Annotated in this window: 62 protein-coding genes and 1 other RNA gene (1 of these 63 only partly in view); 12 read left to right on the top strand and 51 right to left on the bottom strand. The window is 64.8% G+C overall.

Annotated elements, in window-relative coordinates:
* The 8 genes from DGI_RS04495 to DGI_RS04460 all read right to left on the bottom strand — a co-directional run.
* A partial coding sequence (locus DGI_RS04495; protein WP_193787667.1) for a phage portal protein family protein occupies positions 1–890 on the bottom strand: 890 nt, incomplete at its 3' end.
* A 174-nt stretch (positions 891–1064) separates the two neighbouring features.
* Positions 1065–2537: a phage terminase large subunit family protein gene (locus DGI_RS04490; protein ID WP_021759531.1), complete on the bottom strand. Its 1473-nt coding sequence runs from the start codon at positions 2535–2537 to the stop codon at positions 1065–1067.
* 2 nt (positions 2538–2539) lie between these two features.
* Entirely contained in the window at positions 2540–3118 is a 579-nt protein-coding gene (locus DGI_RS16895) for a DUF3486 family protein (protein ID WP_021759530.1), read from the bottom strand.
* A gap of 8 nt (positions 3119–3126) precedes the next feature.
* Positions 3127–3432 carry a VpaChn25_0724 family phage protein gene (locus DGI_RS04480; protein ID WP_041725535.1) on the bottom strand — a complete coding sequence of 102 codons (306 nt, stop codon included), beginning with the start codon at positions 3430–3432 and terminating at the stop codon, positions 3127–3129.
* Between the two features lie 5 nt (positions 3433–3437).
* Positions 3438–3779 (bottom strand): DUF2730 family protein, encoded by a 342-nt coding sequence (locus DGI_RS04475; RefSeq protein WP_021759528.1) that lies wholly within the window; start codon positions 3777–3779, stop codon positions 3438–3440.
* Positions 3776–4006, bottom strand: a complete 231-nt coding sequence (locus tag DGI_RS04470) for a TraR/DksA C4-type zinc finger protein (protein ID WP_021759527.1) — start codon at positions 4004–4006, stop codon at positions 3776–3778. Before DGI_RS04470 ends, DGI_RS04475 begins: the two co-directional genes overlap by 4 nt.
* A gap of 7 nt (positions 4007–4013) precedes the next feature.
* Complete coding sequence (locus tag DGI_RS04465; protein ID WP_021759526.1) at positions 4014–4229, bottom strand: hypothetical protein; 216 nt, start codon at positions 4227–4229, stop codon at positions 4014–4016.
* A 24-nt stretch (positions 4230–4253) separates the two neighbouring features.
* Entirely contained in the window at positions 4254–4802 is a 549-nt protein-coding gene (locus tag DGI_RS04460; protein WP_021759525.1) for a glycoside hydrolase family 108 protein, read from the bottom strand.
* A gap of 334 nt (positions 4803–5136) precedes the next feature.
* On the opposite strand from DGI_RS04460, the gene DGI_RS04455 reads away from it, so the two are divergent.
* The 3 genes from DGI_RS04455 to DGI_RS04445 are packed head-to-tail and all read left to right on the top strand — an operon-like array spanning position 5137 to position 7546.
* Positions 5137–6285, top strand: a complete 1149-nt coding sequence (locus DGI_RS04455) for a DNA cytosine methyltransferase (RefSeq protein ID WP_021759524.1) — start codon at positions 5137–5139, stop codon at positions 6283–6285.
* Positions 6282–7139 carry a hypothetical protein gene (locus DGI_RS04450; RefSeq protein ID WP_021759523.1) on the top strand — a complete coding sequence of 286 codons (858 nt, stop codon included), beginning with the start codon at positions 6282–6284 and terminating at the stop codon, positions 7137–7139. The genes DGI_RS04455 and DGI_RS04450 overlap by 4 nt, the downstream gene beginning before the upstream one ends.
* Positions 7136–7546, top strand: a complete 411-nt coding sequence (locus tag DGI_RS04445) for a very short patch repair endonuclease (protein WP_021759522.1) — start codon at positions 7136–7138, stop codon at positions 7544–7546. The genes DGI_RS04450 and DGI_RS04445 overlap by 4 nt, the downstream gene beginning before the upstream one ends.
* A 222-nt stretch (positions 7547–7768) precedes the next feature.
* Here the strand turns inward: DGI_RS04445 and DGI_RS04440 are convergent, their stop codons facing one another.
* The 19 genes from DGI_RS04440 to DGI_RS04370 all read right to left on the bottom strand — a co-directional run bounded on the left by DGI_RS04440 (position 7769) and on the right by DGI_RS04370 (position 17341).
* Complete coding sequence (locus tag DGI_RS04440; protein WP_021759521.1) at positions 7769–8830, bottom strand: type I restriction endonuclease; 1062 nt, start codon at positions 8828–8830, stop codon at positions 7769–7771.
* Between the two features lie 82 nt (positions 8831–8912).
* Positions 8913–9221, bottom strand: a complete 309-nt coding sequence (locus tag DGI_RS04435; protein ID WP_041725534.1) for a hypothetical protein — start codon at positions 9219–9221, stop codon at positions 8913–8915.
* 98 nt (positions 9222–9319) lie between these two features.
* The gene (locus DGI_RS04430) at positions 9320–9694 is read right to left on the bottom strand and encodes a helix-turn-helix domain-containing protein (protein WP_021759519.1); all 375 of its coding nucleotides are present in this window, start codon (positions 9692–9694) and stop codon (positions 9320–9322) included.
* Complete coding sequence (locus DGI_RS04425) at positions 9691–10203, bottom strand: regulatory protein GemA (protein WP_051349728.1); 513 nt, start codon at positions 10201–10203, stop codon at positions 9691–9693. Before DGI_RS04425 ends, DGI_RS04430 begins: the two co-directional genes overlap by 4 nt.
* Positions 10172–11041, bottom strand: a complete 870-nt coding sequence (locus tag DGI_RS18695) for a hypothetical protein (protein ID WP_034608269.1) — start codon at positions 11039–11041, stop codon at positions 10172–10174. Before DGI_RS18695 ends, DGI_RS04425 begins: the two co-directional genes overlap by 32 nt.
* Positions 11042–11043: 2 nt before the next feature.
* On the bottom strand, positions 11044–11301 hold the full coding sequence (locus DGI_RS04415) for a hypothetical protein (RefSeq protein ID WP_021759516.1): 258 nt from the start codon (positions 11299–11301) through the stop codon (positions 11044–11046).
* Between the two features lie 10 nt (positions 11302–11311).
* Positions 11312–11378, bottom strand: an RNA gene (locus tag DGI_RS17815) — hammerhead ribozyme type II.
* A gap of 3 nt (positions 11379–11381) precedes the next feature.
* Positions 11382–11537 (bottom strand): hypothetical protein, encoded by a 156-nt coding sequence (locus tag DGI_RS18690; protein ID WP_021759515.1) that lies wholly within the window; start codon positions 11535–11537, stop codon positions 11382–11384.
* Positions 11530–11808 (bottom strand): HU family DNA-binding protein, encoded by a 279-nt coding sequence (locus DGI_RS04410; RefSeq protein WP_021759514.1) that lies wholly within the window; start codon positions 11806–11808, stop codon positions 11530–11532. The genes DGI_RS18690 and DGI_RS04410 overlap by 8 nt, the downstream gene beginning before the upstream one ends.
* A 22-nt stretch (positions 11809–11830) precedes the next feature.
* On the bottom strand, positions 11831–12475 hold the full coding sequence (locus DGI_RS04405; RefSeq protein ID WP_021759513.1) for a DUF3164 family protein: 645 nt from the start codon (positions 12473–12475) through the stop codon (positions 11831–11833).
* Entirely contained in the window at positions 12472–12657 is a 186-nt protein-coding gene (locus DGI_RS04400; protein WP_021759512.1) for a hypothetical protein, read from the bottom strand. The genes DGI_RS04405 and DGI_RS04400 overlap by 4 nt, the downstream gene beginning before the upstream one ends.
* Positions 12641–12787, bottom strand: a complete 147-nt coding sequence (locus DGI_RS18685) for a hypothetical protein (RefSeq protein ID WP_158407286.1) — start codon at positions 12785–12787, stop codon at positions 12641–12643. Before DGI_RS18685 ends, DGI_RS04400 begins: the two co-directional genes overlap by 17 nt.
* A 64-nt stretch (positions 12788–12851) precedes the next feature.
* Positions 12852–13193: a helix-turn-helix domain-containing protein gene (locus tag DGI_RS04395; RefSeq protein ID WP_021759510.1), complete on the bottom strand. Its 342-nt coding sequence runs from the start codon at positions 13191–13193 to the stop codon at positions 12852–12854.
* Complete coding sequence (locus tag DGI_RS18285; RefSeq protein ID WP_051349727.1) at positions 13172–13387, bottom strand: hypothetical protein; 216 nt, start codon at positions 13385–13387, stop codon at positions 13172–13174. Before DGI_RS18285 ends, DGI_RS04395 begins: the two co-directional genes overlap by 22 nt.
* Positions 13387–13680 (bottom strand): FaeA/PapI family transcriptional regulator, encoded by a 294-nt coding sequence (locus DGI_RS19565; RefSeq protein WP_144284111.1) that lies wholly within the window; start codon positions 13678–13680, stop codon positions 13387–13389. Before DGI_RS19565 ends, DGI_RS18285 begins: the two co-directional genes overlap by 1 nt.
* Entirely contained in the window at positions 13677–14429 is a 753-nt protein-coding gene (locus DGI_RS04385) for an AAA family ATPase (RefSeq protein ID WP_021759509.1), read from the bottom strand. The genes DGI_RS19565 and DGI_RS04385 overlap by 4 nt, the downstream gene beginning before the upstream one ends.
* A gap of 173 nt (positions 14430–14602) precedes the next feature.
* Entirely contained in the window at positions 14603–16747 is a 2145-nt protein-coding gene (locus DGI_RS04380; RefSeq protein ID WP_021759508.1) for a Mu transposase C-terminal domain-containing protein, read from the bottom strand.
* A gap of 22 nt (positions 16748–16769) precedes the next feature.
* Positions 16770–16973, bottom strand: a complete 204-nt coding sequence (locus tag DGI_RS04375) for a hypothetical protein (RefSeq protein WP_027192746.1) — start codon at positions 16971–16973, stop codon at positions 16770–16772.
* On the bottom strand, positions 16970–17341 hold the full coding sequence (locus DGI_RS04370; protein WP_144284110.1) for a hypothetical protein: 372 nt from the start codon (positions 17339–17341) through the stop codon (positions 16970–16972). The genes DGI_RS04375 and DGI_RS04370 overlap by 4 nt, the downstream gene beginning before the upstream one ends.
* A 195-nt stretch (positions 17342–17536) precedes the next feature.
* Here DGI_RS04370 and DGI_RS17805 point away from each other — a divergent pair, with 195 nt between their 5' ends.
* Together DGI_RS17805 and DGI_RS04365 are read left to right on the top strand one after the other, a co-directional pair.
* Positions 17537–18064: a helix-turn-helix domain-containing protein gene (locus DGI_RS17805; RefSeq protein ID WP_081696656.1), complete on the top strand. Its 528-nt coding sequence runs from the start codon at positions 17537–17539 to the stop codon at positions 18062–18064.
* 27 nt (positions 18065–18091) lie between these two features.
* On the top strand, positions 18092–18325 hold the full coding sequence (locus DGI_RS04365; protein WP_027192747.1) for a hypothetical protein: 234 nt from the start codon (positions 18092–18094) through the stop codon (positions 18323–18325).
* A gap of 536 nt (positions 18326–18861) precedes the next feature.
* Here DGI_RS04365 and DGI_RS04360 read toward each other — a convergent pair.
* From DGI_RS04360 to DGI_RS04305, 12 genes are all read right to left on the bottom strand, one after another.
* Positions 18862–19479 carry a HEAT repeat domain-containing protein gene (locus tag DGI_RS04360; protein WP_021759505.1) on the bottom strand — a complete coding sequence of 206 codons (618 nt, stop codon included), beginning with the start codon at positions 19477–19479 and terminating at the stop codon, positions 18862–18864.
* Positions 19463–20050, bottom strand: a complete 588-nt coding sequence (locus DGI_RS04355; RefSeq protein ID WP_021759504.1) for a histidine phosphatase family protein — start codon at positions 20048–20050, stop codon at positions 19463–19465. Before DGI_RS04355 ends, DGI_RS04360 begins: the two co-directional genes overlap by 17 nt.
* Positions 20041–21042, bottom strand: a complete 1002-nt coding sequence (locus tag DGI_RS04350) for an XdhC family protein (RefSeq protein ID WP_021759503.1) — start codon at positions 21040–21042, stop codon at positions 20041–20043. The genes DGI_RS04355 and DGI_RS04350 overlap by 10 nt, the downstream gene beginning before the upstream one ends.
* Entirely contained in the window at positions 21029–22330 is a 1302-nt protein-coding gene (locus DGI_RS18275; protein WP_021759502.1) for a DVU_1553 family AMP-dependent CoA ligase, read from the bottom strand. Before DGI_RS18275 ends, DGI_RS04350 begins: the two co-directional genes overlap by 14 nt.
* Complete coding sequence (gene trsS, locus DGI_RS04340) at positions 22327–23667, bottom strand: radical SAM (seleno)protein TrsS (RefSeq protein WP_021759501.1); 1341 nt, start codon at positions 23665–23667, stop codon at positions 22327–22329. The genes DGI_RS18275 and trsS overlap by 4 nt, the downstream gene beginning before the upstream one ends.
* Complete coding sequence (locus DGI_RS04335; protein WP_021759500.1) at positions 23660–24124, bottom strand: DVU_1555 family C-GCAxxG-C-C protein; 465 nt, start codon at positions 24122–24124, stop codon at positions 23660–23662. Before DGI_RS04335 ends, trsS begins: the two co-directional genes overlap by 8 nt.
* A 5-nt stretch (positions 24125–24129) precedes the next feature.
* On the bottom strand, positions 24130–24795 hold the full coding sequence (trsM, locus tag DGI_RS04330; RefSeq protein ID WP_021759498.1) for a DVU_1556 family methyltransferase: 666 nt from the start codon (positions 24793–24795) through the stop codon (positions 24130–24132).
* Positions 24792–25007: a DVU_1557 family redox protein gene (locus DGI_RS04325; protein WP_021759496.1), complete on the bottom strand. Its 216-nt coding sequence runs from the start codon at positions 25005–25007 to the stop codon at positions 24792–24794. The genes trsM and DGI_RS04325 overlap by 4 nt, the downstream gene beginning before the upstream one ends.
* Positions 25007–27358, bottom strand: coding sequence for a pyridine nucleotide-disulfide oxidoreductase/dicluster-binding protein (locus tag DGI_RS04320; RefSeq protein ID WP_407656294.1), 2352 nt, complete (start codon positions 27356–27358; stop codon positions 25007–25009). Before DGI_RS04320 ends, DGI_RS04325 begins: the two co-directional genes overlap by 1 nt.
* Positions 27309–27917 carry a nitroreductase family protein gene (locus tag DGI_RS04315; protein WP_081696661.1) on the bottom strand — a complete coding sequence of 203 codons (609 nt, stop codon included), beginning with the start codon at positions 27915–27917 and terminating at the stop codon, positions 27309–27311. The genes DGI_RS04320 and DGI_RS04315 overlap by 50 nt, the downstream gene beginning before the upstream one ends.
* Before the next feature lie 81 nt (positions 27918–27998).
* A complete protein-coding gene (locus DGI_RS04310) occupies positions 27999–30722 on the bottom strand; it encodes a molybdopterin-dependent aldehyde oxidoreductase (RefSeq protein ID WP_021759490.1) in 2724 nt (907 codons plus the stop codon).
* A gap of 240 nt (positions 30723–30962) precedes the next feature.
* Positions 30963–31994, bottom strand: coding sequence for a molybdopterin-binding protein (locus DGI_RS04305; RefSeq protein ID WP_021759489.1), 1032 nt, complete (start codon positions 31992–31994; stop codon positions 30963–30965).
* Between the two features lie 221 nt (positions 31995–32215).
* Here DGI_RS04305 and DGI_RS04300 point away from each other — a divergent pair, with 221 nt between their 5' ends.
* Together DGI_RS04300 and DGI_RS04295 are read left to right on the top strand one after the other, a co-directional pair.
* Complete coding sequence (locus DGI_RS04300; RefSeq protein WP_021759488.1) at positions 32216–32926, top strand: hypothetical protein; 711 nt, start codon at positions 32216–32218, stop codon at positions 32924–32926.
* A gap of 117 nt (positions 32927–33043) precedes the next feature.
* Positions 33044–33871, top strand: coding sequence for a substrate-binding domain-containing protein (locus DGI_RS04295; RefSeq protein WP_051286194.1), 828 nt, complete (start codon positions 33044–33046; stop codon positions 33869–33871).
* Positions 33872–34010: 139 nt separating this feature from the next.
* On the opposite strand, the gene DGI_RS04290 is transcribed toward DGI_RS04295, so the two are convergent.
* Both DGI_RS04290 and DGI_RS04285 read right to left on the bottom strand, forming a co-directional pair.
* Complete coding sequence (locus DGI_RS04290; RefSeq protein WP_021759486.1) at positions 34011–36548, bottom strand: penicillin-binding protein 1A; 2538 nt, start codon at positions 36546–36548, stop codon at positions 34011–34013.
* Positions 36549–36628: 80 nt separating this feature from the next.
* Complete coding sequence (locus DGI_RS04285; RefSeq protein WP_327022474.1) at positions 36629–37243, bottom strand: YkgJ family cysteine cluster protein; 615 nt, start codon at positions 37241–37243, stop codon at positions 36629–36631.
* A 226-nt stretch (positions 37244–37469) separates the two neighbouring features.
* Here DGI_RS04285 and DGI_RS04280 point away from each other — a divergent pair, with 226 nt between their 5' ends.
* The 4 genes from DGI_RS04280 to DGI_RS04265 all read left to right on the top strand — a co-directional run bounded on the left by DGI_RS04280 (position 37470) and on the right by DGI_RS04265 (position 41661).
* Complete coding sequence (locus tag DGI_RS04280; RefSeq protein ID WP_021759484.1) at positions 37470–39926, top strand: carbamoyltransferase HypF; 2457 nt, start codon at positions 37470–37472, stop codon at positions 39924–39926.
* Positions 39927–40289: 363 nt separating this feature from the next.
* Positions 40290–40886: a hypothetical protein gene (locus DGI_RS04275; RefSeq protein WP_021759483.1), complete on the top strand. Its 597-nt coding sequence runs from the start codon at positions 40290–40292 to the stop codon at positions 40884–40886.
* Positions 40887–40963: 77 nt separating this feature from the next.
* On the top strand, positions 40964–41215 hold the full coding sequence (locus tag DGI_RS04270; protein WP_021759482.1) for a hypothetical protein: 252 nt from the start codon (positions 40964–40966) through the stop codon (positions 41213–41215).
* Between the two features lie 29 nt (positions 41216–41244).
* Complete coding sequence (locus tag DGI_RS04265; protein WP_021759481.1) at positions 41245–41661, top strand: hypothetical protein; 417 nt, start codon at positions 41245–41247, stop codon at positions 41659–41661.
* Positions 41662–41856: 195 nt separating this feature from the next.
* Here DGI_RS04265 and DGI_RS04260 read toward each other — a convergent pair whose 3' ends face one another.
* Positions 41857–43653 carry a LysM peptidoglycan-binding domain-containing protein gene (locus DGI_RS04260; protein WP_034606747.1) on the bottom strand — a complete coding sequence of 599 codons (1797 nt, stop codon included), beginning with the start codon at positions 43651–43653 and terminating at the stop codon, positions 41857–41859.
* Between the two features lie 284 nt (positions 43654–43937).
* Here DGI_RS04260 and DGI_RS04255 point away from each other — a divergent pair, with 284 nt between their 5' ends.
* A complete protein-coding gene (locus tag DGI_RS04255) occupies positions 43938–44747 on the top strand; it encodes a TrmH family RNA methyltransferase (protein ID WP_021759479.1) in 810 nt (269 codons plus the stop codon).
* 4 nt (positions 44748–44751) lie between these two features.
* On the opposite strand, the gene fliQ is transcribed toward DGI_RS04255, so the two are convergent.
* The 9 genes from fliQ to DGI_RS04210 all read right to left on the bottom strand — a co-directional run.
* On the bottom strand, positions 44752–45021 hold the full coding sequence (gene fliQ / locus DGI_RS04250) for a flagellar biosynthesis protein FliQ (protein WP_021759478.1): 270 nt from the start codon (positions 45019–45021) through the stop codon (positions 44752–44754).
* 26 nt (positions 45022–45047) lie between these two features.
* Complete coding sequence (gene fliP, locus DGI_RS04245) at positions 45048–45785, bottom strand: flagellar type III secretion system pore protein FliP (protein ID WP_051286196.1); 738 nt, start codon at positions 45783–45785, stop codon at positions 45048–45050.
* Positions 45786–45825: 40 nt separating this feature from the next.
* Positions 45826–46638 (bottom strand): flagellar biosynthetic protein FliO, encoded by an 813-nt coding sequence (gene fliO / locus DGI_RS19185; RefSeq protein ID WP_051286172.1) that lies wholly within the window; start codon positions 46636–46638, stop codon positions 45826–45828.
* Positions 46639–46732: 94 nt separating this feature from the next.
* Positions 46733–47278 carry a flagellar motor switch protein FliN gene (fliN, locus tag DGI_RS04235; protein ID WP_021759475.1) on the bottom strand — a complete coding sequence of 182 codons (546 nt, stop codon included), beginning with the start codon at positions 47276–47278 and terminating at the stop codon, positions 46733–46735.
* 105 nt (positions 47279–47383) lie between these two features.
* Complete coding sequence (locus DGI_RS04230) at positions 47384–47875, bottom strand: flagellar basal body-associated FliL family protein (RefSeq protein ID WP_021759474.1); 492 nt, start codon at positions 47873–47875, stop codon at positions 47384–47386.
* A gap of 18 nt (positions 47876–47893) precedes the next feature.
* Positions 47894–48634, bottom strand: coding sequence for an OmpA/MotB family protein (locus tag DGI_RS18680; RefSeq protein WP_021759473.1), 741 nt, complete (start codon positions 48632–48634; stop codon positions 47894–47896).
* Between the two features lie 2 nt (positions 48635–48636).
* On the bottom strand, positions 48637–49476 hold the full coding sequence (locus DGI_RS04220) for an OmpA/MotB family protein (RefSeq protein ID WP_021759472.1): 840 nt from the start codon (positions 49474–49476) through the stop codon (positions 48637–48639).
* An 18-nt stretch (positions 49477–49494) separates the two neighbouring features.
* Positions 49495–50256 (bottom strand): motility protein A, encoded by a 762-nt coding sequence (locus DGI_RS04215; RefSeq protein ID WP_021759471.1) that lies wholly within the window; start codon positions 50254–50256, stop codon positions 49495–49497.
* A gap of 17 nt (positions 50257–50273) precedes the next feature.
* Positions 50274–50298: the final stretch of a YggS family pyridoxal phosphate-dependent enzyme gene (locus DGI_RS04210; RefSeq protein ID WP_021759470.1), read on the bottom strand. Its footprint extends 698 nt past the window's final position; the window shows 25 of its 723 coding nt (coding positions 699–723); its start codon lies beyond the right edge, outside the window; the stop codon is at positions 50274–50276.

Here is a 50298-nt window from a genome sequence, read left to right as displayed (position 1 = left end):
TCGCCGCCCAGGCTGCCGGGGGTGCCCTTGGCCGTGGCAGTCTGGCCGATGCAGAGCAGCAAAATCGCCTCGTTGCAGGCGTTGATAAAGCCCTGGTAATCCACGCTGCCGGCGCGGGTGGCCTCCAGCAGCTCCACCAGCATCCCGTCCGGCACGATGATGGCGGAATCGCGTTGGATGGCCGTGAGCGCCTCCAGCAGCCGGCCCTTGTCCACGTCGCTGGAGCCCGAGGGATACTTGCCCAGGGCCGTGGGCGCGGCGTACTTTTCCAAATAGGTAGCCCAGAAGCGCCAGGCGTTGCGCTTGAGCCACACGGGCCAGTACAGATAGTGCGCCAGGCCCAGGCCGTAGGGCGCGTCGTCATGGTCCGCCCCGGCCCGGAAGACCCAGAACTTGCGCTCGGGCATGAGCTCGCCGGGCATGGCGTCGGCCAGGGTCAGCAGCCGCAAGCGGCCTGCGCCGTCGAACCCGAAGCGCCGCCGGTTGCGGACTTTCACATCCTCCAGCCGCACAAACCGCCCGTCCCGCGTCCACAGGCATTCCGCCACGCTGAACCCGTAGTAGACCCCGGCCAGCATGGCCAGGGTGATGCGGTCCCACTGCAACGCCTCCAGGGTCTCTTGCAGAAAGTCCGCGGCGGCCTTGTCCTTGGCCCGCGTGCCGCCGGGCTCAATCTTCCAATCCCGCGCGATGACGCCGTGGGCGCGTTGTGTGATGGCGGTCTTGACGTGATCGTCGCGCAACACCTCCTCATACAGGCGATAGTCCCCGCCGCCGCGCTCCAGGAGCACGCGGTCATCCACCGGGGCCAGCATGAGGGGCGACAGCCAGCCCCGGACACTATCCCGCCCGTCACGGGAGGCGGCTATTTCGTTGCGCTCAGGCGCCATGTGGAACCTCCTGGCAAGGCGAGAGGTGCGAGGGGGAAACCCTTTGAAAAGGGTTCTCCCCCTCGCGCTCCCCCTTCCCAAACTTTTTATATTGTCTCCCCAACCCCTTATGAAAGTCTTTGGAAGGGGGTTCGGGGGAGAACCTTTCTCCAGAAAGGTTTCCCCCGATCATGCCTACCCCCGCCACGCCTGCCCATACTCGCCACTGACGCGCGCCCCAGCGCTTTGGTGCTCCATGGGCGCGGGGGCGCGGGAGCCGGCGGCGTGCAGGGCCAGGGCCAAGGCCCAGAAGCGGTCGGCGTGGCCGTCGGCGGTGCGTTCGGCGGTAAAGCGGATGTTGCCCGCGGCGGTGGCCTGCTTGGTCACGGAACGCAGGTCCGCGCGGATGTGGGGATCATGGGGCAGGCGCAACCGCCGATCCTCCATGGCCCCGCGCACGGGAAAGGCCAGGGCTTCCTTGATGTGGGGGGTGAAGGTCACCAGCTCCACGCGGTGCGCGCCAAACTGCGCCTGGGCGTCGTCGCCCCAGCCGATGCCCAGGCCGGTGTAGTCAAAACAGGTCCGGCGCAACATCTTGATCCAGGGCCAGAGGATGGCTTCCTGGGCCGGCTTGGGCATGGCGGCCAGGGTGATCACGGCGCGGGTGTACAGCACATCGCCCAGGCGCTCCAGGATCCACAGGACGGTCAGGTCCCGCTTGCGCCCAATGTCCAGGCCGCCGTACAGCTCGCCCTGCAACTCCAGGGGCGGCGCGGCCAGCTCCCAGTGATCCCGCGGGCCGTATTCGCAACTGGCGATGATGTCGTATTCCAGGAAGGCCGCGTCATCGTCGCCGGGCTGGCACATGTATTCCTGGAGAAAGGATTCTTCATCGGCGCAGCCGGCCTTGACGAAGTCGAAGTAGGCCGCCTCGTCCATGGCCTGCTGTTCGGCGTCGGGCGGCAGGGCCTGCTGGAGCTTGAACAGAAAGCCCTGATTGAGGGCGTCTTCCAGGGTCACCCGGTGCAGACTGATGCCCTTGGGGTTGCCCCGCTCCCGCACCTCCCGGATCAGCTCGTTGAAAAAGTTCTTGCTGCCGCGATGGGTGGAAATGACTTCCAGATTGCCGCCCCAGGTGATGCCGGGGTAGGCGATGGACCACATCATGCGCGGGTCTTTGTGCAGGGCGAATTCATCCAGCACGCGGCCGCCGCGCTTGCCGGCCTGGGCGTCCGGGTTGCTGGACATGCTGTAGATGCACTTGCCCGAGGCGAAGCGCAGCACATAGGCGGACAGGCGCTTGTCCGGGTCTATGACCTGTTCGCCCATGTCCGTGGCCACCTGGTCAAAGACCTTTGCCCACATCTTGCAGTCTTCCAGGAACAGCCGGGCCTGGATTTCGTCGCGGCTGCTAACCCACATGTCATGGGCCGCGCCCGCCCTGGCCGTGCGCTCCACCAGCGGGTACGCCGTGCTCCAGGACAGGCCGATCTGCCGGCCCTTTTCCATGAGCTTGAGGCGGGAGCGGTCTTTGATCCAGCGTTCCTGGTACGGGAGAAACAACGCCGTGGGGTCCGGCGGCAGACACTTGGCCTTGCCAGTGCGCGGGGAAGCGACGGCGGCAGGTGAAGAGGCGGCAGGGGGAACAGGCGCGCGGCGTTTGGCCATGGCTATTCCGCCATGCGCAGCACGTCGCGGCGGATGGTCCGGATGACGTCGTCGGACACGCCGGCACGCTTGGCCGAGGCCTCCATGCGCTCGCTGGCCGCCTTGGCTTCGGCCCTGGCCCCTTCCTCCCGCGCCCGGACAATGGCGTCCTGGTCCGCCTTGCGGGCCTTGGCCAGATGGTCCAGCGCTTTGGCCAGGTCATGGGCCTGCCGGGCGTCCAGCTGCAGGCCGCCGCCCCCTTCGCCCCCGCCGTCCGGATCATCGGGATCCCCGATCTGCATGAGCATGTCCGAGACAATGGCATGCATCATCTCGATGTTGGCCCGCGCGCTCTTGTGCTCGTCTTCCTGGCCAAAGTTGCGCACCAGGGCGTCGGCAATGTCCCGGCTGCGGCGCACCTTCTCCATGATGCGGTCAAAATTCTGCTTGTAGCGGCCCAAGGCGCTGCGGCTGACGGCCTCCACGCCCATCCCGCGCAAATGGGCCACAACGGCGTCCAGGGTCTGGCCGGACTCCAGCAGCCGATGCACTTCGTCCCGGATTTCGGGCGGCAGGCGCTTCACGGTGGATACTCCAGGCATGGTATCTCCTACCGCAAGCCAGACCGCGGGCCGGGTCGCTTGACGCCAGGCACCACCGCCCGGCCTTCGGCCACGTCCAGGCCACGATCCGTGAGGGTGGCCACGCGCACGGGACCAACGGCCTCCACCGTCACCAGCCCCTGTTCCGCCAGCCAGGCGGCGTCCGTCTCCACCTGGTCACGGCTGACGCTGTGGGCATAGTTGTCCAGGGCGGTGTGCAGCACGGCGGTGTTCAGGTGCCAGCCCTGGGCCTCGGACAAAAAGCGCAGGATCACCAGCCGGCGATCTTCCGTTAACGTCTTGGCAAAGCTCACTTGGCTCACTTGTCGCCTCGCAGATGATGTTCCATGAGCAGGTGCACGGGGTGTTCAATGCGCTTCAGCACTTCGCCCTGGCCTTCCAGCTTGGCCAGCACCACCTTGTGCCCGCCGCGCATTTCCTCAATGGCCACCTGCAGTTGCTGCCACTGCTCGGCCGTGGGCATGCGGTCCAGGTGTTGTTCCACGGCCACCAGGCGCTGGGCCAGGCTGCTGCAGCTCAGGCTGTGATCGTCCTTGCGCACAAACTCCTTGCGCAGGCTCCACATGGCCCAGCCAAAAAGCGCTTGCACCAGCAGGAGCGCCCAGGGCATGAATTTGGCAAGCACCGCGTCCCAGCTCATGGCCGCTCCGATTCGTAAAGGTCCTGGCAATCCCGGCAGCGACGGCAACCGGGCATGGCCCGTAGCCGCGCCACGGGGATGGGCTCGCCGCAGTCGATGCAGCCGGGGCAGTCCAACGTGCCGGGGGCGCCAGACAATTCGGCGGCACGCCTCGCCCCGCCTGCCTTGGCCAGGGCTGCCTCCAGAAAGGCGGCCTCCGCCCGTTGCGCCTGATCCGCTTCATCCATGACTCGCCTACTCGATGGGTTTGGTGGCCATGATCCGGCCGGCAATGGCCGCCAGGCCGCCCAGGGCCGAGGCCACCGCCGTGGCGATCTCCGCCAACTGGGCCTGATCGTCCGGGCCGACAACATAGCCGATCATGCCCGCCGCCCCGGCCAGGATGGCAATCACCCCGCCCCAAAAGGTCCGGGACGCATACAACGGTTTGCTGTTGGTATAGCCGCCCATGGACACGCTCCTTGTGTGGTCAGTTCAGAGGGAAAGAAACCGTTTGAGGGAGGCCACGCGATTGCGCCAGCCCCTGAGGAACTTGCCCTGCGAGGGCCTGCGGGCCACGATCCGCGTGTAGGCATCCAGGCGGACGGCGCACACGTCCAGGGCCAGCGCGCGGGGCTCCCGCCGTGACACCGCGGCCAGGGTCTTGGGGCCAATGACGCCGTCCACGGAGAGGCGGGCCTGGCCGGATGCGCGATTGACCCCTTCCTGCAGCAGGCACGTGGCCCTGCCCGCGCCCATGTTGACCACGATGTCACACAGGACTTCGCGCAGGGGCGTGGGGGTGCTCAGCCACCAGGAGGCCAACAGTTTCTGATAAAAGGCGCTTACCAGGGGCTCAATTTCCGCGCGCGGCGGCTGTTTGGGGGCGTGCCGGTCCACCACGGCCCAGCCCTCCCAGTCCGGATGGTGCTTGCGGGCAATGCCCCAGCAGGTCTGCCCGCCGGTGTCGTCGGGATCGTGATGCACCACGCGCCCCTCGGCACCCATGAGCCAGTCAAAAAAGGCGTCCCATTCCGTCGGCATACAGCCTCCCGCGTCACAAGTGGCCGGCAACACAACAACGCCGGGCTAGCTGTTGGTCTAGTCCGGCGTGGGGGATTCGTCGTGATGGAAGCGCTTCCTGGCGGGATGCGGCGGGGCAGGCGGTGTATGGGGAGGGGTTGACGGGCTGGCCGGCTGCTCCGTCTGTGATCTGGCGGCTTTTGTTCTCCCCCTCTGTTGCTTCTCGCCCTGGCCGACAGGGGGCACCACCCGTAAGCCTCTTCTTGCCTCCAGTCGCCCCATGCGCTATAATTTTGCCCTCCACCAGCAGCGCCGGAGTGAATCTTGCTCCCTGCGATAGCCGCACTGAGGGCCTATGGGCAGTTTTTACGAATTCTTCGCCGGCGGCGGCATGGCCCGGGCCGGACTTGGCCACGGGTGGAGATGCCTGTTCGCCAACGACTTTGACCTAAAGAAAGCCAGAACATACGAGGCCAATTGGGGGCTAGGCGCAATGCGCGCCTGTGATGTGAGATCCTTGTCCCCTTCCGACCTTCCGGGCAGGGCGGACCTCGTCTGGGGCTCGTTTCCCTGTCAGGACCTTTCCCTGGCTGGCGGCGGCGCGGGCTTGCGGGGGGAACGCTCCGGCACCTTTTGGCCGTTTTGGAGCCTGATGCGCGGCATCATTGCGGACGGCCGTGCCCCCAAGTTAATCGTCCTGGAAAATGTGTGCGGGGCGCTTTCCTCCCATGGGGGGAAGGATTTCGCGGCCATTTGTAGCGCCTACATCGAAGCTGGCTACAACGTGGGGGCCATGGTCCTGGACGCCGCGCTGTTCCTCCCGCAATCCCGCAAACGTCTTTTTATCATTGGCGTGCGCGGAGACATTGCCTTGCCGGCGTTCTTGACGACCTGCCAGCCCTCCACGCTTTGGCATTCGCCCGGCCTGATTCGAGCCCATGGGGCGTTGCCCGGCAAAACTCATGCGCGCTGGCTGTGGTGGGCGTTGCCGCAGCCGCCCAAGCGAAAGAGCACATTTGCCGATTTGGTGGAGGAGCATCCGGAAGGCGTATCCTGGCATTCACCTGCGGAGACGGAAAAACTGCTTCGTATGATGAGTGCGCTCAATGTGGCCAAGGTGGAGACTGTCAAACAAATTGGGCGGAAATTGGTGGGCGGCGTGTACAAGCGTACCCGTCGGGATGAATATGGTCGCAAGGTGCAAAGGGCGGAAGTTCGCTTTGACGAGGTGGCGGGCTGCCTCCGCACCCCCGCCGGGGGCTCAAGCCGGCAGACCATTCTGGTGGTTGAAGGTGAGCGCGTCCGTTCGCGTCTGTTGTCTACCCGTGAAACAGCCAGGCTTATGGGGTTGCCCGAGTCGTACCGCCTTCCGCAAAACTACAACGAGGCATACCACCTGACCGGGGACGGCGTGGCGGTTCCCGTCGTGTCATATCTGGCGACGCACCTGTTCAACCCCATCTTGCGGAGGCATGCGTTGGCGGCAGACAAGGCGGCGGCATGAGTATTATTCCTTGCGCCTCGAATGAAGAGCTCAAGCGACGCATAGAGGCGTTCGCCGAAGTGTTGAAAACCGAAGCCCACACCCTGGGCGATCACGGCCTTTCAGAACAAGAATTCTATGCCAGCGGCCTGTTCCGGGGAGCGATTGAGCGCATCAGGGGGCAGTTTTCCGCCACCATGCGGGAAAAACGAGAGTTTGTGCAGCATGTCTTGAATTACATGCAGGACGCGGGATATGTTGCCGAGTGGGAGTCGGCGGGCGATGCCAACCGGCATGACTACTCTGTGCGCATGCCTTCTGGACGGGTTGCGGTTATCGAACTGAAGGGTTGTCTTGATGGGAACAACACCAATATTTTTGAGCGCCCGCCCCATGCCAACGAATTCATTCTTTGGAGCGTGTGCACCAACCCGTCAGCCGACCCCCGCCATAATGCCTGGTCTGGCATCCACACGCGGTTGAGCGCCGACATCATCTCCCGGGCGCAACGGGTCGATGGACTTGTCATCTGGGACATGATGTGCGCCACCATCGGGCGCATTTGTCCCAAAATAGCCCAGAGCAAACACCGGTTGACCACTGTGGGGCCATATCGTTTGCCGCCGCCCTGCATTTATCTCTTCCCATCAACCATCCCAAGCCCCAGGAACAATCCGAGCCCAGCGCCCCAGGCCATTGGACAGGTTGAGCTGCTGCAGGCGTTCCACGGCTGCTTTGGTGGTGTCGACGAAGAATTGAACAGCGTCCAGATCACTGTGGCCCATCAAGGAGCGGAGACGGTCCGAGCCACCAGCGTCACAAGGGGCGGGGCCCTGCAGCGCGAGTCAGGGATGACGGCGATCCGTCGTACATGACCAGGGAAGAGAGTCGAGAGGCGAGAAGCCGCACCATGCGCGCAGTCAAGAGCCGGGACACGACGCCTGAGCTGGCGGTGCGACGGCTCTTGTTTGCCATGGGCTTCCGGTATCGCATCCAACGCAAGGACCTGCCAGGCAAGCCGGATATTGTCTTTCCAAGCCGCAAAAAAGTGGTGTTTGTCCATGGCTGCTTCTGGCATGGACATGAGTGCCCACGCGGCGCGCGCGTCCCGAAGACCAACACGACATATTGGCGAAAAAAGATCGCTGCCAATATCATGCGCGATGCGCAACATATCGCGAGGCTGCGACAGCTGGGCTGGGAAGTCCTTTTGGTGTGGGAGTGCCAAGTGAAAGACACCGCCGCGCTGCAGAATCGTTTGGCAGCATATTTGAATGCCTGATAGCCTAACCCCCCAACCCCGTTCCAGCTTTTTTTAACGCCGGCCGTCGGCAGGGGCCTCGGGCGCAACCGTCTTCGTGTAAGTGAACGGGCCAAGTCGGAAGCGCAGCACCGTGTCTGTCTTGCCGTCTTCGATAGTGCACGGGATCAAACAACAAGGCCCCCCGGAAGCAAGCTCCCGGCGGGCCTAATTTTTTATATCTATGCCGTCTCCATTTCCACGTCAGGCACTGTACCCCTCAACGGCGGCTTTCAGGCGCTCCTCGTGTAGAAAGAGATCATCCAGGCCAGCGATCTGAATTTTTTCTTCGGTCTTGTCGGCAAGAAAGAATCCGACGAACTTTTTCTTCCCGTTGAAATACAGCCGGCAGATGGGCTTGCGGTTGTTGTCATCCAGCAGGATGGCGCAATAGCTCTTCGCATCCCGCATGACTACACGCGCCGGATTGACGTGCTTGTGCAGAATGGCTTTGATTGTAAGATAGGCAGTGCGCTCCTCTTCCGTCGTGATCACTTCGGCCTTGTCTTCTTCAACATCCTCTGCCTGGGGCGACACGTCATGTGAAGCCGCCTCGTCAACCTTGGCAAAGTCAAGACGACTGTTAATTTGGTCATTGATATATTCATTGATGGCCCGGCGGACGATTGTTGAAAACAACTCCCGCACCTTTGCCGTAATGGAGCCATCATATGCGCGCGAGGCAAAATACTTCACGAATCCATCAGAGGGGTTTGCCACTTCCTCCGCGAATACCTTTTTCACTTCACGAACATATTTCAAGCTGCTCGCTGAAGAGAGCGCTCCATCAATGTCCCATTTATCCTTGGTGAGCTTTTGCAGTTCCGGCAAGAATCGCTCGTTGAAGGCGCTGAAATCAACTTCCATGAATGGCTTGGCATCCATGATGTTCGGCTGCTCCAGATCGGTAAAGAACAAATACTTCACACCATTGGTCAAGATGCCGATCTTCGCCGTTGGATGGGTCATGAAATACCGATGCAGCTGGTTGCACTTCCCGGCATCAAGGGCCGCGCCACACATCTTGCATTCGATCATCATGACCGGTTGCCCTTCGCGCAGGATGGCGAAGTCGATCTTCTCATGCTTTTTGGTGCCCACGTCGGCGGTGAACTCTGCGGCGACCTCGGCAGGATTGAAAATATCGTACCCGAGGGATTGGATGAACGGCAACACCAACGAATGCTTGGTCATGGCTTCGTTCATCTGTTGGCCGGCAACCTGCTTGATCCTGGAAGACAAATTGGCAACGGCGGAATGGTCCATGGCGTTACGCTCCTTTGCATTGGCGATACCAGCCAAGCGAATGGATCGCAAGCAGCGTTACCGCCGGGGCAACCCGGCTTTTTTAACGCGGTTCATCGGTGTGCCGCTTGAACATGAACACCTTCCCGCCGGCTTCCATGGCTAGGATACCATCCTGGCCGATGGTGGCCCGCACGGGCTTGCCATCGGCGCGGAGCTGAAAGACCAGGCCGGCGTCTGTCTCGGCCACGTCCCCAATCAGCAGATCCCGGGCGAAGGCGTGCCCGTTGATGAAGCCGTACAGCCGGCCGCTGCCCACGTCGAAGCGGACCACGTCCTTGCAGCCAGGGGATGGGCTCTTCCAGGTGCCGTGCAGCCTCGTGGCGGGGTGTGTCTGCTGTTCTGTCTCCATTCCGATGAAACCCCTGATAAAAAAAGTCTTTGGAAGGGGGCCAGTTCTCGAAGGGCGGGAGAACCTTTCTCCAGAAAGGTTTCCCCCGATTCCGTGCTTCAAAATAGCCGCAACTGCTGCGGCTGGCCGGCGGCGGTGCGTTGTTCGGCGGCCAGGTGCCGGATCCAGCGTTGGGACACGCCCAGGCGCTCGGCAATCTCCCGGTGCGGCAGGCCTTGGGCCAGGAGCTCCAGGATTTGGCCCTTCATGGCCTCGGGCCGGCGCAGGTTGGGCAGGCTGATGTGCCAGCCCCCGGCATAGGCGGCCAGGGCCTCCAGGGACGGCATGCCGAGGATCGGCGCAAAGGGGTGCGTGGGCTTGGGCGCGTGCGGCAGGTAGGTCAGCAGCCCGCCCAGGGCCTGGCACAGGGCCTCGGCCTTGTCCCGGCCCAGGACGTCCTGCAGCTCCGGGTATGACAACCACCGCTCGCTCACGCCTGGACCTCGTCATGAGCATGAGCATGGGCATAGGGTGCCGTGGGCGCGTCCTCGCGGGTTTGCTGCAGGCCCAGGGCCGTGGTGATGGCATGCAACTGGGCGGCGTCGCACCAGATGAGCTTCTCCACGCCATACATGCGTTTGGCCAGCCCGTCGGCATAGGCCGGCACGGGGCGCTTGAGGCTGTAGCACTGCGCCCAGATGCGCTTGCACAGCTTCTCAATGCCTGCCCGCGGGGCGGGGCGCTTCTTCTTGGGCGCCCAACCCAGGCCGGCAAAATGCTTGAGCAGATCCTGCAGCTGCGCCACGGAGAGCCGGGCGGAGCTGGCCACGCCGAAGCGGGCCTGCAGGATGTCCCGGTAGGCTTCGTCGGGCATGTTCAGATCCTTGACGGCGATGTGGATCTTGGCGGACAGGGCCTGCCGGCCACTGGCTTTCCTGGGGGCCTGCTTGGGGGATGGCTTGGGGGCCTGCTTAGCTGTGGTCTGATTCACGTGCGTGGACATGCTCGACCTCCATCTGTTGTGGCACCTGTTGTGGTATCTGTTGGGGCTGCAGGGCGAATAAAAGCTGTTGCGCCTCGGCCAGGGCCTGGGCAAGCCGCCCGGCCAGGGCCTGGGCATCGGCCAAACGGCGGAAGGCATTGGCCAGTTGGGCGTCGGGACGGGCGTCGAGTCGGGCGTCGGGCATCAAAGCCGGCGCAAGGCCATCCAGGGCGGCAGGCATGAGCAACTGCCGGACGAGCTCTTCAATGTGGTAGCACTGCCGCACCCGCGTGCGGCAGCATCGCGACACCGTCGGCTGACTCAAGCCCAGCTGTGCCGCCACCTCCCGCTGCGTGCTGGCGTCGCAGGCCCTGGCCAGGGCCGCAATCCAGTCCGGCAAGGCCTCGCCATAGGTCGCTTGCGCCCTGGCCAGATTCTGCCCGCGCGGCTGGAATCCGCCGCGGGGCGGGGGGCATGCGGCCTGCGCGTCTTGCGGCATGGCGGCCTCCACGATGGGGGGAATGGATGAGGGCGGCGCGGTCGCTGGCAGCTCCCGCTTGAACAGATGCGGCAACAGGTTGTCGGGCATGCGCAGGGCGGGGGCCGTTCCCGCCACACCCGCCGCGCCTACTGTTTCCGCCAGCGTTTCCCAGTCCTGGCATGCCCCGCAGGCGCTGGGACGCAGGGCCTTTTCCTTGGCGTGGATGCCGTCCCAGGCCCCGGCGGCAGGGTCGGTCACGTCAGGCCGGGCGCGGTTGGCGGCGCACTGGGCCGGCGTCAACCGGGCACGCAGGTGCGGACAGAGAAAGGTGTGGGCGGCCAGCCAGGCGGCCCGGGCGGCGGTGTCCATGCTGCTCATGGCTACAACTCCTTCACCACAAGCACTTGCTGGCCCTTAATCAGGCCGGCGGAAGGCGGGAACTGACACAACAAGTTGCAGCCGGGGCAGCACTGCAGGCCGTTAAACACCTGCACGCACCAGACGCCCGGCTGGGCGCACCGTTTGTACCCGGTCGGCTTCACAAACACGGGCACCGGCCCGCCCTTCACCAGCAGCAACATGCAGTCGCTGGGCTGGGGCGGATGCAAGGCGGGGTTGCTTTTGGGCTTTTTGGCCATTTCATGCTCCATTGGGCTGCTCATCAGGCCACTGGCCACCACGCCAGGGCGACGGGAGGAATCCTCCCGTTTCGCAAGGGTTAACTCGGCATCGGCGGATCAAGGCCGGGATCGGTCAGCCACAGGATGAGGTCCAGCACGGCCCCCGCGCCGGGCGTGCCTTCCTCAAATGCCGCGGCCCAGGCGTTTTCCAGCTCGGTCAGCTCTTCAGGGGTGCGGACGATGGGATCAGGCATTGACCGCCCCCTTCAGCGTGCCCGACGGCTTGAAACCCACGGCCTTGTGGGCGGCGATTTCCAGCGCCTCGCCGGTCTTGGGGTTGCGGCCCGTGCGGGCGGCGCGTTCGCGCACTTCCAGCTTGCCGATGCCCGGCAGGGGCACGTCCTCGCCCCTGGCCAGGGCTTCCCCGGCCACTTTGGCCAGGGTGTCCAGCACTTGGCCGATGGCGGCTTTGTTGAGGTCTCCGGTGGACAGGGCGATGGCGTCGATCAGTTCCGCTTTGGTCATGATGGATTGTCCTTTCGGTTGGTTAAAGGGCGCTCATGTCGAGCGCGATGGGTTTGTAGGCGCCGTCGGCGGTGCGTTCGTAGACGCGCAGCAGGGTCTTGGCCCCCACCACGCGCAGGGCGTCGCCGATGGCCTGCATGGCCTGCTGCCAGCGCGGATCCTCGATCTTGATGCGCCGCAGGGCCAGGATGCGCCCGGTGTCCAGCTTGCCCTGGCTGTCCGTGCGGAAGGTGTCCTGGATCAGGAGCTTCAGTTCATCGCGGCTGCCTTCGGCCCACTCTGCCAGGCACTCGTCAATGAGCGCCCGCGCGGCTTCCAGCTCCTCGCCAAGGGCAATGTGCTCGCTGCGCTGCCGGTCCACGCGGTAGCGGCCGTCAAAGGTGTAGAGCTTGACGTTGCCCTTGCGCCCGCCGCGTTTGACGCCGTATTTTTCGTCCAGCAGTTCCAGATAGGTTTCGATGTCCGCCAAAGTCTCCCCGCGGAATTCTTCCATGTCCGCGCGCAGGGCCTTGGCCCGGCCCAGGACGCCTTTCACCAACTCATCAGCCAGCCGGTGTTCGTCCTTGACCATGCCCACGGGCACCATGCGGCCTTTGGCGTCTTCCATGTAGCCCTCGGGGACCGCCACGCCCGGCGTCGCCCCGTAGGCCGTCGCTTCCTCACTCATGCCGTCACCTCCTCTTCCGTTTCCAGGTTCACCGGCGCTTTCTGTTCGCCCAGGGCCTTGGCCAGCCGGATTACCTCTTCCACAATGCCGTCGATTTCCCGATGCACGGCGGCATCCCGCGTCCAGTCCTTCAACCGGCTGACGCGGAAGCCCAGCCGGATCAGCTCACGCGCGGGGGGCATGGGCCACTCCAGGCACCACCACCAACAGCGGTTTCCGTTCCAGGGCCTCGGCCTGATCCGCCGCAGCCTGCAGGTTCTGCCGCACCACCCGGAGCAGGGCCGCATGCTCATCGTTGACAGCGTGCATCATTGTTCCCAGGGCCACAGCGCAATTTCTGATTTGTTCACTTGCAGTCGCCATTGTTGTCTCTCCGTTAGGCAGCAGGGTTTTTGTTCAGTTGTAACGGGTTGTGCGGGCAGCGTTGGCAGGCCCGCCACCAGCGCAGCGCGCCGGGGCTGCCCGTGGGCATGGCGCCGGCGCGTTGGCCGCATTCCTGCGGGCTCACCGGCACCCCCGCATGCGGGCACTGCACGCGGGTGAAGGTTTCCAGTACCTTGGCGGCCATGCGCGCCGGGTCCGCCGTGTACTTGCCATTGACCAACAGGCTTACCGCCGTGCGGCTCACGCCCATGGCCGCGGCCACGGCCTGGCAGCTGCTGGCGGCCACTTCGCGCTTGAGGATGGCCAGCCAGTCTAGTTCTGGGGCAGCGGCCATACGTCCCCCGTGTTGGGATCGGTCACGGTGCGGGCCTGGCTGTTGTAGGCCGGGGCCTCGGGGCCGGTGTTGCGGTCGGCGGGCAGGAGCCATCCGGAGCGCATGGGCACCAGATAGCCCGCGGCCTCCAAGGCCTTGCAATATCGCCGCAGCTGGCGTTCCGCGTCCTTCTCCGTGCCGTCAGCCACCAGCATCAGCAGGTCATCCAGGCTGCACTTGCCCTTGAGGCGCAGGGCGCGCCAGGCCTTGGCCCGCAGGGTCTGGGCATGCCGGCTTTTGGCTTGGCCAGGCCGCGGCCCGCTCGTGACCTCCNCAGGGAGGTCACGAGGCCCCGCTTCTGCAACGTCCGCAGGGCATGCCGCACGCTGTCGGCAGAGTTGCCCAACGCATCCGCCAGTTCCTGCGTGCCCTGACAATGGCCCGCAGCGGCCAGGCGCGTCAGGACACGCTGACTGACGGTGGAACCCTTGGAGCGGGCCGCGCTCATGCCGCCGCCCCAGCCCCTGCGTGCACGGTCCGGGGCCTGCGCATCTGCCAGTCATACGAGAGGGCCACGCCGCGGAAATGCTCCACGTCCGCCTTGTCCAGGCCGGATTCCCTGGCCACCCGCTCCACCGTGGCGATGATGTTCAGCACCTCGCGCATGCGCCCGCCGCTCAGGCGGTGCACTTCGGCGCACAAGGCTTCTGTCATGGGCACTTCGGACAGCAACCCGCAGGCATAGGCCACGTCGGCCAGGGTGGCCGGCTGGAACTCCACGGCCTGGGCAATGCGGGAATGAATCTGCCCATGCCGCGCCACCATCTTCTGGATTTTCTCCATGCCGATGAGCACCACGGTGATTTCAGCATAGTCGGAGATGTCCCTGATCTTCTCCAGCACCTGGGCCTGACGGGCCAGGGTGAATTCGGCCTCGTCGATGACCAAGGGCTGCTGGGAGCGGGCCAGATGATCCAGCAGGCGGCCAAAGAGCTGCTGACTGCTGCCGCTGGTGTCCACGGTGCGCAGGGTGGCAGCCAGGTCTTTCAGGAAATAGCGCGGCGTCCAATCCACCTTGGCCCGCAGGAAGATTGCGCCCGTGTCCACGGCCCAGCGGTCCGCCGTGTGGCTTTTGCCCAGGCCGGGCAGGCCATGCAGCAGCAACAGCCCGGCTTCGGCCGCCCCGCGTTGCTCCACCGCGCGCACCGCCGCCACAAAGCGGCTGTAATTCTCTGTTTTGACAAACTGTTTTTTCATGGCTCCTTCCCTTGTGGGCGGGGGTGCGAGGGGGAGAACCCTTTGAAAAGGGTTCTCCCCCTCGCGCTCCCCCTTCCCAAACTTTGTATGGTTTTTCTCCAACCCCTTGCTAAAAGTCTTTGGGGAGGGGGTTTGGGGGAACCCCTTTCTACAGAAAGGGGTTCCCCCGATTCCTATCCCGCCTTCCGCTGCGCCGCTTCCTGCGGCGCATAGGCAATCCCTTCAAAGGCATACCGGTCTGCCAGGTCGGCATATTCCGGCGTGGTGGCGTAGCGGGCCAGCCAGGCCTCGTCAGCCTCGGTGCACTGGTCCCGATGCTCCATCAGCCAGCGGAAATGATGTATGGAACTCATGAATAGCGGGCGCTTGGCGTCGTCCGCAGGCGTGGTGGTCGCAGGCAGCGGCGTCACATCGATGGCCGCCACATCCCGGACTTCCCGGGCATCCCGCCCGGCCACAAGCACGTCAGAGAGCATCTCCGGAGCGTCACTCTCTGGCCGCAGGATCACTGCGCCGGGCTCGATGGCATTCGCCTTGGCCTCCAGCCGCTTCAACTGGCCCTTGCGCCGCTTCTCGGCCGCGGCCTCGCGCATGGGCCGGGGCAGGTACGGCGTGGTGTTTCCGTCCAGCTCGGCCTCGCAGATTTTCACCCCGTCCAGACTCCAGACGTAGACCCGGGAGGCGTCGAACACGTCGTAGCGGACCTCCACGGCCTCGCCGTGCAACTCCTCAAGGCTTTTGGAAAAATACTTGCCGTCATGGAAGGCGATCCAGCCGCGGCTGACCTTGCGCGTCTCCGAGGGCATGAACAGCTCCTCGCGCAGGGACGCGTCCACGGTGCAGGGCTGCCAGCCCTGATCCACGAAGGTCCGGCGGTATTCCCGAGGCGAGAGCCGGCGGCGCTTGCCCGTGGTCTCGTCGGTGATCTTGGGCAAGGCCCGGTGCGGCGTGGCGTTGTACAGCTCGATGCGCGCCAGCAGCTGCCCGGCGAACTCCCGCAAGGTGGGCAGGATGTTCTGGCCGTTCTTCAGGCCCTTGCGGGAGAGCTTGTAGACCTTCTTGGCCGCGTCCCGGTCCATGTCCGCATGGGTGCACGTGATGAATTGCTTCACCACGTTACAGGCCGTCTTCACGGCCCGTTCCATCAGTCCCTTGCCCTGCGGCCGGCAACGGATGGAGTGGGTCAGCGTGCTGCCCAGGCGGTCCATCATGCCCAGGCCCTCGGCGGTCCAGAGCGCGTTCTGGTAGCCAGGGCCGTTGTCGGCATAGACGATGGCCGGAATGCCCAGGTACAGGCAGGCCATGCGCAGGGCGTCCAGGGTGGCCGCGGCGCTCTCGGCCAGGGCGATGGACAGGCCCACGCATTCCCGCGTGGCCACGTCAATCACGAACGTCACCTCGGGCTTGAAGGGCCGGCCCGTGTCCGGGTGCAGCACTTCCACGTCCATGGTGGTGCCGTCCATGGTGTAAATTTCGGTGGGCGTCAGGTCCGAGGTGTCCCGCCGCACATAGGGCATCAGGGACAACCAGGCGTTGCCCGTGCGCCGGCCTTCCTCGCGGGCCAGGACGGTCAATTTGTCAAGGAACCGCCGCACGGCATGGATGGAGGGCGCGCCGGCATGGGGCGCATGGGGCGGCCCAAAGGCGTTGGTGTAGGCGTCCACCACGGAGGGCTTCTGCGGATCGCGCCAGCAGGCCAGGAAGGCCTCGGCCCAGGGCGGGATGGTCAGATCCTTTTCCACCCGCGCCGGGGCCAGGGCGCGCTCCCCGGCCAGGGCAAAGAGGGACTGCCAGCGCTGCAACGTCCGGCGGGAAAGCCCACGCTCCGCCCCGCCGCGGTCATTGGCCACCTCCACCAGCCGGGCCAGATGCGCCGGCAAGGTGCCGTCCTTGCTCTGGGCCACCAGGCTGTTCAACGCCTCGCCCTTGCCCATGCCGCCGTCCACCCGGCGTTCAATTTCCCGGATGAACCCCAGCCGCGCCACCATCACCTTGCGCTGGGCATGCGTTAACGCCGATGTCGGCCCGGCCGGTGTAACGGGCAAGCCAGCAGAGGCAGGCACCGCAGGAACCGCTCCAGTTGAAACCGGGGCGGTCGCAGCAGGCACGGAAGACGCGCCGGCCTGAGAGGCCTTCTTCAGCTCCCAGGCCAGAATGGCATCCCGCACATCCTGGGGCAGGGAAACAGGCTGATACTCCCGCCCCCCGCCGCGTCCCTGGCGTCTGGCGCAAGGCCAGGCTTCACCAGCCGCCCTGCGGCGTGCCGAACGCTGATCAATGCCGAGGGCTGCTGCTATTTCCGCGGTGCCATATCCCATGTGAGCGCCCTGCCGAAGGAATCTACATCCTGCCCGAAAGATAGGCCCTGGGGCAGCCACGCCCGATCAGGTAATCACCCAGCCGCTTGCTTTTGCTGTGGCCATCAATGAACTTGCCCACCGTGGCCGGGCTGATTTCCAAATCCCGAGCGACCTCCACTTGGCGGATGCCTTTGAGGACAAGCCATGCCCGAATCTTGCGGGCACTCGACTCTAACCGGCTCATACGCCCAACCTCTCTTGCAGCTCACGCCGACGGGCGGCGCGTTTTTTGTCTTCGGCGACCAGCCGGCCATATTCGGCCAGCGTCATAGTTTCCTTGTCCGCCAGGGCCTGGCCCGTGCCATCCAGCACGGCGGCCAGCACACCAAAATCTTGGGTAACGAGACAGAATGCGGTGACCAGCTCCAGCGGGAAGCGCCATTCGCGCTTGGCCTCGCTGCACCAGCTGTGCAGGTGATGGACGCTCACGGCCTCGCCCGTCAGCCGGCTAAGCTCCGCAGCCACTTCCTCGCGGGAAAGTGGGCACCCGGCCAGGGCCTCTGTCAGCGCTTCCCGCACGGCGTCCTTGCGCAGCAACATCCCGGCGCGCATCCCCTTTGTCCCGCATGGGGCCAGGGGCAGCAGCAGTTGCCGGGGCGCGTTGTCAGGGAGAGGCCGTTTTTTTGCCATTGATTCAACAAATCCGTTGGTCTAAAAGTCAACTTGTCAGGCTGATTTTTACTCTACACACGTCCCCGATACACAAATTCTTGTGTGCAGGTCAATGCTTTTTTGTGTTTTCTACACATGACCTGCGACCTGTTGCCACAAAATTTTGTGCTATACAAAATGGGTGGGGGCTCAATAAAAAGCGGAAATGTCATGCCAAAAACAGCTGAGGCGCAGGAAAGAGATAATCGCGGCCTGCAGTTTTTTGGAGAAAGGCTTGCCGGACTACGCAAAAAGGCAGGTCTTACACAACGAGCTCTTGCGGAAAATATTGGTGTTGCGGTCAATTCGATCCAGAACTACGAAAGCGGGAAAACCCCTAGTGGCGATGTCCTATGCAGACTCGCCAACGTGTTGGGGTGTTCTATTGATTGGCTGCTGACTGGCGTGCATCCGGCCCCACCTGCGCCCAAGTCAATATGTCCGGAGCTGGACTTGGAACGCCTGCGGGATGCAATTGAGGCGGTGGAAGAAGGTCTGACGAGCATTCGCCAGACCTTGCGGCCTGAGAAGAAGGCCGAATTGATTGTGGCTGCCTACAGCCTGATGCGCACAGAAACTGAGGCCAAGGGCAGCATTGTGACGTTGTTGCGAGCAGTGGTGTAGCGTTTCGTCAAGTTGGAAGAGGTGTCCATGTCTGAGAAGTTGTCTCCGAAAGACAAGATCATCAAACTCATTCAAGATGCTGGGACAGAAGAAGGTGAACGCCCCCAGGAAGATGGGGCCGAGGAGAATCAGCAGAACGGGGACACAAATAGCAATGGGCATTCCATTGTTGTGCACGCCGGGAGCGGGGCAACAGTGCAAATTGCAGCCCGAGACATAGTGAATAACCATATATTTATTATAGACGTGCCCCTCTCGTAAAGAATTCTCAAACCCGGACATCCCGAAAGATTTTTCATCATCCCCATCTGGCGTATTTCTAAAAATTTCATATAAAACAAATTGATACATCGAACTCGGACATCTGGCACATGTCCGGGTTCGATGTCCGGGTTCGCGCCGGCCCGCAAAAAACAAGAAGCCGGAGAAACATTTTTCTTTCCGGCTTCTTGCGCGTATTTTTCAGCGGCGGTCAGCATGTCCGAGTTGTGCCAAATCCCCCGCAAAAGCCATTTTTTGCGCCAAATCCCCCGCGAATGTCCGGGTTCGCCGGGGCGCACAGAATGCCCCACAACCCCACCGAATCCCAAGCACATCCCGCCAAGTCCCCCCAAATCCCGCCATATCCCGCTGCGCCAAATCCCCCGCCAGCTCACATGGGCCTGCAATGGTCCTTCGTCAGCAGCCTTTGCCGTCGCTCCTTCCCCGGCGGCGGCAATGCAGCAGGCCGGGGAGCCATCGTATTCCGCCGAAGAACGTGAATATGCATTGTGCGTTCTTCGGCGAAATACTGCAGATCACAGGTCCAGGTCCTGCTGCTGCGCCAGGGCGTGACGCAGGGAGCGCAGCGGCGAACGGCGTTTCCAGCGCCGCAGGGCATCCTGGGCCGCCCGGCGCACCCGGGGGTGCTCGTCTCCCAGCAGGACTTCAAACGCGTGCGCATCCTGCGGACGTCCAAAGTCGCTCAGGGCAAAGAGGGACTCCAGCCGCACCTGCCAGCAGGGATCCCCCAGGGCATTCACAAAAACGTCCGCCTCGTCCGTCAGCCAGCGCAGGGCCTTGATCGCGGCCAGGCGGCGGCGTTCGTCCTGGTGCTGGAGCATGGGGACAAGCAGGACGCCTGCCTGCCGGGATTGCAGTCCCACCAGCAGGCTGAGGGCCTCGTCCTGACGCACGGTCCAGCGCGGGTGGGCCAGTTCCCGCAGCAGGATGGCCTCGGCGTCTTCAAAGCGGGCCAGGATGGCCCGACCGGCCAGGTATCGTATGGCCATGTCCGGATGCCCAAGATGCATCAGCAACTCGAACCGCTCCATGGACTGATAGGTCTCGGCCGTCATCAGCGCGGGCGTGCACGGGGCAGGGCTGTGCTCCTGAAGGCAGACCGAAACAGGCGGTGTCTCACGCGGTAGTGTCACGGCGGCATCCTCCTTGCGGTGCATGGGCTGGCTTCCAGAAGCCGGCATACGGAATGTTCAGGGAAAACAAGGTGTCCCAGGGACGATGCTCCAGATGGCAGCACAGGGAGCGGATGACCCCGGCGTGAGTCACCACCACGATGTCGCGCCCGTTGTCTTGGGCCTGCAGGGCCGTCATGGCCGGCAGCACGCGGGCCAGCACATCGCCAAAATGTTCTCCTCCGGGGGGGCGCACCCCGGCGGGATCGTCGCCCCTGGCCTGGAACGCGTCGGGGTGTTCCCGGGCCACGTCGGCCATGGCCCGGCCTTCCCAGCTGCCCAGGGAGATTTCCCGCCAGACGGGATCGACAACGAGCGGACACTCCAGGGACGCTGCGATGATTGCCGCGAACTCCCGGGCGCGGGACAGGTCGCTGCAGCGAATTTCCCGGACGGTGTTTCCGGCCAGGGACGCCGCCACGCACCGGGCCTGCTGCCGCCCGGTTTCGGACAGGGGCAGGTCCAGCTGGCCCACATAGACCCGCTCTCCGGGCCGTTCCACATGGCCATGCCGCAGGAACATCACGGGCATACTTTGCCTGCCTGCAGCGCGGCGCGGTGCTGCACCAGTTGCGCCACGATGCTGATGGCGATTTCTCCCGGCGTCTGCGCGCCGATGGCCAGGCCGATGGGGCAGGCCACCCGGGCAAAATCCGCATCGCCAAACCCCTCCTGCCGCAGGCGCAGGTAGGTGGCGTCGCGCTTGCTGCGGCTGCCGATCATGCCGATCCAGCCCGCCGCCGTGCGCAGGGCCTGGGCCAGCACCGTGGCGTCGTGCCGGTGGCCGCGGGTGAGGATGGCCAGATGGCTTTGCGTCCCGAGGACTTCCTCGGCCAGGCCCGGGGCAGCGAACAGCCCGTCATACGACGCCGGCGTCACGATGCGCGCAGCCACGGGAAACCGGGCGGCATTGGCGAATTCCGGCCGGTCATCCACCACCACCACCCGAAAGCCGGCCACATGGGCCACTTCGGCCGTGGCCTGGGAGACGTGCCCCGCGCCGAAGAGGTAGAGCGAGGGCGGCGGGGTGTGGACTTCGGTCAGCCGCCGGATCTGGCCTTCCGTGCAAAAATCCCAGGCCGGCGCATCGGCCGGGGGATCCGCCAGGATCTCGCGCTGGATGTCAAGACGGCCTGTGTCCACCATGACCAGTTGGGTGCGCATGGCGGCGCGTCGTCCCGCGGCCAGATGCGCGGTCAGCTCGGCGAAGGCGGCCCGCGCCGGGATGTCCAGGGGTTCGGCCAGGACTTCCAGGCGGCCGCCGCAGATCATGTCCATGCCCTGGCCGTTGGCGCCGGCAAGATCGTACGCCGCAGTGACAGCAACGCCGGTCTCCAGCACCGTGGCCGCCAGGGCTATGGCCTTCGCCTCCACCAGCCCACCGCCAATGGTGCCCTGGATGGCGTTGCCGGGGAACACGAGCATCCGTGCCCCGGCCGTGCGGGGGGTGGACCCGTCCTGATGCAGGATGGTCACAAGGGCCGCCGGCGTCGGCGCGGCGGCAATGGCGTCAAACAGCAGCATGCAGGGGCTCCTTGTGCACAATGCGGCGGATGGTTCGTTTGGGGGGCGTGTCCGCCAGAAGAGATTCCAGCCGGTGCTGCCGGATGTCCAGGGGCAGGGACTGACAGCCCGGCACAGCCTGCACCCTGGCCGCGATGTCCTCCATCGCGCCGCCGCAGGCATGGATGCGCAACACCTCGCGCCCCTCGACGGTCAGCAGCTCCAGACGACAGGCCAGCAGGCCCGGGGTCTGCATCACGGCATCGTCCAGCACGGTTTCGTCCACAAGGTCCCCCGTGACAAGGGCCAGGGAAGGCGAACGCCGGCGCGTGGGATTCTCCAGCCGTGGCAAAGGGCTGCCGCAGGCGCAGGGACCGGGCAGCAGACGGGCCAGATCCCCCGTGCGATAGCGGATCAGCGGCATGCCGCGCCGGGCCAGGGTGGTCAGCACCAGTTCCCCCGGCTCGCCCGGCGGCAGGGGGGTGCCGGAGTCCGGATGGATGACTTCCAGGTGCAGATCCAGCAGCCGCGGATGCAGGCCGTCATGCGCCGGACACTCCACCGCGCCGCCGAGGCCGGTTTCGGTCATGCCCCAATGTAGGAAGATTTCACACTCCAGGCGCTGGCGCAATTCGTCCACCAGCCAGCGCGGGGCGCGGTCTGCCGAGAGCAGCACCGAGGTCAGGCCGGGGATCCGGCCGCCGGCACGCGCTGCGGCCAGCACCTGCCAGGGCAGGCCCACCACGCAGGCGACGGCGTGCGTGCGGATGGTCTCGTGCAGCGCGTCCACATCCCGCAGGAATCCCAAAGAAATACACGCGGAGCCCAGCCGCGCCAGCCCCTGGCCCAGCAGATCCCCCACGGTGCCGGGGCGGTCTCCGGGCATGAGCAGCAGCACCGTGCCGCCGGGCGGGACGATGTGGGCCATGCCTGCGGCAAAGAAGTCCGCGGTGGCGTCCAGGTCGTCCCGGGTGAAATACAGCCGCTTGGCCGGACCGGTGGTGGCGGAGGACTGCAGGGTGATTACGCGCTCGAAGTCGCCCTGGGGCAGGCAGCACAAGGCTGGGCCCTGCTGGCGCACCTGCTCGACCGTGAGCAGGGGCAGCCCGGCCAACGCATCCAGGGAGTGTAGGACGTCTGGCGTACCGGCCAGATGCGTCTGCCAGAACGGGCTGTGCCGTCGGGCCCAGGCCAGGGTTTCGTTGAGGCGTTGCAGTTGCGTCGCGCGCAGCTGTGCGGTGCCCGGCGCGCCCGGCGTGTCCAGTCCCAGCCGGGCGGCTATCCAGTCGTCCAGACGGTGCCCGGTCATGCCTTCACCCCGCGGTGCAGGGTCTGGCCGTGACGGGACGTGCAATTGTAGCTGCAGAAGGGAATCAGCCGGCCGTCGGGACTGAGCACATGGATGCAGCAGCCCTGCAGGCGCTCCAGGTCCATGGTCCAGGCGTCCTGAAAGGCCATGGCCGAGAGGGAAAAGGCGCGGCGTCTGGCGTCGGCAAGGAAGCGATCCATCTCGCCCGCGGCTTCCGCTCCCTCGGGGGTGTCTTCGGGAAAGGCCCATTGCCGGCGGGTGAAGTCCTTGGCCTTGCGCGCGCCCTCTGCCGCCGGCGCGGCACTGGCAGGGCCGCAGCAGCCCTCGGGAGTGGAGACAAGGCGCAGGCTGCCGTCTGGCCGACGAATGTAGCTGGCGTGGAAGGAGCACAGGGCATGCTCGCAGCCGGGGGGGATGCAGTCTGCCGCATGCACGAGGCCGGCGGTCTGCGTCTCCAGTCCGCGCATGAGCTCCGGCAGGGTGATGCGCTGGGCGTCTTCCGGAATGGAGAGCATCCTGCCGAAATAGCTGACCGGCTGCAGATGCAGCCCGCGCACCGCCGGGCCGTTGGCCACGGCAAAGCGCAGCAAGGCCCCGAGGTGGCCGTCGTTGACGCCGAGCACCACCGTGGCCACCAGCACCACACCCAGGCGGGCAGCGGCGGCGGCATCCACGGCCCGCAGCTTGGTGTCCCGCAGGGGCCGGCCGCGCAGGGCCACGTATGGCGCATCGTCCAGGGAATCGAACTGCAGGTAGATGGTATCCGCCCCGGCCTCGGCCAGACGGCGGGCGAAGTCCGGCTCACGGGCCAGACGCAGGCCGTTGGTGTTGATCTGCACAAAGGAAAATCCTTTGGCCTTGCACAGGGCGACGATGGCCGGCAGATCGTCCCGCACGCAGGGTTCGCCGCCCGAGAGCTGGACCACGCAGTCTCCGGACTGGGCCTTGAGACGATCCAGCAGCCAGCCCAGGCGGGTGAGGTCAGGATCGGCCGGCGCATCCGATCCCGAGGCGGCGTAGCAGACCGGGCAGCCCAGGTCGCAGCGCTGGGTGATCTCCACCACGGCGCAGCAGGTGTGCTGGCGGTGATTGGCGCACAGGCCGCAGTCGCGGGGGCAGCCCAGGGCCGCGGGTCGAGCCTCGGCATGACCGGGCACGGGCGTTTTGGGCCGCAGCCAGCCGGCAAAGGCCGGTTCCCCGCGCCAGACGATGGTCTGAAAGACGCCATGCTCCGGACAGGTCTTGCGCAGGAACACTTCCGCCCCTTCCTGGACGTATACCGCCGGGAGCACCTGCAGGCATTCCGGGCACAGGCTGCGTGTCGCCGCCTCAGGCATGGGCGGACTCCGGGGGCATGGTGGGATCAATCTCGTATTGCTGGAGAATTTCCACGGCCTTTTCGTAGGCCGCCGCGGTGAGGCCGGCGCAACGTTCCGGGTGCGGCCGGCCGCCGGCATCCTCCAGGATGTCTGCGCAACGGATGCCGCAGAAGCCGGCGCAGGCGGATTCCCGGAACCAGCCCGTCAGATCGGCCACCATGGCGTCCAGCATGGGGTGGGCCAGTTCTCCCGCCGCGCCCCGGCCGCCGTGCCAGGAAAGGAGGCAGACCCCGCCCAGCAGCGCGCCGCAGATCTCGCCGCAGTGGCCGATGCCGTGGCCCAGGCCGTGGGCGATGCGGACAAGCTCCGGCCGGTCCTCGCCGGCCAGCTCCAGGCCGAGCCTGAGGACGATCTGACTGCAGTTGAAGCCTTCGGCTGCCAGTCGCAGGACGTCGTGTTCCGAATCGTATCCCATGGACATCATCCTTCACGGGTTGCGAGGCACAGGAAGTAGCCGGGCGGCGCGCAGTCCTGCCCGGACCGCAAGGACAGCGCCCCGGCGAACACCAGCCGGGCAGCCAGCTCGGCCATGGCCCGGCTGTGATCTTCCAGGGTCAGGATGCAGAAGCCTGCCCGCCGCAGGGCAGCGCGCCAGCCGTCCAGGGACAGCGCGCCCTCGTGACAGCTGCCGCCGCCAGCGCGGGCTTCGCATTGCGGACCGCGCTGGTACAGGTCCGACAGCAGCAGCACCCCGCCAGGGCGCAGCACCCGGCGGATCTCGTCAAAAAGTGCCTGTCCCGGGCCCATGCAGCTGGCGGCGCACTCGCAGAGCACGGCGTGAAAGCTGGCCGTGGCAAAGGGCAAGTGCTCGGCCGCGGCCTGCACGCGCGGCACGTTTTCGAGGGAGCCCGGAATATCCGGGGGCGTGGCGTCCACCCCCACGGCCTTCAGGCCTCGACGGTGGAGCACTTGCAAGGAGGCGCCAGGGCCGCAGCCGAGATCCAGCACCCGGCCGCCCGGCGCAAGGCCGGCGGCCTCGGCCCAGTCCAGCAGCCTGCCCGTGAGGGCCAGGCCGCCGGGACGCAGGGTCTGCCCCAGCACGGCGCGCACCTCGGCCCGGGCGTGGAAGGGCGGCGGGGCGATCATTTATCCTCCAGCACCTGTTCCACATCCAGCATCTTGCCCAGGGCCAGTTCCTCGGGCACCAGCACGGCCTTGCAGCGCGGGCACCTGGGCAGCTCCACGTCGAAGACCACGCCCATATAGGAAAGCTGGGCTGGTCCGGGCGTCATGGGCTCGTCGCAGGCGGCGCAGCGCCAGCCTTCATACCGGGCGATGATCTCGGGAAAGCGTTGCATCAGACCTCCGATATGGCCATGCGATGGCTCCAGGCGCGGTGAATGCGATAGACGGCCATATGCGTGGTTTCAATGGAGTATTCCACCCAGTACGTCACCGTGCCCGGGGCATGGCAGACGAGGCGGCGGCCTGTTTCCTGATTGGTCAGTTCCCTGCCGGTTTCGCGGGCATGGCGCAGGGCGGCGCGGATATCCGAGAGCAGGATGCGCCGTTGGTCCACCATGTCCCGCACCTCGGGGGCCAGCTGGACGGGACTGGTATCCTCGTGCATGGCCGCCCGTTCCTGCCACAGTTCGGCCAGCAGATCCCGCTTGAGCCGGCGGCGGTTTTCCTGGCGATCTGGCCCCCCCGGTCCGCGACGGATGTACGAACAGGTGGCGCAGACCGGCGCCTCGGCCGCCTCGGGAAACAGGAAATCCAGCAGATGATGGACGGTCTTGCCGGAACGCGAGAGGCTGTCCCGACACATGGCGCACCAGGCGAGGATGTCTCCCTCGCAACGGCTGGCGCGGGTGCGGGCCACGGTGTCGGCCAGGGCCGGGTTGGCGGACTCCATGCCGCCGCCGAAGCCGCAACACTCGGTCAGTTCGCCCGACAGACGCGGTTCGTGCAGGGCAAGGCCGCAGCGGTCGGCCAGCCGCCGCACCGCGCCGCGTACGGGCTCCAGATGCCGGGCCGTGCAGGGGTCATGGAGGGAGAAGGATCTGTTGACCGGGGCCGCCTCCGGTGGGTGCGTTTCCAGTATCTCCCACATCGAGATCCACTTGACCGCAGGCAGGTGCTCCCGGAATGTGTCGATGCAGGTGGTGCATGCGGCGATGATGGTGGGCGATCCCATTGCAATGATGGATTGCTCCAGCGCCTGCAGATGCGCGTCAAAGCGCGCCTGCTGGCCGGCCCATTTGACCGGTGCGCCGCAGCAGGAGAGCAGCAGCCCGGCCGGCTCGGGCAGGCGGTCCCGCAGGTGGCCGTACACGCGCTGCACCATGGCCGGCGAGGAGCCGGCCAACTGGCAGCCGGGCATGAAGAGATACGCGCTGGAATCCGCGCCCGGCGCATGGCGGAGCAGGGCGGCCTGGTCCGAGACGCTGGCTTCGAAGTCCCGCACGGCGAAGTCGTAAGCCGAGCCGGGCATCTTGTTCGTGCGGACCATCTCCTGCCGGGCTTCCAGGCAGAGCCTGCCCATGTGGAAGTCGCCGGGACAGACGGCCTCGCACAGGCCGCAGCCGCTGCAGCTTTCAATCATGGTGTTGGCCTTGCGCAGGCCCTGGATGATGGAAAGATTGTTGTACAGCTCCCGGGCGTACTTCTTGGGATAGCCCTTGAATTGTTCCAGGTATACGCAGACCTTCACGCACTCCTTGCACTCGCACAGCAGGCAGCGGCCGGCCTCGGCGCGGACGGTGTCTGCATCCTGCCACACAACCGGGGCTGCCGCCTGGGTGGGCAGGCCCTCAATGCTGGTGAACAGCGTGGTCTCGAAGGGGCCTTCGCGGTCCCGGGCGGCGGTGAGGGAGACTTTTTGCAGAAAGCGGTCCATGGACACCGCAGCCATGCGGCCCTGGAAGGCGGCGTCGATGCAGGTGCGCGTCTGGAAGCCGCCGCAGAAGGTGTTCTCCGCGGATTGCCAGGTCACTGCCGCGGGGGGCTCCAGTCCCAGGGATGCCGGACCGCCGGCCAGCGACGGCGTATCCAAACCAACATAGACTACTGAAAATTTAGCAGAAAGCTGATCCAAGAGGGCACGGTTCAGGGCCGGCGCCTCCACGCGCTGCACGCGCAGGCCGGCCAGCTGGGCAAAGGCGTCTTCAAGGGCCTGTGAAGGCAGCAGATCTTCCGGAATGTCCCGCAGCAGGCCGCCCCATTCCCCTGCGGGGGCATGCAGCACCGGGGTGTAGCCTTTCTTGCCCAGATCCCAGGCGCAGGTGAGGGCCGAGAGGCCAGCCCCCAGGATGGCCACCTGGACGTTCTTGGCCGGCAGGGGGCGGATGGCTTCGCGTTGCGGGAACAGACGGATGGCGGCGCGTTCCAGATCCCCGATGCGCAGGGCTTCGTCCAGATCCGCGCGGCGACAACTGGTCTGGCAGGGCTGTTCGCACACAAGGCCCAGCACGCCGGGTAGGGGCATGGTCCGGGCCAGCACGGCGCGGGCCTCTTTCCACTTGCCTTGCTGCATGGCGGCCATGAAGGCCCGCACATCCACATGCAACGGGCAGGCCGCCTGACACTTGGGCGGCTCCTCCTGCGTGCAACGTTGCTCCCAGGCGCGCAGCGTCTGTTGTTCCATGAGGCGTTCCTTTTTATGGAAGGAGAATGGCGTCCAGCGGTTTGCGTGTGGCTGGTCCGGGATGCTCGCCCGCGGGCACGCCCACGGCCAGCAATGCGATGACCGCCAGTTCCTCGCCCAGGCCGAACCTTGCCTTGATGGCGTCCTCGCCGAACATGCCTACCCAGCAGGTGCCCAGGCCCAGTTCCACGGCCTGCAGCATCATCTGGGAGACGGCCAGGGCCACGTTCATGGCGCCGGCAGCCCGGAGCCGTTCGCGGGCCGATGCCTGTTCCACGGTCAAATAGTCTTTGATGCCTTCCATCACTGGGCCGGTGAAGCCGGAGTCCACATAGGCCTGCACGGATGCTGCAGATTCCTTCAGATAGCCGGAGATGTCCGCACAGCAGAGCAGCACTGCGCCGGCGGAGGTGAATAAGCCCTGCTGCCGGGAGACGGAGCCGGCCAGCCAGGCCTTGTCCTCGGCGCCAGTGAGCACCTTGAAGCGCCAGGGTTGGGAATTGAGGCTGGAGGGCGCCAGACGGGCGGCGTCCAACAGCGTATTCAACTGGGCCTGGGTCAGGGGCGCGCCGGTGAAGCTGCGGATGCTGCGCCGCCGGGCAATGGCTTCCTGCACGGTCATGTGCACTCCTCCGTGTTCAGATGCAGGCGGGGACCCCGCACGCACGCGCGCGAGGTCCCCGGGTTCATGCTGATGGACTGGTTAGGCCTTCAAGGCTTCCAGCACCTTTTCCGGGTAGGCCGGGAGGCGGTAGATGCGCACGCCAGTGGCGCTCTTGATGGCGTTGATGATGGCCGCGTGCGGGCTGGTCAGGGGCAGTTCGCCCACACCGGAAGCGCCGAAGGGGCCGTCCGGACGCGGATGGTTCACGTACACGATGTCCAGCTTGTCCGGGATCTGCTTGATGAACGGGAAGCCCGCGCCCACGAGGGTGGCGTGCTTCTTGATGTCCTCGAAGTCCTCGGACAGGGCCAGGCCGATGCCCTGGGCCAGGCCGCCGTAGATCTGCCCGTCGGTGGCCAGCTGGTTGCAGAGGCTGCCGAGGTCGGCCATGAGGGTCATGCCGTCCACGGTGGTCTGGCCGGTGGCCACGTCCACGGTCACTTCGGCCATGAACACGCCGTACATGTACACCACAAAGGGCTTGCCAAGGCCGGTCACGGCGTCGCAGTGGGTGGCCCCGCTGGCGGTCCAGTTGCCGGTGATCTTGGTGGGCTTGTCCGCGGCTTTCAGTTCGTCGTAGGTGTAGTAGCCGCCGCCGGGCTTTTCACAGGCCTTGAGGAGGTTTTCACAGGCCACGCGGATGGCGTTGCCGGTCATCACCTGCTGGCGGGAGCCGCCGGAGGGGCCGGAGTTGGGGGTGGTGGCGGTGTTGGGCCAGGTGAACTTGATCTTTTCCGGAGCCACGCCCATGGGACGCAGGGCTTCGTGCGCCGTGCCCACGCAGCCGATGTCCGCGCCCTGGCCATGGTCTTCCCAGGCCGTATGCACGGTGATGGTGCCGTCGGCATTGAGCTCGGCCCAGGCTTCGGAGGCGTCAGGGCCGTCCAGGCCGCTGCCGTACACGCCGATGGAGATGCCCACGCCCTTCTTATGGGTGGCGGTGGATTCCTTTTGGGCCTTTTCCAGAGCAGCCTGATACTTGGGCCGCAGCTGGTCGATCATGTCCGGCAGGCTGAAGACTTCAGGTTCCTGGCCGGTGGGGTTGGTGTCGCCGGGGCGGTAGGCGTTCTTGTAGCGCAGTTCCAGCGGGTCCATGCCCAGCTTTTCCGCCAGCATGTCCATGAGACATTCGGAGGCGAACATGGACTGAGGCGCACCGTAGCCGCGGAAGGCAGAGCCCCAGACGTGGTTGGTGGCCACAGTGCGACCGAGGCCGCGGATGTTGGGGATGTTGTAGCCGGCGCCGATGAACTGTGCGCCGCGCAGGGTCAGGAGGTCGCCGAATTCCGAGTAGGGGCCGTGGTCCACCAGCCAGTCGGATTCCATGGCCAGGAGCGTGCCGTCTTTCTTGGCCGCGAACTTGACGTTCATTTCCCACGGGGAGCGCTTGCCGGTGTACTGCTGCTGCTGCTGATAGTTGTAGCGCAGGTGCACGGGGCGGCCCGTGGCCATGGCCGCCACGGCCACCAGGGCTTCGGAGGTGGGGCTGAACTTGTAGCCGAAGGTGCCGCCCATGGGGTTGGCCACCAGCACCAGCTGATCGGGTTCCAGGCCCACGCCGGGGGCGATCATGTACAGGTGCAGGTGCACGCCGATGGACTTGGAGTGGATGTAGCACTTGCCGTCGTCGCCCATGTAGGCAAAGGCTACGTCTGGTTCGATGGGCATGTGCGGCTGGCGGCCCACGTAGAAGTCGCCTTCCACGGTGACGTCGGCCGAGGCGAAGATGGGGCCGGTGTCTTCGCCCTTGACGATGGGCTGTTCAAAGTACACGTTGGGCGTGCCGGGATGGATCTCAATGGCATCCTCGGCCGCAGCGGCAGGGCCGCTCATGTACGCGGGCAGTTCTTCCAGGTCCACCTTCACCTTTTCGGCCGCGGCGCGGGCGTTGGCTTCGGAGTCGGCGCAGACCAGGGCGATGCAGTCGCCGTACTGGAAGACCTTTTCGTCGCACAGGATGGGACGATCCCAGCCGTCACCCTTGTTGGTGGGGAAGGTGATGAGGCCGGTGATGCGGTTCTTGCCCTTGACGTCCTTGTGCGTGATGACGCTGTGGACGCCGGGCATGGTGAGGGCTTCGGAGGTGTCGATGCCCTTGATGTTGGCGTGGGACACCTTGGCCTGGACCATGGCCAAGTGCAGGGTGCCAGCGGGCATTTTCAGGCCCAGGTCCGCGCCGTAGTCCAGCGTGCCGGTGACCTTGGCCACGGCCGTGGGGCGGGGGTATTTGGAGCCCCAGATGCGGCCGTCGGCGGGCATCTTGAATTCCAGGTCGGTTTCGGGCTTCTTGCCATTGATGACCGCGGCGGCGTCCATCACGGCGTCCACCAGCGGCTTGTAGCCGGTGCAACGGCAAGCATTGCGATGCTTCTGGAACCAATCACGCACGTCTTCGCGAGAGGGGTCGGCGTTGGTGTCCAGGAGGCCCTTGGCGGAGACGATGAAGCCGGGGGAGCAGAAGCCGCATTGCGCGCCGCCGTGCAGCACCCAGGCTTTCTGCAACGGATGCAGGTTCTCCGGCTGGCCCACGCCTTCGATGGTGGTGATCTGCGCGCCGTCGGCCACGCGCTTCATTTTGGTGACGCAGGCGCGCACCACTTTGCCATCCAGGATGACGGAGCAGGCGCCGCACTGGCCCTGTTCGCAGCCCACCTTGACGCCGGTGAGCCCGAGTTGCTGACGCAGCACGTCAGACAGCAGGGCTTCGGCGTCCACGAACAGATTCTGCTCGATGCCGTTGACGGTGATTACTTTTTGAATCATCTTCCACTCACTCCTTGCTGTTTGGGGAAGGGGCGGCGCAGTGGCGCGGCTCAGGGACCATGCCTGTCTCGATGCGATCTCGCTTGGTCGGCGCGCGCATCGTACAGACATCCTGGCCGCCACTGCGTCTTTTCCAGTATCGATCCCCGTCGCGGTACTGCCGCGGCACGGGGGGCCCAGCCACAATTCGGGTGCACCATTTTGCCATTGACGCACGCCTCCTGACTCTTTGCCGCCCGGCTATTTGCCGAAGGGGCACACGGGGTGCCGGCATTCCGGGCAATTCATGCACAAGCCGCCGTGTCCCATGGCTACGATGTCCTTGCGGGTGACGTGCAGTCCGGCCACCAGCCGGGGCGTCACCAGGTCGAACACGCTGGCCTGGGCGTACATGACGCAGCCCGGCAGCCCCACCACGGGCACGCCCTCCACATACGCGAGCATGAACATCGCCCCCGGGAACGTCGGCGCGCCGTAGGTGACAATCTCTCCGCCCAGGGCTCTGATGGCTGCCGGCGTCTGGTCGTCGGGGTCCACGCTCATGCCGCCGGTCACGGCCACCATCTCCGCGCCCTGGTCCAGAAAGGCCCGGATGGCGGACACGGCCATGGCTTTGTCGTCGGAAACAATGGTCTGCCCCATCACGGTGCAGTTGAGCGCCGAGAACTTGCGCTTGAGAATGGGGCCGAATTTGTCCTTGATGCGGCCGTGGTAGACCTCGCTGCCCGTGGTCACCACGCCCACCTTGAGCGGCCGGAACGGCAGCACCGAGACCGTGGCCCCCCGCGCCGCGCACAGGGCTTCCATGCGCTCCAGTTTTTCCCGCCGCACGGCCAGCGGCACCACGCGGCACCCGGCCACCATGCGGCCGGTCTGCACGGCCTGGCCGGTGTGGGCCGTGGCCACCACCAGTTGTTCTTCGGAATTGATGTCGAACAGGCCGTCCACATCCACCTGCAGCAGGCCGTCGCAGGCTGCCACCAGATTGATACGGCCTTCGCAGGGCGCGGTCAGGGTAAGGTTCGAGGCGTCCGTGTCCTGGGCCAGGGCCAGCGCCATGCGGTGGGCGGCGTCGTCCTCGTGCACGTAGCCTTCGGCCAGATCGTACACGTAGAGATGTTCCTTGCCCAGGTTGAGCAGCGTGGGAATGTCCTCAGGGCGGACCACATGCCCCCGCCTGAAGGCCCGGCCCTTGAACTCGCCGGGGATGATGCGTGTGATGTCGTGGCACAGCACGCTGCCTACGGCGTCGGCGACATCGATGACTTTCATGACAATCCACCCTTCGTTTCTTGTCACATGCAGTTCATGCGTGGAAGCGTCCTTGCCTCCTGTGCAGGCAGGATGCTATCCCGTCCTCAATGTATGCTTGCTAAAGCATACTTCTGGATGGCCCTGCCACCCGGTCATGACAAGGAACCTGCCCGGCAGACGTGCACAACTGTCACGAATTGTTTCCCAATCGTGTCGCGAAAAAAAAGTATGGAAAAGGCATGATGGTCGGTGCCGACGGACGGTCCAAGCTGGGCCAGAAACGGTGGATGCAGTTGGTGAGCCTGTTCGCCCTGGATCTGGACGCCACTGCCATTGCCCGGAGCATGGGCTGCTCCCGCAACACCGTGAACACGCACCTGCAGGCCTTGCGGCGCAGCATTGCAGGCTATTGCCGTCTGCATGCCCCGCTGCTCAAACGCTTCGAGCTGGGCGACGCCTTTTTTCAGGCGGGTCTGGTCAAAGGCAGCGCCCGCGCCCTGCGGCACGAGCCGCCGGCCCTGTGGGGGCAGCTGCCCGCAGGGGGCGGCATTGTGGTGGATCTGATCCCCGAGCGCGAGGCCGACGCCCTGCGCCTCATCCGACACAGCCGGTTCTGGCTGGAGACGCACTGCAAGGGCGCGCGCTGCCCGCATGCCTGCCGGCAGGAACTGGTGGTGCTGGACCTCTCCATGCTCACGGCCTGGTCCTGCGGCGAGCCGACGTCCCTGGCCCGGGAGACGCCGGCCCAGCGCATGACCCGGTTCCTCCAGTTCGCCATGGTCCGGCTGGAGAAATTCCGCGGGCTGCAGGCGCACACCCTGCTGCTGCATCTCAAGGAAACGGAATTCCGGTTCAATCACCCGGGCATGACCCTGTATCCCGCCCTCAGGGAAGTGCTGGAGGCCGAAACCAGGGACGCCCGCCCCGCCCGCAACACGCGCCGGGCTTGACACGATCTATGCTTCTATTGGTATATGTTAATTTTTGCATAACCAATGCAGAACGCAACAAAGGAGCGCACCATGGCCCGTCCCTGTCAGCCTGCCAGCCTGCTGATTCGCTTCGTGATGCTCGTCGTCGCCCTGGCCCTTCCCGGCCTGGCGTTGGCGGTTGAACCTGCCGCCACTTACGGCACAGGCACGCACGTCTTTTCCCTGGCCACAGGCAGCCCCGGCGAACTGGGCCTGCTGAAGGTGTTGGCCGAGAGCTTCGCCGCCAAGCATGACGCCTCCATGCAGTGGGTCAAGGCCGGCTCGGGCGAATCCCTGAAGCTGCTCAAGGAAAAGCAGGTGGATATGATCATGGTGCATGCACCTGCCGCCGAAAAGAACGCCGTGGCAGAGGGCTGGGCCCGACTGCGCACCCTCATCGGCTCCAACGAATTCTACATTGTCGGCCCGGCAGCGGACCCGGCAGGCATCAAGTCGGCCAAAACCGCGGCCGAGGCCTATCAGAAAATCGCCGCGGCCAAGGCCAAATTTTTCTCCCGCGGGGACAATTCCGGCACCCACAAAAAGGAGCTGGACGCCTGGAAGAACGCCGGCGTGACGCCCGCCGGAGACTGGTACATCGTGACCAAGGACTTTATGACCGCCACCCTCAAGCGGGCCAATGACGAAGGCGGCTACTTCATGACCGATTCCAGCACCTGGGCGGCGGAACAGAAGAACATGCCGGCCCTGACCATCCTGTTCCGGGGCGATGTGTTCCTGGTGAACACCTATCACGCCCTGGCCCAGCCCTCGGGCGCCACCCCCGGCGCCGATACGGCCGCCCAGTTCATCGCCTTTGTCGCCTCCCCCGAAGGGCAGGCCATCATCGCCAGCTACGGCAAGGACCTGCATGGCGAAGGGCTGTACAACGACGCCGAATACGCCAAGCAGTATGATCACTAGAGCATGTTATCTTTGAGAAGAGTTCCTGGGGGAACCCCTTTCTGTAGAAAGGNTTTTGGAAGGGGAGAGCGCGAGAGGGGAGAACCTTTTGCAAAAAGGTTTCCCCTCTCGCAACGACTTATTTCAAAATGAGAATGCGCTAAAACAACTGCTTGAACAGCTCCTCGCCGGTGGATTTGGGCCGGCCCGTCTCGCCCGGGGTGCCCGGTGTACCCGGCGCGCTGGCGTTTTCCTGATCCGGGGAGAAGTATGCCTCCTCCGTCAGCATGTCTGTGGCCTGCGGCTCGGTGCCGGCCATGAAGGGCAGGATCAGGCTGTCCGGGGCGGTGTTGGGCACGGGCAGGCCCGTGGTTTCGGACACACTGGCCAGGAGTACCCCCTGGGGCATGGGAAAGTCCGTGACCGGGTACTGCTTTTCCACCACCTGCCGGTAGGAGACGAAGATGGGCAATGCGGCGCGGCCGCCGGTCTCCAGTTTGCCCATGGGCGTCACCTGATCCATCCCCACCCAGACCCCGGTGAGCAGCGACGGCGAGAAACCCACGAACCAGGCATCCTGCTCGTCGTTGGCCGTGCCGGTCTTGCCGGCGATGGGCCGGCCCAGCGTGGTGGCCTTGCGGCCGGTGCCGTACTGGACCACGTCCTTGAGCATGGAGGCCATGAGGTAGGCATTTTCCGGAGAGATTGCAGGGGTCACAACGGGTTGCGGCAGCAGGATGTTCTGGCCCCAGGCATCGCGCACCACCAGCACCAGCCGGGGGGCGATGGTGGCGCCGTCTGGCCGGGCAAAGGCGGTGTACGCCTGGCAGAGGTTGATGGGCCGCACGGCCACCGCACCCAGGGAGACGGCGAGGTTTTTCGGGAAGTCCGCCTCCAGGCCCAGGGCCTTGGCGCGTTTGATGACCGTATCGATGCCGATGCGTTCGGCCACGCGGATGGTCACCAGATTGCGGGACTTGACCAGGGCCGTGCGCAGCAGGGTGGGGCCGAAGAACTTGCCCTCAAAATTGCCCGGCCGCCAGACCTGGTTGCCGAAGCGGTATTCTGCCGGCGAATCCATGATGATCGAGGCCGGGGTGAAGCCGTTGTCCAGGGCTGCGGAATAGACCACCGGCTTGAAGGACGAGCCCGGCTGCCGCTGGGCCTGGGTGGCGCGGTTGAACTGGCTGTCCTCGAAGGAATAGCCGCCCGCCAGGGCCCGGACCTCGCCGTTGCCCGGCTCCAGGGACACCAGCGCCCCCTGCACGTTGGGCTTTTGCTCCAGGGCCAGGGTCAGGCCTTGGGAGGGATCCACCGGAGTGGCGGCAGGCGCGGTGCCGGCGCTGCCGGGCCGGGACAGGGCCGGGCCGTCCAGGTGCATTTCCACCGGCCGGGCCGGCAGACGGGGATCGATGACGGACGCCCAGACCACGTCGCCCACGGCCAGGATGCGCGCCGCATCCTTGGGCGGCGCCACCGCCTCGAAGTTGACGGCCGGATTGGGCTTGCGGCACCAGCTCATGGTCTTGAGGGCGATGCGACCCTGATACGGCCCCACGCGCACCGTGGCCCCCTCGGCATTCACCTTGGTCACCAGGGCCTGCACCCAGGCCCCATCCGTCAGGGATTCGGGCTTGATGCGTTGGCCGGCCAGAAAGGCCTCGAACTCTGCAGGCGGGATCTGCTTGATCGGTCCCTGCCAGCCCTGGCGACGGGAGGCGGCCTCCAGACCGCGCGTGAGGGCGGCTTCGGCAGCGCGCTGGTGGGTCATGTCCATGCCCACCACCACCTGCAGGCCCAGCTCGTACACGGCGTCTTCGCCGTATTTGGGCAGCGCCACACCCTGGGTGGCCAGATTCTTCTGGGACAGGGATTCCACCAGCCAGCGGCGGACTTCCTCCAGATAGTACGGCCCCACCTTCCAGGACGGGTCCTCCATGCGGCGGTAGTTGAGGGGTTGTGCCATGGCCTCGTCGTATTCGGCCTGGGTCACCCAGCCCAGCTCCAGCAGCCGGCCCAGCACGTATTCCTGGCGGACGCGGGTCTTTTCCGGGTTGCGGTGCGGGTCATACTCCGAGGGGGCCTTGGGCAGGCCGGCGATGACCGCGGATTCCGCCAGGGTCAGCTCGCCCACATGCTTGCCGAAGTAGGCCCGGGCTGCGGCCTCCACCCCGTAGGCGCCTGCGCCCAGGTAGATGTGGTTCATGTAGATGGTCAGCAGGTCGTCCTTGCTGAGGTATTTTTCCATCCGATACGCGATGATGGCTTCCTTGATCTTGCGCTCGAAGCTCTTTTCCGGCGAGAGCACCAGCTGCTTGATGACCTGCTGAGTGATGGTGGAGCCGCCCTGGCGGATCTCCCCGGCCATGAGGTTGCGGACCATGGCCCGCAGGATGGCCGAAAGATCCACGCCAGGGTGCTGGTAGAAGCTCTGATCCTCGGCAGCCAGAAAGGCCCGCGGCAAATGCACCGGGCAATCCGTCAGCTGCACCAGGAAGCGCTTTTCGCGGTAGAAATAGCCCATCACGTCGCCCTGACGGGTGTACACCGTGGTGGTGAGGGGCGGATTGTAGTCCGTGAGCCGGGTGAACGAGGGCAGATCGTGCGAGGCCCACAAATACACGCCCACAATGCCGGTGAAGGCGAACAATACCGCCAGCACGGTCATGGTGAGCAGAAACGAAACAACGCGGTTCATGGCAGGGAATTTCCTTCTGGGACGGCCTGAAAAAAGCGGCAACGCGGCGGGCCGAGGCCGGCGTCCTCGGGGGGGGGTGGTTACTTGCGGCTGCGGGCGAAGGATGGCGGCGGGAGCGGCAGCCCCGGCCGAGGCGGCAGCCCCCAGGCCAGCCGCAGCCGGCCATGCAGGGTGCGCACATCGCGTTCGCGCATGCCCAGCACGTCCAATACGTCCTCCGCCACGCCGCCCTCCCGCAGGGCCAGGCAGCCGGGTGCGTGGAGCAGGGTCAGCCGCTCGCCCTGTATCCAGAACGGGAACAGCCGGCAGTGGTACGGCCGTGTTTCCCGCGGCAGGGCGCAGCCCTGCGGCCCCAGAAACACGCAGCTTCCCCGGGCCGTAGTGGCCAGCCGCAGGTGGAACTGGTGCGCCGGGAACAACGTCGCCACCGCGCGGCCCTCGCCGGGGAACAGCCGACGCATGGCATCCTGGAAGGGCGGCGAGTTCGGCTCCTGCACAAAGGCCCCTTTGGTGCCGCCCACCACGTCCAGGATGCGATCCCATTCCATGGCGGAGACGGGAAAGCACACCCCGCCACCGCCGGATTCCAGCCGGCAGCAGGAGGTCCCCTGCCCGGCGCAGCGGGCGCAGACCGTGGTGGAGAGGTCGCCTCCCGGGGCGGGGCGGGACTGGATGGGTTCGGACTGAATGGACAAGGCTGGTCCTGAAACAAGTATGGGGGATGCCGGCCGCGGAGGTGCGGTCGGGTCTCCCTTGTGCATATGGCCATGGTGTGTTGGCCCATGATATGTGCTTGGCTTCGGCCTGTCCAGAACAGGCGGCCGCCGGACAGGAAAAGGTTGTGTAAATGCCGTTCCCACGGCCCATGAATCTTTGTACAGACTGCCCATGCCACACTCCACACCGCCACAGCACGTTCATTTGGACCCGACCAACCCGGCCCGCCCGGCTCATCTGGCCCGCCCGGCTCATCTGGCCCGCCCGGCTCATCTGGCCCGCCGCCGCCTGGTGGTGGGTGGCCAGGTGCAGGGGGTGGGCTTCCGGCCCTACCTGTACCGTCTGGCCCGCCAGTACGACCTGACCGGCTTCACCTGCAACACGCCTGACGGCGTGGTGGTGGAGGTGCAGGGCGCTGCCGCTGCCGTGCAGGCCTTCTGCCGCGAGCTGGTGCCCCAGGCCCCGCCCCTGGCGCGCATCACCGTGTGCGGCGGGGAGGATGTGGAGATTGAGGCCGACGCCACCGCCTTCGAGATCCGCAAAAGCACCGCCGGCGAGGGGCACGCCGTGCTGGTGAGCCCGGATGTGGCCATCTGCGACGACTGCCTGCGTGAACTCTTCGACCCCGCAGACCGTCGCCACGGCCACCCGTTCATCAATTGCACCAACTGCGGGCCACGCTACACCATCACCCGGTCCATCCCCTATGACCGGCCGTACACGTCCATGGCCTGCTTCCCCTTGTGTCCGGCCTGCGCCCGGGAATATCACGACCCCGCAGACCGCCGTTTTCACGCCCAGCCCGTGGCCTGCCCGGCCTGCGGTCCCACGGTGTGGGTGCAGGCGGACGTCCACGGCCCGCGGCTGCATGAAGGCGACGCTGCCCTGCAGGCTGCCGCCACGGCCCTGCGTCTGGGGCAGGTGGTGGCCATGAAGGGCCTGGGCGGGTTTCACCTGGCCTGCGATGCCCGCACCGAGGCCGCCGTTGCCAGATTGCGCACGCGCAAGCATCGGCCGCACAAGCCGTTGGCGGTGATGGCGGCCAGCCTGGAGGCTGCCCGGGAGATCGTCCACGTGTCCGCGGCGGAGGCGGCGCTGCTCACCTCTCTGGAGCGGCCCATCGTCCTGTGCCGCGTGCGGCGGGAGGCGGTGCTGGCGCAGTCCCTGGCTCCCGGACTGGACACCCTGGGCGTGATGCTGCCCTGTGCGCCCATGCAATACGTGCTCTTCGCCCATCTGGAACAGCCGGAGGCCCCGCCGCCGGTGCTGGTGATGACCTCGGGCAATCCCGGCGGTGAGCCCATCTGCCTGGGCAACCGCGAAGCCCTGGACCGTCTGGCCGGCATGGCGGATCTGTTCCTGCTCCATGACCGCGACATCCTCGTCCGGGTGGATGATTCCGTGCTCCGCGCCCCGGCCGAGGACGCCTTCCCCGTGCCCGAGGTGCTGCCCGAGGTCTCCTGTCATCCGGATGTCCCGCCGCCCCCGGCGCCCCCGCGACGGCTGCTGTTTTTGCGCCGGGCGAGGGGGTTCACGCCGTCGCCCGTCCAGCTGGCCGGGGCCGGCCCTGCGGTGCTGGGCACGGGGCCAGAGCTCAAGGCCACCCTGTGCTTGACCAAGGGGGACCAGGCCTTTGTCTCCCAGCACCTGGGGGACCTGGAGAACCTGGAAACCTTCGCCTTTTTCGAGGAAATGGCCGCCCACTTCCAGACGCTGCTGCGCGTTGCGCCGCAGGCCATCGTCCATGATCTGCATCCGGATTTCCTGACCACCCGCTGGGCCAGGGAAACGGGGGCGCGGCTGGACGTGCCCGTGTTCGGCCTGCAGCATCATGCCGCCCACGCCTTTGCCGTGCTGGCCGAGCACGCCGTGGCCGGGCCGGCGCTGGTCCTGGCCCTGGACGGCACGGGGTTGGGAGCAGACAGGACCGTCTGGGGCGGGGAGGCCATTCTTGCAGACGCGGGTTCCGGAGCCTGGGAGCGTCTGGCTCATCTGCGTCAGACGCCCCTGCCCGGCGGCGAGGCCGCGGCCCGGGAGCCCTGGCGGATGGCCATGAGTTACGGCTGGAGTCTGGGCATGGACGCTGCGGCCCTGGCACGCGACCTGCCAGCGGATCTGCAGGCCGCGGCGGCCTTTCTGCCCCAGGCGCTGCGGGCGGGAATCAACGCGCCGCCGACATCAAGTTGTGGTCGGTTGTTCGATGCCGTGGCCGCCCTGCTGGGGCTGTGCCATCGCGCCACCTATGAAGGCCAGGCCGCGGTGTTGCTGGAGCAGTGCCAGGACCACGCCGCCGCGGGAATCTATCCCTGCCCCGTGCGCAGGCAGGACGATCCCTGGCAGCTGGACACCATGGCGCTGGTGGCCGCCGTGCTGGAGGACGTACGCCGCAAGGTGCCGGCCGGGATCATCGCCCGGCGCTTCCATCGCGGGCTGGTGGCCGGGCTGGCCGAACTCGCCGCCGGACTGGCGGCCCGGCACGGGCTGACCCGCGTGGGCCTTTCCGGCGGCTGCATGCTGAACCTGACCCTGCATCGTGAACTGCCCGCAGCCCTGGCCGCCCGGGGGATCACGCCGCTGCTGCACCGCCAGCTGCCGCCGGGAGATGCCTGCATCGCCCTGGGGCAGGCCGCCTGGGGCCGCACGCAGGTGCAGGCCAGATAATTTCTGGAAAGAGTCAGCAGGAGGATGTCCTTCTCCTGTGCAATCGGAACAAAAGCGATACGTCAGGCCGGGGATCTGCCCCGGCCCTGACCGCCATGCGCTTGCCGGCGCACCGTCCCACGGCCTGCACCGCCGCCCCCTCGGGCCATGGTCCATGCGCGGCCCATGCCCCTGGTGCATGCCTCCAATAGGTTTCCCCTGCCTCCATAGGATGACATCAAAAGCGCGCCATTCAAATATAGTTGAATGACGCGCTGTTGGATATTTATATGGTCAATCTGTTTCATTATAATAGCATGGGATTGATATTGTAATGGTCGATTGCTATTTTGCGCTATACATACATTTACCAGGAGGTGGGCGATGGCTGTCGAACAGGTTGCCTCTAATGGCAAAATGACTCAGGCGGCGGTTGTGATCAGCGCATTTTCCGCGGCGCATGCGGTGATTGCTTTTGCGTTGGCAAACACGGCAATCGGAGACACCGTTGTTCTTACTGGTCTAACGTATGCGATGATACATACGCTTGGCAATATGTATGGTATGAGCGGCATACAGCCGGCCAAAATAGGCGCCAAAATTTTTGGGTTGCTGGCGGGGGTCTATCTCGCAGGCAAGCTGACGTTTTTCCTTCCCGGGATTGGCAACTGGGCGAATGCGGCGGCAACCGTGTTCTGCACGCAGGTGATTGGCTGGACATGCGTCGGGTTCTTTGCACTTGGGCAGGACCCGTCTGACGCCAGCAAGGAGGAACTGAAAGAGAAAATGCAAACAGCGCGAGCCAACGCCCACCAGTATCAGGCCGAGGCCAAGGAAGTTGCCAAGAAGATGACAAAACAGGAACGGGAGAAGATTGCCGAACTTGCCCACGCCTTGCGGGAGCCTTCGCTGTCCGATCAGCAACGGGATGCAATCACGCAGCAGATAGAAGAAATATATGCCGCCGCAAAGCGGCGCTAGGGGTGTGTTCTCACAACACGCCTTCAAGTCGAACAGCAACGAAGCAACGACTGTCTGGCGCATGCCGGGAGGTGTCCATGCCGTACTCGCCTGAAATGATAGCAAAGATTTTAGCGGAGGCTCCTCTTTCCGTGAAACTGCGGGAGGAGCTCGCGCACGTGGCAGGAGAGCATGGCCACAAAGTCCTTCACCTGCTCGAACGGGAACACGGCGCTGAAATAACGCAGCATATCACGACAGCGCTTGATGTTGATGGCGACGGGCAAGTGCTTGATATCTTTTCAGATACGCTGGCAGTTATTTCCGAGTGGCTGTCGGACACGTTCTAACGTTCGCAACTCACTTCGGGGGCCAAGTCATGATGCTGGCAAACAGGATTTTGTTGTGGGGGCTGGAAGCCCTGCTGTTGTTCCTGCCGCTGATCGCAATATACCTCGTGATCCACTTCACGGATCAGCGGATCACCATAAAGCGGTTGATCGGCTATGGCGATCTGTTGCTGATGATCGCGGTGTACTCCACGTCCACCTTGTTGCACGTCCTTGGCAATCCAGCCATTGGCGATGGAGAGAGAACATTTTCCATGCTGGTGCTCATACTGCTGATGGGGTTGGGCATGATGTCGTACGGCGTATTGACTGCCGCGCGCATCTCCAGCAACGAAGTGTATCTGTACCTTGGAAACAAGACGGTGACTCGCCTGCTGTTCTTCTGCCTGGCGATGTCCCTCGGTATCAATTTTTATTGCACCGTATGCGTGTCGGCGCAGCCTTAAAGCATGTTACTTTTGAAAGGAATTCTCGGGGGAAAACCTTNAGGGGAGAACCTTTTGCAAAAAGGTTTCCTCTCTCGCAATGTCCTGTTTCAAAATTAAAATGATCTAGCGCATTCTCTCTTGAAAAATGTTCGCGCCCTGGAACCCCTTGTACAGAAAGGGGTTCCAGGGCACGGTTGGGTATCAGGCTGAAAGTCAGTTGGACGCCACGTACACGGCGAGCTTGTCCCCGGGCTTGATGGCCGAGTCCTTGTTCATGTTGTTCCAGGAGAGGATGTCGAAGGGGGAGACCTGGAACTTGCGGGCAATGGACCAGATGGTGTCGCCCTGGGCCACCTTGTAGATGGTCTTCTTGCCGGTGGCCTTGTCGGCGGTGGCGGCGGGCTTGTCGCTCTGCTTTGCCGGTGCGGCAGCAGACTGCTGCGACCTGGGCGCGGCCGGGGCCTGCTGGGCCTGCTGGACGGGCGCGGCGGCAGCCGGCAAATTCAGCGTCATGCCGATGCGCAGGGAGCCGGCCTCGGAGAGGGCGTTGGCCTTGAGCAGGGCATCCACACTGACATTGTACTTTTTCGCCAGGGAAAACAGCGTGTCGCCGGCCTGCACCACATAGGCAGGGCTGGCTTTCGGGGTCTCCGCGGGCTTGGTCTGACGTGCCTTGGCGGCGGCTTCGGCAATCTGTTTGGCCGAGGGCGCCGGCTGGGTGCTGGCGATGTCCCTGGCCGAGGGCAGGGCGATGACCTCGCCGGGGCTCAGGTCCTTGGAGCGCTGCTTGTTGATTTTCATCAGCAGGTCCACAGGCACCTTGTATTTGGCGGCGATTTTGGGGAAGGTGTCTCCACGCTCCACCACGTGCCAGGACGTCTTGTCGCGGGAAGAGCCAAAGCCGGCCTTGGGGTCCACGCCCGAGAGCTCGGCCAGAGCCGCAGTCTTGGCCTTGGCGGTGGCCAGCACCGGGCGGGCCAGGAAGGCCTGCACCTGTTCGGCGTGTCCCTGCGGCAGATAGACGTGGCTTTCGCCGCTGGGAGGGCTCACGGAAATGCGAAAATGGGGGTTGTGGCTGCGGAAGGTGTCCCAGTCCATACCCAGGTGCTGGGCCATGGCCTTGAGGTCCACGTTCGGCGGGATGTCGTGGCGCTGGGGCTCGGCGTGCACCAGCTCGTTCACTGGCTGATACCCCAAGGCCTCAAGGTTGTTGGCGATCTTGACCATGGCGATGAAGCGCGGCACGTACTGCAGGGTTTCCGGCTTGAGCTGGGTTTCCGGGGGCAGGGTGTCGTTGCGCATGGCCAGCTGGAAGAAGTTCTTGGCCCCGGTGCCGGCGCAGGCCCGGCCGATCTTGCCTTCCCCGGCGTTGTAGGCAGCCAGGGCCAGGGACCAGTCTCCGAACTGATTGTGCAGTTTTTTCAGGTAGGCGGCGGCGCCGTAGGTGGCTTTCCAGGGGTTGCGGCGTTCGTCGAGATAGGTGGTGCAGGCCAGGCCGTAGCGTTTGCCGGTTTCGGGCATGAATTGCCAGACGCCCATGGCGCCGGCCGGGGAGCAGGCGATGGGATTGTAGCCGCTTTCTATGTATGGCAGATAGGCAAGATCCTCGGGCATCCCCTGGGAGCGGAACACCCGCTTGGCGTAGCCGATGTAGCGTTCGGACCGCTGCAGCCAGATGCGGAGGTTGCTGTTGTGTTTGTAGTGCAGGTGGACGAACTGGCGTTTGATAGACTGGCGGGCAAAGTCGTTGAGCTCCCAGCGCACGGTGAGGGGCGTGTTCAGGGCGGTTTTTTCCTGTTCGGAAAGCTCCACGCCATCCACGTTGATGGGGCCGGCCTCAAGGATGACGGCATCCAGATTGTCCAGATACTCCATGCTCAACGGGCTCATGGCGGGTGCCGCGGGTGGCTGTTGCGTCGTGGCGCATGCGCCCAGCAGGGCCATGCAGGCGCAACAGCACGCCAGGCGCGCGGTGCGCAGCAGGCTGGCGGAAGGATGAAGGCGCGTCATGAGCTTTTCCTTGCAATGGCGCGATGAATGATGCATGTGGCTCGCTCCCTGCGGCGACCTGTCGGTGCTGGCATAGCACATCTGCATGCCATGGCTCGTGTGGTATGCGATGCAGTAAGACTGCCAGCCCGCGGCGGTCGAATGGAGTTCGAAATGCGGGTCCAGTGTCAAGACACTATTGTGGTAGCAATACGAAAAAGTAATGTAAAGAAGTTTATTCTTTAATAATTATCTAGAAAAAATGCAAGCCCTCCATCCACTTCAGCGTAAGGCGGCGACAACGCATGAATGAACGCACTCTCTCCGACTCCACCGATGCTTCCGAAAAACTGCAGCCCGCACACCAGAAGTTGGAGCAGCAGGATTGGCTTGTGGGAAAAAAGGCGGTGCTGGAGCAGTTGATGGCCGAAGCGTCGCGTGTGGAGCAGGTGCTGTTGCTGAAGGGACGGCCCAGCAAACAGTTCCGTGAAATCATGGATGCCTGCCATGACGCCGGCGTGCGCACCCAGTGGCGCGATGCCCGCTGGTTTGAGTCGCTGGGGCCGGCCGGCAAGCAGGGTGTGGCGGCGCGGGTGGCGGCTGCGGCCTATCTGGACGGGGAATCCCTGCTGGCGCAGGCCCAGGACGCTCCCTTGCCGGTGGTGCTGATGCTTGATCAGGTGCAGGACACGCAGAACGTGGGCACCATGGTTCGTTCGGCCTGGGCGCTGGGAGCCGGGGGCATCATCATGCCCAAGCACAATGCCGCGCACCTGGGCGCCGGCGCTGCCAGGGCTGCGGCCGGGGCCCTGCACAAGCTGCCCATCGCCCGGGCCACCAATCTGGCCAGGACCCTGGAATGGGCCGAGCAGGCCGGCTGGCAGTGCCTGGCCCTGCGTCGGGATGCCGAGGCCGTGTCCCTGTGGGATATGCCCCTGCGGTTTCCGGTGTGTTTTGTGCTTGGCGGAGAAGACAAAGGCGTGCGGCCCGGCGTGGCCAAGGCGTGCGAAGCCTCGGTCTGGATCCCCTTGCCCCGGGAGTCGGATTCCCTGAATGTGGCCCAGGCTGCGGGCATGGCCCTGGCCGTGGCGGCCATGCGGCAGGCAGGGCGATGAGCCTTCAGCGGATGTAATTGGGAATGTTGACGAACACTTCCGTGGTGTAGGTGGTGATCTTTTCCAGCAGCCACGGGAAGGTCACGATGAAGGCCACGAAGATGGAGACGATCTTGGGGATGAAGCTCAGGGTCTGCTCCTGAATCTGCGTGGCGGCCTGCAGCACCGAGACCACCACACCCACCACCAGACTTACCAGCAGGATGGGCAGGGCCAGCTCCAGCGTCAATTCAATGGCGCCCTTGGCAAAACCGATGACGAAATCGGGGGACATGGCGATTCTCCTTTGCCCACGCCGCGTCAGACGGCCGTGAAGCTGTTCACCAGGGACGCCGTGAGCAGCCCCCAGCCATCAATCATCACAAACAACAGCAATTTGAATGGCATGGACACCATGACCGGCGGCAGCATCATCATCCCCATGGCCAGCAGGATGGATGAGACCACCATATCCAGGATCAGGAACGGGATATAGATGAGGAAGCCGATGATAAAGCCGGTTTTGATTTCACTGATGATGAACGCCGCAGCCAGGAGCATGGTGGGCACGGTCTCCTTGTTCTGCGGCCGGTCAATCTTGGCGATGGAGTAGAAGATGGCCAGATCCTGCTCGCGGGTGTGCTTGAACAGGAATTCGCGCAGGGGCTGTTCGGCCCGCGTCAGGGCTTCGCGGAAGCCGATGCGTTCGTCCAGGTAGGGTTGCAGGGCGTTGTCGTTTATGACCTTGCCCGTGGGCATCATGATGATCACCGTCATGAAGATGGCCAGACTGCTGAGCACCTGGGTGGGTGGCAGCTGCTGCGTGCCCAGGGCCTGCCGGACGAAGGAGAAGACGATGATGATGCGGGTGAAGCTCGTCATCGTCATGACGATGGCTGGCGCCAGGGAGAGCACGGTGAGCAGAAAAAGGATCTCCAGGGTGGTGGTGACCTTTTCTGGTTCGGTTTGCCCGCCGGACAGGGTGAGGTTGAGCTCGGGAAAGGCAAAGTTGGTGGAAGGCTGCGCGTGCGCCGCGGCAGCGCCAAGGAGCAGGGCCATGGCCGCCACCATGGCGGCCAGGCGCAGGGCGGATGCAAGACTAGGAATGATCCTTGAGACGTTCGGCAAAACTTTTGAGCACGTCGGGTTCCTGGCCGGGCCGTTCAGGCTGGTCGGACCGTTCAGGCTGGTCGGGCATGTCTGGTTCATCTGATGGCGCATGATCCTCTTCCTGAATATGCAGACACGTGATGTGGGTGTCGGTCACTCCAAGCACAAGTTGCTTATTCAAAAAGCGGACCACCGCCACGGACTTGCGCGGTCCCAGGGAGAGGGTGCTCTCCAGCTGCAATTGCCGGTCCCTGGAGCCGCCAAAACCGGCGCGCGGGGCCAGGCGCTTGAGCAGGTACAGCCCGGCGAACACCAGCGCCAGGATGAGGAACAATCCTCCCAAGGCCTTGAAATAGCTTTGCCAGCTGATGGTCGGCATGGGCAGGCTACCGGGCTGTGCGGCCGGGGGGTCGCCCTGGAGCTGGGCCGACGCGTTGGGCACGGCAGCAGGGGAGGGCGCCGCTGCCGGGGGGGCGGAATTTTGACTGGCCGCCACAGGAGGCACGGCCTCTGGCACTGCGCCTGCGCTGTCGGCAGCATCAAGGGAGGTGCTGTTGCCGGTGCTGGCGTCGGCGGATGCGAGGCCGGCATCGGGCGCAAGGGGGGGGGTGGCATTTTCGGCAGGCCCCGCCGTGGTCAGCCAGAGGGGTTGCTGTTGCGCCAGCAGGGGGGCCACGTCGCCATCGGCGAGGAGCCGCCCCGGCCAGGCCGTCAGGGCCAGCAGACAGACCAGGACAACGACGCAGGCGGCGCGCAGGGCAGAGCGCCGCGGCATGAGGGGGCGGGCCGAGGTGGTGCGCATGGTCCGGTCCTTCCGGGGCGCTGTCGCAGCGCAGAGGGCCGCCGGCGGCGGCCAGTTGGCCAGGAGTGCCACGATTGCCACGATTGGCCGGACGTCAGCCAAGCTGTTTGACCCGTTCAATGGGGCTGATGATGTCCGTGAGGCGGACGCCGAATTTTTCGTTGATGACCACCGCCTCGCCCCGGGCCACCAGCTTGCCGTTGACGTAGATTTCCAGCGGCTCGCCGGCCAGCTTGTTCAATTCCACCACCGAGCCCTGGCCCAGCTGCAGCAGCTCGTTGATGAGCAGCCGGGTGCGGCCCAGCTCTGCGGAAACATCCAGGGGGATATCCAGGATGAAATCCAGCTCGCGGCGGGTGTTGTCCACGCGGGGGCTTTTGGCCTCGTCCGTCAAATCCTTGAAGTCGGCCTTTTTGGCCTGTCGGGAGAGCTTGTCCTGGTCCCGGGACTTTTTCACGCGATCGCCTTCGTCCTCGGCCAGGGCCCGCGCCCATTCCTCGGCCAGTGCATTGTCGCTGGACATGGCTCCCTTGCCGCCGAGCATGTCCATGGGGTCGTCGTCCAGGCCCGGGTTGTCCTGATCCGCAAGGGCTGCGGCCCATTCTTCGGCCAGCTTGTCCTGATCGATGTCGTTGCTCATGAGGTGCTCCACATCCGCCTCGCGCAGGAGACGCGATACGGGTGCTCGTATGGGTGTGTTGCCGCACGCTGTGGCCCGCGGCAACGAATCAATGGGTGTTCCAGCTTACTGGATCACCATGTCCGTAAAGTACACGTTGCGCACACGCGCGCCGCCCAGGATGAGGTTGAGCCGTTCCACCACCTCATTCTTGAGCACCAGCTTGCTTTCCGGGGTGGCCAGATCCGCATAGCTCTTGCTGGAGAGCAGCAGGATGATGGCATCGCGGACTTTGGGCGTCTGCTTGCCCAGCTCTTCGGCGGCGGCCTTGTTCACCAGTTCCACGTCCAGGGTCATTTTGAGGTAGCGCCGTCCCAGGGGGTCCGCCAGGTTCACCAGGAAGGTGGGCAGGGTGACCATTTGGATGTCTCCCGGCTTGCCCTGGGCCTGTGCGTTGGGGTTCTCGGACGCAGCCTCCGTGGCGTTGCCCGAGGCGGCAAAGAAGGTGGTGTAGGCAAAATACCCACCGCCGCCAAGCAGCAGCAGGAGCAGCAGGATGATGATCCACTTGAGCATGCTGCCTTTTTTCTTGGGCTGATCGGCATCGATTTCAGGCACGTGCGTCTCTCCTTATTGCTAGTAGCCGCGGAAAAACGGCGTGGTTTTGACGAGTATTTCCACCCGGCTTTTGGAAAGCATGGCGCCCGGATCCGCTGCAGTGGGGCGGAGAGCCTCGGGGGGCTGGTCCTGCCCGTAACAGGAAAGCGAGAACCGCGGCACAAACATGTTGTACTCCAGCAAATAGCTCAGCACGGCTTCGGCGCGGGCCTTGGACAAGGCGTACTGATCGTCGGCGTCTTTGTCGAGTGGTCCGGTATGGCCGGCCACGTTTACCGGGGCATCCATGGCCAGGAGAATTTCGGCAATGCGCTCCAGGATGGCCCTGGCCGGGGGGGTGATCCGGGCGTCGGCCGGCCGGAAAATCAGCTTGTCCGAAAGCACCAGGGCCACGCCCTCGGGGCGTTGCAACACGGCAATGTTCTCCAGCAGCGTGCTTCTGTCAATCTCCGGGGGGATGATGTCGTCAGGGAACAATAGTTCCTTGAACCGGTTTGGTTTTTCCACAATGGACCATGGGTCCTCCAGCAAGGTGATCACCAACTCGACGTTCCGCGGCACCTTGCCGGCGCCCCGGGTTGTGACATGGCCTATCGTGTTGAAATAGAGGTTGATCCGGGTGACGATCGAATTGTCCATGGAGCACATGGTCAAGAGCAGCACGAAAAAGGTCAGCAGCAGGGTGGTGAGGTCGGCAAAGGTCACCAGCCAGGAGCCTTCACCACCGCCGGATTTTTTTTTGCGTTTGCGCGGGGGCATGGCTAGTTTCCCTCGTCTTGCTGCGCTTCGCGCTGCACCGGCGAGCGGATTTCAAAGCGGAAATCCTTGTATTCGAACACGCCGCGCAATTCGTCTGCCCGGGGGCTGGCGAGCACACGTTCCCAGTTGGCGTTACGTTTGTCCAGCACGATGTCCACGCGGCGGTTTTTGCGTCGGCCTTCGGCGGTCTGGTTGGTGTGGATGGGATGGTATTGGCCGTATGCCTCCACACGCAGCTTGGCCGGGTCCATGCCGCGGGAGAGCAGGTAGAGGTACAGGCTCATCACCCGATCCAGGGACAAATCCCAGGAGAAGTCCAGGCCCTCGGCATCGAATTTCACCATATAATCGGCGACTTCTTCCCGCGCCACGGAGGCGTGCCCAGCCAGAAGCAAAGGCTGTTCAATGCGCAGGAGCACGGGCAGGATGCGGTCGATAATTTCCTTGCCCCGCTGGGACATGGTGGTGCCGCCGGGCTCGAAGAGCACGTCCGCAGTCAGGGAAAGCACCTCGATGAACTTGTTGGAGCGGAAGTCCAGATCGTTTTCCAAATCTTCCCACAGCATGTCCTTGAGGCGCTCAAGGGCCGGGACGTCTTCCATGGGGCCGGGTTCCACGGTGGACTTGTTGTGTTTTGTGGAGCGCGCATCAATGCCGGCATCCCCCATGCCGAAGGTCCCAAGCACAGATCCCAGGGTCACGAGTTTGCGCTGTTCGTCCAGGGTGGCCATGCTCACCAGCAGCACGAAAAAGGTCAGCAGCAGGGTCATGAGATCGGTGAAGGTGATCATCCAGGCCGGGACACCCGGCGCCGGCTTCTCCTTTTTCTCCCGCTTGGCCATGGCTTCCGTGTTCCTTGGCTAGCTGGGTTGCGGCCGCTGCTTGGGCGCAATGTAGCTGGTGAGTTTTTCTTCGATGATACGCGGATTCTCACCCTTGGAGATGGCCAGAATGCCTTCCATCACCATGGCCCGGATGAGTACTTCCTGCTTGGAACGCAGCTTGAGCTTGCCGGCCATGGGCAGAAATATCAGGTTGGAGAGGACGGCGCCATAAAACGTGGTGATGAGCGCCACGGCCATGGACGGGCCGATGGTGGACGGATCGCTCATGTTCTGCAACATCATGATCAACCCGATAACCGTGCCGATCATGCCCATGGCGGGCGCAAACGTACCGAAGGCACTCAGGATCTCAGCCCCGTTCTCATGGCGATCCTCCAGGTAGGAGATTTCTGTCTCCAGAATTTCCTGAATGGCCTGGGGCTCCAGGCCGTCCACGGTCAGTTGCAGGCCCTTGCGCAAAAACACGTCGTCAATCTCCTTGATGATGGGTTCCAGGGAGAGGATGCCTTCGCGCCGGGCGCGGTTGGCGTACTCCATGAACCGGGAGATGACCTCCGTGGGCGATTCGGATTTTGCGAAAAAGGCGTTTTTGGCCACGCCGATGACGCTGAGGATCTCTTTGAGCGGGTAATTGACCAGGATGGTGCCGAGGGTGCCCCCGCCTACGATGAGCACGGAGGGGATGTCGATAAAGGTTAACAGGGAGCCGGACGTGACAATGGCCCCGACCACCAGCCCGAAGGAAAGCACAATGCCAATGACGGTGGCCAGATCCATGGCCTGTTCTCCTTAGTCTACGCCGCGTGTGTGCAGGGGCGT

The sequence above is a fragment of the Megalodesulfovibrio gigas DSM 1382 = ATCC 19364 genome (assembly GCF_000468495.1).
GTDB classification, from domain to species: Bacteria; Desulfobacterota; Desulfovibrionia; order Desulfovibrionales; family Desulfovibrionaceae; genus Megalodesulfovibrio; species Megalodesulfovibrio gigas.
The sequence above is the reverse complement of the archived record's forward strand: the minus strand, read 5'-3'. Positions and strand labels throughout refer to the sequence as shown.

Coding starts and splice junctions, on each gene's coding strand:
- DGI_RS04215 (WP_021759471.1), bottom strand. CDS start 50,256: ATGGATCTGGCCACCGTCATTGGCATTGTGCTTTCCTTCGGGCTGGTG.
- DGI_RS04260 (WP_034606747.1), bottom strand. CDS start 43,653: ATGACGCGCCTTCATCCTTCCGCCAGCCTGCTGCGCACCGCGCGCCTG.
- DGI_RS18690 (WP_021759515.1), bottom strand. CDS start 11,537: ATGCCTGATCCCATCGTCCGCACCCCTGAAGAGCTGACCGAGCTGGAA.
- DGI_RS04410 (WP_021759514.1), bottom strand. CDS start 11,808: ATGACCAAAGCGGAACTGATCGACGCCATCGCCCTGTCCACCGGAGAC.
- DGI_RS04475 (WP_021759528.1), bottom strand. CDS start 3,779: ATGAGCTGGGACGCGGTGCTTGCCAAATTCATGCCCTGGGCGCTCCTG.
- DGI_RS04305 (WP_021759489.1), bottom strand. CDS start 31,994: ATGAAAGTCATCGATGTCGCCGACGCCGTAGGCAGCGTGCTGTGCCAC.
- DGI_RS04295 (WP_051286194.1), top strand. CDS start 33,044: ATGCTCGTCGTCGCCCTGGCCCTTCCCGGCCTGGCGTTGGCGGTTGAA.
- DGI_RS04425 (WP_051349728.1), bottom strand. CDS start 10,203: ATGTCCACGCACGTGAATCAGACCACAGCTAAGCAGGCCCCCAAGCCA.
- fliQ (WP_021759478.1), bottom strand. CDS start 45,021: ATGTCCCCCGATTTCGTCATCGGTTTTGCCAAGGGCGCCATTGAATTG.
- DGI_RS04275 (WP_021759483.1), top strand. CDS start 40,290: ATGGCTGTCGAACAGGTTGCCTCTAATGGCAAAATGACTCAGGCGGCG.
- DGI_RS04445 (WP_021759522.1), top strand. CDS start 7,136: ATGACCAGGGAAGAGAGTCGAGAGGCGAGAAGCCGCACCATGCGCGCA.
- DGI_RS04300 (WP_021759488.1), top strand. CDS start 32,216: ATGATGGTCGGTGCCGACGGACGGTCCAAGCTGGGCCAGAAACGGTGG.
- DGI_RS04395 (WP_021759510.1), bottom strand. CDS start 13,193: ATGGCCGCTGCCCCAGAACTAGACTGGCTGGCCATCCTCAAGCGCGAA.
- DGI_RS16895 (WP_021759530.1), bottom strand. CDS start 3,118: ATGCCTGGAGTATCCACCGTGAAGCGCCTGCCGCCCGAAATCCGGGAC.
- fliN (WP_021759475.1), bottom strand. CDS start 47,278: ATGAGCAACGACATCGATCAGGACAAGCTGGCCGAAGAATGGGCCGCA.
- fliP (WP_051286196.1), bottom strand. CDS start 45,785: ATGGCCCTGCTCCTTGGCGCTGCCGCGGCGCACGCGCAGCCTTCCACC.
- DGI_RS04370 (WP_144284110.1), bottom strand. CDS start 17,341: ATGCGCGCCGGGATGTTGCTGCGCAAGGACGCCGTGCGGGAAGCGCTG.
- DGI_RS17805 (WP_081696656.1), top strand. CDS start 17,537: ATGACCTGCGACCTGTTGCCACAAAATTTTGTGCTATACAAAATGGGT.
- DGI_RS04380 (WP_021759508.1), bottom strand. CDS start 16,747: ATGGGATATGGCACCGCGGAAATAGCAGCAGCCCTCGGCATTGATCAG.
- DGI_RS04270 (WP_021759482.1), top strand. CDS start 40,964: ATGCCGTACTCGCCTGAAATGATAGCAAAGATTTTAGCGGAGGCTCCT.
- DGI_RS04455 (WP_021759524.1), top strand. CDS start 5,137: ATGGGCAGTTTTTACGAATTCTTCGCCGGCGGCGGCATGGCCCGGGCC.
- DGI_RS04265 (WP_021759481.1), top strand. CDS start 41,245: ATGATGCTGGCAAACAGGATTTTGTTGTGGGGGCTGGAAGCCCTGCTG.
- DGI_RS18685 (WP_158407286.1), bottom strand. CDS start 12,787: ATGATGCACGCTGTCAACGATGAGCATGCGGCCCTGCTCCGGGTGGTG.
- DGI_RS04365 (WP_027192747.1), top strand. CDS start 18,092: ATGTCTGAGAAGTTGTCTCCGAAAGACAAGATCATCAAACTCATTCAA.
- DGI_RS18285 (WP_051349727.1), bottom strand. CDS start 13,387: ATGCTGGTGGCTGACGGCACGGAGAAGGACGCGGAACGCCAGCTGCGG.
- DGI_RS04350 (WP_021759503.1), bottom strand. CDS start 21,042: ATGCTGCTGTTTGACGCCATTGCCGCCGCGCCGACGCCGGCGGCCCTT.
- DGI_RS04315 (WP_081696661.1), bottom strand. CDS start 27,917: ATGACCGTGCAGGAAGCCATTGCCCGGCGGCGCAGCATCCGCAGCTTC.
- DGI_RS18680 (WP_021759473.1), bottom strand. CDS start 48,634: ATGCCCCCGCGCAAACGCAAAAAAAAATCCGGCGGTGGTGAAGGCTCC.
- DGI_RS04310 (WP_021759490.1), bottom strand. CDS start 30,722: ATGATTCAAAAAGTAATCACCGTCAACGGCATCGAGCAGAATCTGTTC.
- DGI_RS04460 (WP_021759525.1), bottom strand. CDS start 4,802: ATGCCGACGGAATGGGACGCCTTTTTTGACTGGCTCATGGGTGCCGAG.
- DGI_RS04490 (WP_021759531.1), bottom strand. CDS start 2,537: ATGGCCAAACGCCGCGCGCCTGTTCCCCCTGCCGCCTCTTCACCTGCC.
- DGI_RS04435 (WP_041725534.1), bottom strand. CDS start 9,221: ATGGAGACAGAACAGCAGACACACCCCGCCACGAGGCTGCACGGCACC.
- DGI_RS04465 (WP_021759526.1), bottom strand. CDS start 4,229: ATGGGCGGCTATACCAACAGCAAACCGTTGTATGCGTCCCGGACCTTT.
- DGI_RS04335 (WP_021759500.1), bottom strand. CDS start 24,124: ATGGGATACGATTCGGAACACGACGTCCTGCGACTGGCAGCCGAAGGC.
- DGI_RS04375 (WP_027192746.1), bottom strand. CDS start 16,973: ATGAGCCGGTTAGAGTCGAGTGCCCGCAAGATTCGGGCATGGCTTGTC.
- DGI_RS18275 (WP_021759502.1), bottom strand. CDS start 22,330: ATGACCGGGCACCGTCTGGACGACTGGATAGCCGCCCGGCTGGGACTG.
- DGI_RS04220 (WP_021759472.1), bottom strand. CDS start 49,476: ATGGCCAAGCGGGAGAAAAAGGAGAAGCCGGCGCCGGGTGTCCCGGCC.
- fliO (WP_051286172.1), bottom strand. CDS start 46,638: ATGCGCACCACCTCGGCCCGCCCCCTCATGCCGCGGCGCTCTGCCCTG.
- DGI_RS18695 (WP_034608269.1), bottom strand. CDS start 11,041: ATGAGCAGCATGGACACCGCCGCCCGGGCCGCCTGGCTGGCCGCCCAC.
- DGI_RS04400 (WP_021759512.1), bottom strand. CDS start 12,657: ATGCCCCCCGCGCGTGAGCTGATCCGGCTGGGCTTCCGCGTCAGCCGG.
- DGI_RS04290 (WP_021759486.1), bottom strand. CDS start 36,548: ATGAACCGCGTTGTTTCGTTTCTGCTCACCATGACCGTGCTGGCGGTA.
- DGI_RS04355 (WP_021759504.1), bottom strand. CDS start 20,050: ATGCCCGTGATGTTCCTGCGGCATGGCCATGTGGAACGGCCCGGAGAG.
- DGI_RS04440 (WP_021759521.1), bottom strand. CDS start 8,830: ATGGACCATTCCGCCGTTGCCAATTTGTCTTCCAGGATCAAGCAGGTT.
- DGI_RS04405 (WP_021759513.1), bottom strand. CDS start 12,475: ATGAGTGAGGAAGCGACGGCCTACGGGGCGACGCCGGGCGTGGCGGTC.
- DGI_RS04450 (WP_021759523.1), top strand. CDS start 6,282: ATGAGTATTATTCCTTGCGCCTCGAATGAAGAGCTCAAGCGACGCATA.
- DGI_RS04385 (WP_021759509.1), bottom strand. CDS start 14,429: ATGAAAAAACAGTTTGTCAAAACAGAGAATTACAGCCGCTTTGTGGCG.
- DGI_RS04255 (WP_021759479.1), top strand. CDS start 43,938: ATGAATGAACGCACTCTCTCCGACTCCACCGATGCTTCCGAAAAACTG.
- DGI_RS04415 (WP_021759516.1), bottom strand. CDS start 11,301: ATGGCCAAAAAGCCCAAAAGCAACCCCGCCTTGCATCCGCCCCAGCCC.
- DGI_RS04470 (WP_021759527.1), bottom strand. CDS start 4,006: ATGGATGAAGCGGATCAGGCGCAACGGGCGGAGGCCGCCTTTCTGGAG.
- trsM (WP_021759498.1), bottom strand. CDS start 24,795: ATGATCGCCCCGCCGCCCTTCCACGCCCGGGCCGAGGTGCGCGCCGTG.
- DGI_RS04325 (WP_021759496.1), bottom strand. CDS start 25,007: ATGCAACGCTTTCCCGAGATCATCGCCCGGTATGAAGGCTGGCGCTGC.
- trsS (WP_021759501.1), bottom strand. CDS start 23,667: ATGCCTGAGGCGGCGACACGCAGCCTGTGCCCGGAATGCCTGCAGGTG.